42 protein-coding genes, 2 tRNA genes and 1 pseudogene are annotated in these 42,618 nt (G+C 64.8%); 30 read left to right on the top strand and 15 right to left on the bottom strand.

Features of this window, described 5'->3' with window-relative positions:
- The 5 genes from LCF60_RS16490 to hflX all read left to right on the top strand — a co-directional run.
- Nucleotides 1–804 (top strand): sigma 54-interacting transcriptional regulator (locus LCF60_RS16490; RefSeq protein WP_292293232.1); only part of this gene is annotated, 804 nt, incomplete at its 5' end.
- Nucleotides 805–1,068: 264 nt separating this feature from the next.
- A complete protein-coding gene (trkA, locus tag LCF60_RS16485; RefSeq protein ID WP_292293231.1) occupies nt 1,069–2,445 on the top strand; it encodes a Trk system potassium transporter TrkA in 1,377 nt (458 codons plus the stop codon).
- Nucleotides 2,446–2,448: 3 nt separating this feature from the next.
- The gene (locus LCF60_RS16480) at nt 2,449–3,963 is read left to right on the top strand and encodes a potassium transporter TrkG (RefSeq protein ID WP_292293230.1); all 1,515 of its coding nucleotides are present in this window, start codon (nt 2,449–2,451) and stop codon (nt 3,961–3,963) included.
- 122 nt (nt 3,964–4,085) lie between these two features.
- Nucleotides 4,086–4,325 (top strand): RNA chaperone Hfq, encoded by a 240-nt coding sequence (hfq, locus tag LCF60_RS16475; protein ID WP_292293228.1) that lies wholly within the window; start codon nt 4,086–4,088, stop codon nt 4,323–4,325.
- 17 nt (nt 4,326–4,342) lie between these two features.
- Nucleotides 4,343–5,596, top strand: coding sequence for a GTPase HflX (gene hflX, locus LCF60_RS16470; protein ID WP_292293227.1), 1,254 nt, complete (start codon nt 4,343–4,345; stop codon nt 5,594–5,596).
- 129 nt (nt 5,597–5,725) lie between these two features.
- On the opposite strand, the gene LCF60_RS16465 is transcribed toward hflX, so the two are convergent.
- Complete coding sequence (locus tag LCF60_RS16465; RefSeq protein ID WP_292293226.1) at nt 5,726–8,191, bottom strand: penicillin acylase family protein; 2,466 nt, start codon at nt 8,189–8,191, stop codon at nt 5,726–5,728.
- Between the two features lie 147 nt (nt 8,192–8,338).
- Between LCF60_RS16465 and LCF60_RS16460 the strand changes: the two genes are divergently transcribed.
- The gene (locus LCF60_RS16460) at nt 8,339–9,211 is read left to right on the top strand and encodes an NAD(P)-dependent oxidoreductase (protein ID WP_292293225.1); all 873 of its coding nucleotides are present in this window, start codon (nt 8,339–8,341) and stop codon (nt 9,209–9,211) included.
- A gap of 250 nt (nt 9,212–9,461) precedes the next feature.
- Entirely contained in the window at nt 9,462–9,701 is a 240-nt protein-coding gene (locus LCF60_RS16455; RefSeq protein WP_292293224.1) for an EF-hand domain-containing protein, read from the top strand.
- Nucleotides 9,702–9,754: 53 nt separating this feature from the next.
- Here LCF60_RS16455 and LCF60_RS16450 read toward each other — a convergent pair whose 3' ends face one another.
- The 3 genes from LCF60_RS16450 to LCF60_RS16440 form a co-directional block, all read right to left on the bottom strand.
- Nucleotides 9,755–10,456, bottom strand: coding sequence for a hypothetical protein (locus LCF60_RS16450; RefSeq protein WP_292293222.1), 702 nt, complete (start codon nt 10,454–10,456; stop codon nt 9,755–9,757).
- Nucleotides 10,457–10,458: 2 nt separating this feature from the next.
- Nucleotides 10,459–11,751 carry a serine--tRNA ligase gene (gene serS / locus LCF60_RS16445; RefSeq protein ID WP_292293221.1) on the bottom strand — a complete coding sequence of 431 codons (1,293 nt, stop codon included), beginning with the start codon at nt 11,749–11,751 and terminating at the stop codon, nt 10,459–10,461.
- Between the two features lie 94 nt (nt 11,752–11,845).
- Nucleotides 11,846–12,508 (bottom strand): trypsin-like serine protease, encoded by a 663-nt coding sequence (locus tag LCF60_RS16440; RefSeq protein ID WP_292293220.1) that lies wholly within the window; start codon nt 12,506–12,508, stop codon nt 11,846–11,848.
- A gap of 229 nt (nt 12,509–12,737) precedes the next feature.
- Between LCF60_RS16440 and yajC the strand changes: the two genes are divergently transcribed.
- From yajC to LCF60_RS16390, 10 genes are all read left to right on the top strand, one after another.
- Nucleotides 12,738–13,025, top strand: coding sequence for a preprotein translocase subunit YajC (yajC, locus tag LCF60_RS16435; RefSeq protein WP_292293235.1), 288 nt, complete (start codon nt 12,738–12,740; stop codon nt 13,023–13,025).
- A gap of 30 nt (nt 13,026–13,055) precedes the next feature.
- Nucleotides 13,056–14,717, top strand: coding sequence for a protein translocase subunit SecD (secD, locus tag LCF60_RS16430; RefSeq protein WP_292293219.1), 1,662 nt, complete (start codon nt 13,056–13,058; stop codon nt 14,715–14,717).
- Between the two features lie 18 nt (nt 14,718–14,735).
- On the top strand, nt 14,736–15,704 hold the full coding sequence (secF, locus tag LCF60_RS16425; protein WP_292293218.1) for a protein translocase subunit SecF: 969 nt from the start codon (nt 14,736–14,738) through the stop codon (nt 15,702–15,704).
- Complete coding sequence (locus LCF60_RS16420; RefSeq protein WP_292293216.1) at nt 15,697–16,455, top strand: sulfite exporter TauE/SafE family protein; 759 nt, start codon at nt 15,697–15,699, stop codon at nt 16,453–16,455. The genes secF and LCF60_RS16420 overlap by 8 nt, the downstream gene beginning before the upstream one ends.
- A gap of 14 nt (nt 16,456–16,469) precedes the next feature.
- Nucleotides 16,470–16,826: an Mth938-like domain-containing protein gene (locus tag LCF60_RS16415; protein ID WP_292293214.1), complete on the top strand. Its 357-nt coding sequence runs from the start codon at nt 16,470–16,472 to the stop codon at nt 16,824–16,826.
- Nucleotides 16,827–17,299: 473 nt separating this feature from the next.
- Nucleotides 17,300–17,914 carry a heme ABC exporter ATP-binding protein CcmA gene (gene ccmA / locus LCF60_RS16410; protein WP_292293213.1) on the top strand — a complete coding sequence of 205 codons (615 nt, stop codon included), beginning with the start codon at nt 17,300–17,302 and terminating at the stop codon, nt 17,912–17,914.
- Entirely contained in the window at nt 17,911–18,567 is a 657-nt protein-coding gene (gene ccmB, locus LCF60_RS16405) for a heme exporter protein CcmB (RefSeq protein ID WP_292293212.1), read from the top strand. Before ccmA ends, ccmB begins: the two co-directional genes overlap by 4 nt.
- 58 nt (nt 18,568–18,625) lie before the next feature.
- Nucleotides 18,626–19,354, top strand: coding sequence for a heme ABC transporter permease (locus tag LCF60_RS16400; protein ID WP_292293210.1), 729 nt, complete (start codon nt 18,626–18,628; stop codon nt 19,352–19,354).
- Nucleotides 19,351–19,509 (top strand): heme exporter protein CcmD, encoded by a 159-nt coding sequence (gene ccmD, locus LCF60_RS16395; RefSeq protein ID WP_292293208.1) that lies wholly within the window; start codon nt 19,351–19,353, stop codon nt 19,507–19,509. Before LCF60_RS16400 ends, ccmD begins: the two co-directional genes overlap by 4 nt.
- Nucleotides 19,502–20,041, top strand: coding sequence for a DsbE family thiol:disulfide interchange protein (locus tag LCF60_RS16390; RefSeq protein WP_292293207.1), 540 nt, complete (start codon nt 19,502–19,504; stop codon nt 20,039–20,041). The genes ccmD and LCF60_RS16390 overlap by 8 nt, the downstream gene beginning before the upstream one ends.
- 304 nt (nt 20,042–20,345) lie before the next feature.
- Here the strand turns inward: LCF60_RS16390 and LCF60_RS16385 are convergent, their stop codons facing one another.
- Entirely contained in the window at nt 20,346–21,077 is a 732-nt protein-coding gene (locus LCF60_RS16385; RefSeq protein WP_292293206.1) for an SDR family oxidoreductase, read from the bottom strand.
- Nucleotides 21,074–23,863 (bottom strand): aconitate hydratase AcnA, encoded by a 2,790-nt coding sequence (acnA, locus tag LCF60_RS16380; RefSeq protein WP_292293205.1) that lies wholly within the window; start codon nt 23,861–23,863, stop codon nt 21,074–21,076. The genes LCF60_RS16385 and acnA overlap by 4 nt, the downstream gene beginning before the upstream one ends.
- A 248-nt stretch (nt 23,864–24,111) precedes the next feature.
- On the opposite strand from acnA, the gene LCF60_RS16375 reads away from it, so the two are divergent.
- On the top strand, nt 24,112–24,789 hold the full coding sequence (locus tag LCF60_RS16375) for a DUF1223 domain-containing protein (RefSeq protein ID WP_292293204.1): 678 nt from the start codon (nt 24,112–24,114) through the stop codon (nt 24,787–24,789).
- Here the strand turns inward: LCF60_RS16375 and LCF60_RS16370 are convergent.
- Entirely contained in the window at nt 24,753–25,682 is a 930-nt protein-coding gene (locus LCF60_RS16370) for a lysophospholipid acyltransferase family protein (RefSeq protein ID WP_292293234.1), read from the bottom strand. The two genes, LCF60_RS16375 and LCF60_RS16370, sit on opposite strands and share 37 nt — an antisense overlap.
- 192 nt (nt 25,683–25,874) lie before the next feature.
- On the opposite strand from LCF60_RS16370, the gene LCF60_RS16365 reads away from it, so the two are divergent.
- The 3 genes from LCF60_RS16365 (at nt 25,875) to LCF60_RS16355 (ending at nt 28,089) form a co-directional block, all read left to right on the top strand.
- The gene (locus LCF60_RS16365) at nt 25,875–26,642 is read left to right on the top strand and encodes an SDR family NAD(P)-dependent oxidoreductase (RefSeq protein WP_292293203.1); all 768 of its coding nucleotides are present in this window, start codon (nt 25,875–25,877) and stop codon (nt 26,640–26,642) included.
- 30 nt (nt 26,643–26,672) lie between these two features.
- The gene (locus LCF60_RS16360; protein WP_292293202.1) at nt 26,673–27,374 is read left to right on the top strand and encodes a CbiX/SirB N-terminal domain-containing protein; all 702 of its coding nucleotides are present in this window, start codon (nt 26,673–26,675) and stop codon (nt 27,372–27,374) included.
- Between the two features lie 127 nt (nt 27,375–27,501).
- Nucleotides 27,502–28,089 (top strand): peptidoglycan recognition family protein, encoded by a 588-nt coding sequence (locus LCF60_RS16355; RefSeq protein WP_292293200.1) that lies wholly within the window; start codon nt 27,502–27,504, stop codon nt 28,087–28,089.
- A gap of 97 nt (nt 28,090–28,186) precedes the next feature.
- Here LCF60_RS16355 and LCF60_RS16350 read toward each other — a convergent pair.
- Nucleotides 28,187–28,263: transfer RNA gene (locus tag LCF60_RS16350), tRNA-Ile, on the bottom strand.
- Between the two features lie 114 nt (nt 28,264–28,377).
- Here LCF60_RS16350 and purM point away from each other — a divergent pair.
- From purM to rnd, 3 genes are all read left to right on the top strand, one after another.
- Nucleotides 28,378–29,424, top strand: a complete 1,047-nt coding sequence (purM, locus tag LCF60_RS16345; protein ID WP_292293198.1) for a phosphoribosylformylglycinamidine cyclo-ligase — start codon at nt 28,378–28,380, stop codon at nt 29,422–29,424.
- The gene (purN, locus tag LCF60_RS16340) at nt 29,421–30,014 is read left to right on the top strand and encodes a phosphoribosylglycinamide formyltransferase (RefSeq protein ID WP_292293197.1); all 594 of its coding nucleotides are present in this window, start codon (nt 29,421–29,423) and stop codon (nt 30,012–30,014) included. Before purM ends, purN begins: the two co-directional genes overlap by 4 nt.
- 92 nt (nt 30,015–30,106) lie before the next feature.
- Nucleotides 30,107–31,264 (top strand): ribonuclease D, encoded by a 1,158-nt coding sequence (rnd, locus tag LCF60_RS16335; protein ID WP_292293196.1) that lies wholly within the window; start codon nt 30,107–30,109, stop codon nt 31,262–31,264.
- Here rnd and LCF60_RS16330 read toward each other — a convergent pair.
- The gene (locus LCF60_RS16330; protein ID WP_292293194.1) at nt 31,261–31,776 is read right to left on the bottom strand and encodes a hypothetical protein; all 516 of its coding nucleotides are present in this window, start codon (nt 31,774–31,776) and stop codon (nt 31,261–31,263) included. The two genes, rnd and LCF60_RS16330, sit on opposite strands and share 4 nt — an antisense overlap.
- Nucleotides 31,777–31,921: 145 nt before the next feature.
- Here LCF60_RS16330 and LCF60_RS16325 point away from each other — a divergent pair, with 145 nt between their 5' ends.
- Entirely contained in the window at nt 31,922–32,335 is a 414-nt protein-coding gene (locus LCF60_RS16325; RefSeq protein WP_292293193.1) for a SufE family protein, read from the top strand.
- A gap of 197 nt (nt 32,336–32,532) precedes the next feature.
- Here LCF60_RS16325 and trpE read toward each other — a convergent pair whose 3' ends face one another.
- From trpE to fabI, 6 genes are all read right to left on the bottom strand, one after another.
- Nucleotides 32,533–34,047, bottom strand: a complete 1,515-nt coding sequence (gene trpE, locus LCF60_RS16320; RefSeq protein ID WP_292293191.1) for an anthranilate synthase component I — start codon at nt 34,045–34,047, stop codon at nt 32,533–32,535.
- 3 nt (nt 34,048–34,050) lie between these two features.
- Nucleotides 34,051–35,895, bottom strand: coding sequence for a peptidyl-prolyl cis-trans isomerase (locus tag LCF60_RS16315; RefSeq protein WP_292293189.1), 1,845 nt, complete (start codon nt 35,893–35,895; stop codon nt 34,051–34,053).
- 42 nt (nt 35,896–35,937) lie between these two features.
- On the bottom strand, nt 35,938–37,134 hold the full coding sequence (locus LCF60_RS16310) for an aminotransferase (RefSeq protein ID WP_292293188.1): 1,197 nt from the start codon (nt 37,132–37,134) through the stop codon (nt 35,938–35,940).
- A gap of 118 nt (nt 37,135–37,252) precedes the next feature.
- A complete protein-coding gene (gpt, locus tag LCF60_RS16305) occupies nt 37,253–37,756 on the bottom strand; it encodes a xanthine phosphoribosyltransferase (RefSeq protein ID WP_292293187.1) in 504 nt (167 codons plus the stop codon).
- A 24-nt stretch (nt 37,757–37,780) separates the two neighbouring features.
- On the bottom strand, nt 37,781–38,383 hold the full coding sequence (locus tag LCF60_RS16300; protein ID WP_292293186.1) for a LysE family transporter: 603 nt from the start codon (nt 38,381–38,383) through the stop codon (nt 37,781–37,783).
- Between the two features lie 6 nt (nt 38,384–38,389).
- On the bottom strand, nt 38,390–39,196 hold the full coding sequence (gene fabI, locus LCF60_RS16295; RefSeq protein ID WP_292293185.1) for an enoyl-ACP reductase FabI: 807 nt from the start codon (nt 39,194–39,196) through the stop codon (nt 38,390–38,392).
- Nucleotides 39,197–39,364: 168 nt separating this feature from the next.
- On the opposite strand from fabI, the gene pdxH reads away from it, so the two are divergent.
- The 5 genes and pseudogenes from pdxH to LCF60_RS16270 all read left to right on the top strand — a co-directional run.
- Nucleotides 39,365–39,970, top strand: coding sequence for a pyridoxamine 5'-phosphate oxidase (gene pdxH / locus LCF60_RS16290; RefSeq protein WP_292293184.1), 606 nt, complete (start codon nt 39,365–39,367; stop codon nt 39,968–39,970).
- A 118-nt stretch (nt 39,971–40,088) separates the two neighbouring features.
- Nucleotides 40,089–40,613, top strand: coding sequence for a cold shock domain-containing protein (locus LCF60_RS16285; protein ID WP_292293233.1), 525 nt, complete (start codon nt 40,089–40,091; stop codon nt 40,611–40,613).
- Nucleotides 40,592–41,068: a DUF192 domain-containing protein gene (locus LCF60_RS16280; RefSeq protein WP_292293182.1), complete on the top strand. Its 477-nt coding sequence runs from the start codon at nt 40,592–40,594 to the stop codon at nt 41,066–41,068. Before LCF60_RS16285 ends, LCF60_RS16280 begins: the two co-directional genes overlap by 22 nt.
- Nucleotides 41,069–41,128: 60 nt before the next feature.
- Nucleotides 41,129–41,205 (top strand) — tRNA-Pro (locus tag LCF60_RS16275).
- Nucleotides 41,206–41,743: 538 nt separating this feature from the next.
- Nucleotides 41,744–42,618: pseudogene (locus LCF60_RS16270) on the top strand (vitamin B12-dependent ribonucleotide reductase); the annotation flags it as partial.

The raw sequence follows: 42,618 nt of genomic DNA, 5'->3' as shown, positions 1-42,618 counted from the left end.
CGGATGGAAGAGGTGCTGTTCGGCCGCGAAACCCCCGAGCGCGGGGTCGAGCCGGGATTGCTCGAACAGGCGCATGGCGGGGTGATCTATTTCGACGAGGTGGCGGACATGCCGCTGGGCACCCAGTCCAAGATCCTGCGGGTGCTGGTGGATCAGCAGTTCCAGCGCGTCGGTGGCGCCGACAAGGTGCGGGTCGATCTGCGGGTGATCTCCTCGACCAACCGCGATCTGCAGACCGAGATCGCGGCGGGCACGTTCCGCGAGGAACTCTATCACCGGCTCAACGTGGTGCCGATCGCGGTTCCGAGCCTGGAGGACCGGCGCGAGGACATCCCGATGCTGGCCGAGCATTTCGTGGACCTTTTCAACCAGACCCAGGGCCTGCCAAAGCGCGGCGTGAGCGCCGACGCGGTGGCTTTGTTGCAGACGATGGTGTGGCCGGGCAACGTGCGGCAACTCAAGAACCTGATCGAACGGGTGCTGATCCTGGGCGACGGCACCGGCGACATCGGGGCTCGGGAACTGCCGCAGGAATCCGGCCACGCCGAGGACGAAGAGGGCCGGGTGGTGCTGTCGGGGACGCTTGCCACGATGCCGCTGCGCGAGGCCCGCGAGGCGTTCGAGCGCGAATACCTGCTGACCCAGATCAACCGGTTCGGCGGCAATATCAGCCGCACCGCCAGCTTTGTCGGCATGGAGCGGAGCGCCTTGCACCGCAAGCTGAAATCGCTGGGCGTCGTGACAAGCTCGAAGGCGGGAAACCGGGTGGCCTATCTCGAGGACGAGGTGGAAGAGGCGTCGTGACCCGGTAGGTCCGGTCCGGCCCCTTTGTTTCGCGCGCGAAACATCCGGACCGGAGCGGACCTATTAAGCGTTTGTTAACGTGAGATGATTTCGGGGGAAAAGGCGTGGTTTCACGCGCCGTCGCGGCGATCCACGACAAAGGTGCGTGCGAGCACGCACCCTACGGCGGGGGGCATCACGGTGCTCCCCAATTGACCCCACCCCCCACCTCTGCCAAACAGAAGCCTGCGCCACAGCCAAGGGGCCCGTCCGCGGGCGAAGCACATGAAGGTCATCATCTGCGGAGCAGGTCAGGTCGGCTGGCAGATCGCGCGTCATCTCGCAGGCGAGCGCAACGAGGTCACGGTGGTCGACAACAACCCCGAACTGGTGCGGCGGGCGACCGACAGTCTGGATGTGCAGGGGATCGCGGGCTTCGCGTCCTATCCGGATGTGCTGGACCAGGCGGGCGCGCGGGATGCCGACATGATCATCGCCGCGACCCATTCGGACGAGGTCAACATGGTGACCTGCCAGGTGGCCCATTCGGTGTTCGAGGTTCCGCGCAAGATCGCGCGGCTGCGGTCGAAATCCTACCTGACGGCGATCTATTCCGACCTCTACCGCCGCGATCACATGCCCATCGACGTGGTGATCAGCCCCGAGATGGAGGTGGCCGAGGCCGCGTTGCAACGGCTCAATGCGCCGGCGGCGTTCGATACCGAGACCTTTCTGGAGGGCGATGCGTCCCTGATGGGGCTGACCATCGACGAGGATTGCCCGATCATCAACACGCCGCTCAAGCAGCTGACGGATCTGTTCTCGACCTTGCGCGCCATCGTCGTGGGCATCCGCCGCGAGGGTACGCTGTTTGCACCCGAAGCCGGGGACCAGATCTTCGCCGGCGATGCCTGTTACGTGATGTCCCACCGCGAGGACGTGCGCCGGACGCTCGAGATCTTCGGCAAGACGCAGCGCAAGCAGGAGCGGGTGGTCATCATCGGCGGCGGCAATGTCGGGCTGATGGTCGCCCGGGAGCTCGAGTCGCGGGCCGATCGGATCCGGGTCAAGGTGATCGAGCGCAGCCGCAAACATGCCGAACGCGCCGCCGAGGCGCTGGAGCGGACGATTGTGCTCAATGGCGACGGTCTGGACGTGACGCTGCTGGCCGAGGCCAATATCGAGCGCGCCGACGCGGTGCTCTGCGTGACCGATGACGACAAGACCAACATGCTGGCCGCCGTGCGCGCCAAGTCCGAGGGCTGCCGGATGGCGATCGTGCTGATCAACGACCCGACGCTCGAGCCGTTGATGGAGCCTCTGGGGATCGACGCCTATATCAACCCGCGCTCGGTCACGGTCAGCTCGATCCTGCGCCACTTCCGCCATGGCCGGGTCAAGTCTGTCTATTCCATCGGTGATGCCGAGGCCGAGGTGATCGAGGCCGAAGTGCTGTCGACCTCGCCGATGGCGGGCCAGAAGCTGCGCGACATCGATTTCCCGGAAGGCGTGATCGTCGGCGCGGTGCGCAAGGGCGACAAGGTCAAGCGTCCGACCGGGACCATGGTGATCGACGCGGGCGATCAGGTGGTGCTTTTCGCCCTCGCCAAGGACGTGCCGGAGGTCGAGCGCCTGCTTCAGGTGTCGATCGACTTCTTCTGATCCATGGCGCTGCTGTACCGCCTGCCTTTCCTGATCCTGCTGACCGGCATGGCGTCGGCGTCGATGATCCTGCCTGCGGTGGTGGCGCTCTGGACCGAAGCGCATCAGGATGCGCGGTCGTTCTTCTATTCCGGGCTGGTGGGGCTGGTGTTCTGCGCCCTGGTCGGGCTTGCACTGGCCAACCGGCCGCATAACCGCAACGCCATCCGCCAGTTGCTGGCGCTCCTGGGCACTTTCGCGATCCTGCCGGCGGTGCTTGCGGTGCCGTTCTACGAGTCGGTCCAGACCACGAGTTTCCTCAATGCCTATCTCGAGATGGTCTCGAGCCTGTCGACCACCGGTCTGCCGCTGTTCGCGCCCGAGCGGCTGTCGATGGCCGAGCACCTGTGGCGCGCGCAGGTCGGCTGGATGGGCGGGCTGCTGATGTGGGTGGCGGCGGCGGCGATCCTCGCGCCGCTCAATCTGGGCGGGTTCGAGGTGACGTCGCTGGATGAGCCCGGGCAGGACGTGGTGGCCGGTGCCGCGCGGCGGGACACGTCGAACCCGGCAAGTCGCCTGGCCCGCAGCGCCGCCATTCTCGTGCCGACCTACGTGTCGCTGACGCTGGCGCTGTGGGTGCTGCTGCTGGTGGCGGGCGACCGGCCGTTCGTCGCGCTGACCCATGCGATGAGCGTGATGTCCACGTCCGGCATCTCTCCGGTGGGTGGTCCGTCCGGGGCCAGCAGCGGCTTTGCCGGTGAGGCGATCATGGCGGTGTTCCTGCTGTTCGCGCTGTCGCGGCTGACCTTCTCGGCCGATACCGGCGCGTCGCAACGGGCAGGGCTGCTTTATGACCCGGAGTTCCGGCTCGGGGTGGCGATCGTGCTGTCGGTGCCGCTGCTTCTGTTGCTCCGGCATTTCGTGGCGGCCCTCGACCTTGGCGATCAGAACAACGTCTTCGCGGCGGCCCGTGCGTTCTGGGGCGCGGCCTTCACCGTGCTGTCATTCCTGACAACCCAGGGCTTCGCCAGCGTTGACTGGGTCGATGCGCAACAATGGTCGGGCCTTGAAACGCCGGGCGTGATCCTGATGGGGCTGGCGCTGATCGGCGGCGGGGTGGCCACGACGGCGGGCGGGGTCAAGCTCTTGCGGGTCTTCGCGCTGATCATCAACGGCATGCGCGAGGTGGACCGGCTGGTGCATCCGTCCTCGGTGGGTCGCTCTGGCCTGGTGTCGCGGCGCACACGGCGCGAAGGTGCGTTCATCGCCTGGGTGTTCTTCATGATCTTCGCGATCACCCTCGCGGCGACCACGGTGGCCTTTGCCGCTTTCGGCATCCCGTTCGAGCAGTCCCTGGTGATGGCGGTCGCCAGCCTGAGCAATTGCGGCCCGCTGGTCGATGTCGTGCAGGCCGGGCGGCTGGCGTTGATCGACCTGGGGCCCGGACCCAAGGTGATCGCCGCCCTCGCGATGATCATGGGGCGCCTGGAAATGCTGGCGCTTGTGGTTATTCTGACACCAGATCTCTGGCGCGATTGAGCGCTGCCGGCACATCTGCCGAAATTCCTTGTTTTTCCACTGGAATTCATGCGAACCGCACGACATAGTGAGAGCAAATCACGACCTTCGGCGCGGCAAAAGCAAGAACAAAGGCATTATTTATGGCATCGGATAGGCAGAATCTTCAGGACGCGTTTCTCAACCACGTCCGCAAAACCAAGGTGCCCGTGACCGTTTTCCTGATCAACGGCGTGAAATTGCAGGGCGTGATCACCTGGTTCGACAATTTCTGTGTGCTGCTGCGCCGTGATGGACAGTCGCAGCTTGTCTACAAACACGCGATTTCGACCATCATGCCGGCCCAGCCCATCAATCTCTATGACGGCGAAGGCGAAACTTGAAAGAACATGACCCGCATGTGACCCGCGCCTGGGTCCTGCACCCGGACATCACCAGCGACCGGACCCGCCGCGCGGCAGGTCCGGCCCTCGATGAGGCCGTGGCCCTGGCCGCCGCCTTGCCGGGGCTCGAGGTCGTGGGCCGTGACGTGGTGCGCCTGCCAAAGCCGCATCCCGGTGCGCTTTTCGGCTCGGGCAAGATCGAAGAGCTGGCGACCCGCTTCAAGGAAAACGACGTCGAACTGGTGCTGGTGGACGGGCCGGTGACGCCGGTTCAGCAGCGCAACCTGGAAAAGGCCTGGAAGGTCAAGCTGCTCGACCGCACCGGGCTGATTCTCGAGATTTTCAGTGACCGGGCCGCCACCCGCGAGGGCGTGCTTCAGGTGGAAATGGCGGCGCTCAGCTACCAGCGCACGCGGCTGGTGCGCGCCTGGACCCACCTTGAACGGCAGCGCGGCGGACTTGGCTTCGTCGGCGGACCGGGCGAGACCCAGATCGAGGCCGACCGCCGCGCCATCGACGACCAGCTGGTCAATCTGCGCCGGCAACTCGACAAGGTGGTCAAGACCCGCGGCCTGCACCGCGCCGCGCGGGCCAAGGTGCCGTATCCGATCGTGGCGCTTGTGGGCTATACCAATGCCGGGAAATCGACCCTGTTCAACCGCCTGACCGGGGCCGAGGTGATGGCCAAGGACATGCTCTTTGCGACGCTCGATCCGACCATGCGGTCGGTCAGGCTACCGGACGGTCCCGAGGTGATCCTGTCCGACACGGTGGGCTTCATCAGCGATCTGCCGACAGAACTGGTCGCCGCCTTCCGCGCCACGCTGGAAGAGGTGCTGGCCGCCGACCTGATCCTGCATGTGCGCGACATCAGCCATTCCGCCACCGAGGAACAGGCGCAGGACGTGCGCGAGATCCTGAATTCGCTGGGCGTGACCGACACCACGCCGCTGCTCGAAGTGTGGAACAAGACCGACGCGATGGATCCCGAGGCCCGCGCGGCGGCCCATGCCCGTGCCGAGCGGGACGACTCGGTCTTCGCCACTTCGGCGCTGACCGGCGACGGGCTCGATGCGCTGCTGGCAGCGGTAAACCGTGCCCTCGAAGGCGACCGGCGCGAAGCGGTGATCCACCTGGGCTTCGACGAGGGGCGCAAGCGCGCCTGGCTGTTCGACAAGGCGCTGGTCGAGGAGGAAACCCAGGACGAGACCGGCTACACGCTGAAGGTGCGCTGGTCCGCCAAGGACGCACGGCAATTCGAGACCCTCTGAGAGGCGCGCAGCTCCCGGCTTCTCCGGTTCGAAAATATCCCGGGGGAGTCGCCCCTGGCGACGGGGGCAGAGCCCCCCAACGCGCGCGAAGCGCGCGCCCGTCGGACGGCCGAAGGCCGTTCGAACCCCTTACTGGCGCACCAGCCGGGTCACACCCACCGAGGCCGCACGCGCAAGATCGGCGTCCAGGGACATCGGGATGTACTCCCCGCGCCGCCACAGGATCCCCAGATTGTCATAGTGCCGCGACAGGAAATGCCCCGACTGGCCGGTGGACAGGATGAACACCGAACTGTCGGGATCGGCGAAATCATAGACCCCGCGATAGGCTGCGCCATGCACGTTCAGAAACGGGTCGGGGCCGTCGCCTGCGCTGCGCCCCCGCATCAGGGTGTGATCGCCGCCCGAGGTGCTTTGGCGGATGTTGACGAAATACCGCAGGAGCGGCACATCGCCCAGGACCGGGTGATCATGGGTGGCCTGGTGGGCGTCGCCCCAGCGCAGGGATTCAAGCGCCGTGCCGTAGGTTTCCGAGATCCAGACCAGCGCGTCGTCCAGCGCCAGTCGCGCAATGTCGGTGCAGCTTTCCTCGGCCGCCGAGCGGATCACGTTGCACCAGGCGCCGGCACCGTCGACATCGCGGTAGACCCGTTCGATGAACAGCGGCTCGACGCGGGTGAATTCCGACGCCAGCGGACCAAGATCGTCGCGGATCAGCCGCTCCTGCAGCGCGCGCAGCCAGGCCGAGTAGATCAGCGGTTCCGGCAGGTGCTCGTTCATCTCGCCGTTCCAGTTGGCCAGCAGCTCGAGCGCGCGCTGGCGCAGCCGGTCCGGCGTGCCTTCGGGGGCGGCTTCGCCGGTGAACCACAGATCCGCGCCGATCAGCGGCAGCAGCGCGCGGGCGGTGACCGAGACGGTGTCGAGCTGGGCCTCGATGAAGCTGTCGCGGGTGTGCACCTCGCGCCCCTGCATCAGCCCGCGCCAGCGCATCACCCGCTGGCTGTCGCCCCAGTCGAAGCTGACATGCAGCGGGAAGGGACGGTCGACGATCTTGTTGTTGGTGTTGCCGACGATGCCGCCATTGGGGTTCACGAAGACCGGGTTCGAATCGTCGGGAAACACCCCCTGCCAGCGGTTTTCGGGCCGCCAGCCCAGCGACGGCATCCGCCCCTGGCTTTGATGCGCCTCGTCGCGCCGTGGCATCGCGCCGATCATCTTCATGGCGATCGTGTCGCCGTCGATCACGGTGAGGTTCTGGGACGGCGCGACATAGGATTTCGACACTTCCAGCGCGCTGTCCACCGATTGCGCGAACATCAGCCCGATCGCGGCGGACATCGACGTGTCGCGCGCACTGAGCGCCGTCCAGCCAAGCGCCGCCACATGGCCCGGCGGTGTGACGCTGCCCAGGTTCATCCGCGTCGCCGGCAGGACCGGCCCGTTATCGGTCCAGCGCAGGGTGAGCGTGACCGGGCCGGAATCCTTGATCTCGATGATCGACCGGCGGGTCTCGAAGGGCTTGAACCCGTCCGGCGTGCGGTACTGCTCGCGGTTGTCGGGGTTCAGTTCCTCGATGAAGACATCCTGGTCGTCGAGATAGGACGAGGTGATTCCCCATGCGATGGCTTCGGACCGACCCGCCATGATCGCCGGGATACCGGGGATGGTCGCGCCGATGACGCCGCCCGAGGACAGCTCGAGCCGCGCAAGGTACCATGTCGCCGGCGCGGTGAATTGCAGATGTGGGTCATTCGCCATCAGGGTCGATCCGGTGGCAGACCGCGACGCATCCGCCGCCCAGACATTCGACGCGCCGGCCAGACCGCGCTCGGGCACCGGCCAGAAGGCGGCAGGCGGTCCGGACCGGGCGAATTGGGTCCGCGGTGACACACCCGGCACCAGCTGCGCGTATTCAGGCAATGCCGCAACGCCGGGGCCGGGAATGTCGGGCAGCAGGTCGGCCACCCGGTCTTCGTCGGGCAACAGGAGCGACGTGCGCGCGCGCAGCACTTCCTCGCCCAGGTGGCTCGAGAGTTGCAGCGCCATCAGCTTGATCAGCGCCACGGAATCGGCGGGTTGCCACGGCGCGAGCGGTGCGTTGAAGACGAAGAACTCGGGCGCGCCGCGCCCCAGGCTGTCGCGGTTGATCTCGGTGATCCGGGCATTCACCCCGGCGGCATAGGCGTCGAGCGCGTCGCGCGTCCGGTCGTCCTGTGCCGTCACCGATTGCACGGCGCGGGGATAGAGATCGAGCCGCCGCATCAGCTTGTCGGTCTCGACCGTGCGGGTGCCGAACAGTTCGGACAGGCGGCCCTGGACGGTGCGGCGCAGAAGGGTCATCTGCCACAGGCGGTCCTGCGCATGGGCATATCCCAGCGCGTAGAAGGCATCGCGGTCGGAGGCGGAAAAGATGTGCGGCACACCGGAATTGTCGCGCACGATCTCGACATCGGCGGTCAGCCCGGAGACCGGAATGGTCTTGTCGTAATCGGGCAGGGAGCGCGACGCGAGGTAGTAGACCGTGAGCACCGAGACCGTCCCCAGAACGAGGAAGGCCGTGGTCAGCCAGACCATTGCTCTGAAGATCAGCGCCACGTCGCGTTTCCCTTTCGAACCGGATGCCCGACCCGTGCAGGGGGGCCGTGAAAGCCCCTACCGAACACACGCCCCCTTGCCAAGGGGGCGGCGTGGCGTCAGGTAAAGGCAGCAAGAAATTACCACGAAAGATAGGGAGCACACGAGATGGCGAAACTGGCATTCCTGGGGTTGGGGGTCATGGGATACCCGATGGCGGGGCATCTGGCGAAGGCCGGGCATGACGTCACGGTCTACAATCGCACGGCCTCCAAGGCGCAGGCATGGGCCGAGGCGCATGGCGGGTCCCATGCGGCCACACCGCGCGAAGCGGCAGCGGGATGCGATTTCGTGATGTCCTGCGTCGGCAATGACGACGATCTGCGCAGCGTCTGCCTGGGCGAGGACGGGGCCTTTGCAGGGATGGCGAAGGGCAGCATCTTTGTCGATCACACCACCGTGTCGGCCAAGGTCACCCGCGACTTGTACGAGGCAGCGGCCGAACAGGACATCGCCTTTGTCGACGCGCCGATCTCGGGCGGACAGGCCGGGGCGGAAAACGGCGTGCTGTCGGTGATGTGCGGCGCGGATCAGGCGGCCTTTGACGCGGCCGAGCCGATCATCGGCGCCTATGCCCGCATCTGTCGCCGCATCGGCGACAGCGGCGCGGGCCAGATGACCAAGATGTGCAACCAGATCGCCATTGCCGGCCTCGTGCAGGGGCTGAGCGAGGCGCTGCATTTCGCCGAGAAGGCAGGGCTTGACGGGCGCGCGGTGGTCGAGGTGATCAGCCAGGGCGCTGCCGGGTCGTGGCAGATGTCGAACCGTTCGGAGACGATGATCGACGACAAGTTCGATCACGGGTTTGCCGTCAACTGGATGCGCAAGGATCTGGGCATCTGCCTTGATACCGCCGACGAGGTGGGCGCGTCGCTGCCGGTCACGGCTCTGGTGGACCAGTTCTACAAGGACGTCCAGCGGCTGGGTGGCGAACGCTGGGATACTTCGAGCCTGATCAAGCGTTTGCGCGCGATGGGCTGACACCGGGCGCGGTGGATGCGTCGACGCATCCACGGTTTCCGTCGACGGAAACCCTCGCGCGGACAGGGCACCGGATGCGTCGACGCATCCGGGCGTTTCCGTTGACGGAAACGGCGGCGGGCGACGCAGCTCCGGTCCATGATCACGCCTTTATTTCAGTGTCTTGCGGCGCGCTTTGGCAGTGATATGTCAGGCGTCGACGGCAGTGAGCCGTTGTTGCGGTCGAGGCCGCATGGGAGTGTTGAAAGACATGAAGAACGCAATTGTAACCCTTGGAACCGTCGTCGCCCTGACAGCCGGTTTGGCGCATGCGCAGGTTGCGGTGGAAGACACGGATGGCGATGGCAGCTATTCGATGGAAGAGCTGATGGTCGCCTATCCCGACCTGACCGAAGACGTCTTTGCCGAGGTCGATGCCGATGGCGACGGCGCGGTGAGCGCGGATGAACTGACGGCGGCGCAGGACGCGGAGATCCTCGTCGCGGGCTGATCGGCCGCCTGTTTTCCTCATGTGGGGCTTCGGGAAACCGAAGCCCTTTTGCGTTACTCGGTATCGGTGCCGCGCAGGGCGAGGATGGCCATGATGCCGATCACGCAGAGCCCGACGACGGCGATGTTCAGCGGGCCGGTATTGGCCACGATCACACCGATCAGGGCCCAGATCACGGTGATTCCGTACTCGGGCGCGCGGTGCAGGCGGTACTGCGCGATCAGTGCGATCCCGAGACCGATGGACAGGGCGACAATCGCCGACCACGTGCCGCCCAGTATCCCGTAGCCGCCGAGCAGCAGCCCGATCGAGACCGAGGAAGCCGCAGTCAGCCAGCCCGCGTAGATCGCGACCGGCGCCTGCTGCACCCAGCGGTCGGTGTCGCCGACGCGGAACAGGCTGAGCAGCGCGGTCCCCAGCATCGCCCAGATCAGGATCGTGGCGATCACCGGCGAGACATTGGCGACCGGCAGCCACGTGGCCCCGATGGCGAGGCTGAGCACCAGCGGCGGGCGCATCGGGGCCCAGTCCGGATCGTCACTGCGCCGGATCAGGCCGAACCCGGCCCCCACGATGAGCCAGACATAGATCAGGCCCCAGATCGAAAAGGCATAGCCCGCGGGCTGCACCGGCGGGTCGTCCTGCGGCACCGGAAACTGATCCGGCTCGAACCCGTTGAAGCCTTGGGTGAACCACGGAGAGGCGGCAAATGCGAGTGCCGCCACAAGTAATAGTGCTGCCCAGAGCCGTGTCATGCCTACTCCATCACCCCGTTCGCCGTGATCCGCGTCTTGCCACCCAGCCACGGATGCAACGCCTCGGGCAATGTGACGGATCCATCTGCTTCCTGTCCATTCTCGAGGACCGCGATCAGGCAGCGCCCGACAGCGAGGCCCGACCCGTTCAATGTATGCACGAAATCGGGCTTTCCGCCACCTGCGGGCTTGAAGCGGGCATTCATCCGGCGGGCCTGGAAATCGCCGCAGACCGAGACCGAGCTGATCTCGCGATAGGCGTTCTGACCCGGCAGCCACACTTCGATGTCATGGGTGCGGCGGGCGCCGAAGCCCATGTCGCCGGTGCACAGCACTACGGTGCGATAGGGCAGGTTCAACCGTTCAAGGATGCCTTGAGCGCAGCCGGTCATGCGGTCCAGTTCGTCGCGGCTGTGATCGGGATGGGTGATCGACACCATCTCGACCTTCTCGAACTGGTGCTGGCGCAGCATCCCGGCCGTGTCGCGCCCGGCGCTGCCCGCCTCGGAGCGGAAGCATTGCGTATGCGCGACATAGCGGCGGGGCAGGGTGTCTTCGTCCACGGTTTCGCCGTTGACGATATTGGTCAAGGGCACCTCGGCGGTCGGCACCAGCCACCAGCCATTTGTGGTCTGGTAGCTGTCTTCGCCGAATTTCGGCAACTGGCCGGTGCCATACATCATGTCGTCGCGGACAAGGACTGGAGTCCATGTCTCGGTCAGCCCGTTTTCGGTGATATGCGTGTCCAGCATGAACTGGGCCAGCGCGCGATGCACGCGGGCGACCGCGCCGGACATCACGACAAAGCGCGATCCAGACAGCTTGGCGGCGGTCTCGAAGTCCATGCCGGGCTGCACGCTGGCGATCTCGTAATGCTCTTTCGGCTGGAAGTCGAATTCGCGCGGGCTGCCCCAGCGGTGGATCTCGACATTGTCGGCCTCGTCCGCACCTTCGGGCACATCGTCGAAAGGCAGGTTGGGCAGGCCCATCAGCAGGGTCTGCAACGTGTCGTCCAACTGCTTGGCGCGGGCCTGCATGTCGGCGACGGCCTGCTTCTTGGCGGACACCTCGTCGCGCAGCCGTGCGAATGCGGCCTCGTCGCCGGATGCCTTGGCCTTGCCGATTTCCTTGGCTGCCCGGTTCTGGTCGGCCTGGGCGGTTTCGGCTTCGAGAATGGCGGCGCGGCGGGCTTCGTCGATGCGCAGCACCTCGGACGAGACCGGCTCCAACCCACGACGCGACAGCAACGCGTCGAACGCTGCGGGGGTCTCGCGGATGGCTCGGATGTCATGCATGGGTCTTGTCCTTCTGACTCGCAATATGTTCGGCGGCCTTATGCACCGATCTGCGCGCCTTGGGTAGGGGGTTGGAAAGGCGGGTGGATCGGGGTCAGCGGTGCGGCAGACGCGCCACCGGCACGGCCAGCGATCCGGTCTGGCCCATCGCGCTGATGACGGCCGTTACCGCCCAGCCGGAATCGCCCCGAACCAGCACCGGCCCGCCCGAGTTTCCCGGCCGCACCTGGCAGTCGAGCCGCAGCAGCCCGGCACCGCGTGTTCCACCACAGCCGAACGCGGCCCCGAGCATGTGCGGGCGGCGCGACGAATAGCCGATGATGGCGTAGGGCGGAACGGTGAAACGCCGGTCCAGAACCGGCAGGGGCGCGATCGTGCTGGGGCGTTGCAGCGTCAGCAGGGCGATGTCGTAACGCACGTCAAGGCTGCCCTGGGCATAGGCCCTGGGGTGCACCCAGATCGCGCGTCCGGTCACGCTGTCCGCCGCATCGCCGCGCAACCAGCCCGCCACAAAGGTGATCTCCTGAGGCGTGGGGCCGGTTCCGTCGATGCCGGACAGGCAATGCGCGGCGGTCAGGACGGTGTCGGGGGCGATCAGGGTGCCGGTGCACATCTCGCGGGTGCGATAGCCCGCGGCGTTGACGCGCCCGACCGCCTGCCAGGCGGCATGATCCTCGGCGGGCAGCACGGGCAGGTCCTGTGCCGTCGCGGCAGAGGCGATCAGGACTGACAACAGGACAGGCAACAGGGGACTCATGGCGCGATGTAAGGCGCATTTCCGGGCGGGTCACAAGGTGCAGGCCCGGATCGTGGCCGATTTTGCCGAAATGACGGACTGCGCCACGGCGCGCGGGGCCGCATGTCACATGCGTCGGAAGCTGCCTTGCAAAGCACGACATGGCGACATAGGTTCCGCGCAAATTTACGGCCAGATCATGCGGCCAGATCATGCGGGGTGTGCCCCGCCAACTTCAAGGAGCACGCCCATGGACGGCAACGCCATTGCCCAGTTTGTCCCTCTTATCCTGATCTTCGCGATCATGTATTTCCTGCTGATCCGCCCGCAGCAGAAAAAGATGAAAGAGCATCAGAAGATGGTCGAAGGCCTGCGCCGCGGTGATGTTGTCATCACCCAGGGCGGGATGATCGGCAAGGTGGTAAAGGTCAAGGAAAACAACGAACTGGACGTCGAGATTGCAGAAGGCGTCAAGGTTCGCGTGGTGCAGAACACCGTGGCGCAGGTTGTTTCCAAGACCGAACCCGCCAATTCCTGATCTCTCCAGCCCGTATCGGACCGCTCGCTCATGCTTCAGATCGACCTCTGGAAGCGCCTGCTGATCTGGACCACCGTCGCGGTGGGCCTGGCACTTGCGCTGCCCAACCTGTTCTACCCCCGTGTCGAACAGCATAATGACGCGGTCGCCGCGATGGAGTTGCAGGGCGAGAGCCCGGAGCTTCTGGCGCAACGCGCAGGCTGGCCGAATTTCCTGCCGTCGGGGCTGGTCAATCTCGGACTCGATCTGCGGGGCGGGGCGCATCTGCTGGCAGAGGTTCAGGTCGAGGATGTCTACGCCGCGCGGCTCGAGGCTCTGTGGCCCGAGGTGCGCGACGTGCTGCGGCCCGAACGCGACGTCGTGGGCACGATCCGTCTGCAACCTTCGGACCCGGGGGAATTGCGGGTCCGGATTTCCCAGCCCGAAAACATGGACCGGGCGCTGGAACTGGTGCGCGGTCTGGCGCAGCCGGTGGTGTCTCTGACCGGCGCGATGAGCAACGATCTGAACGTGACCGCCGATGGGTCGGACATCGTCGTCACCCTGTCGGAGGCCGAGCAGATCGCCACCGACGAACGGACGATCCAGCAAAGCCTGGAGATCATCCGCCGCCGCATCGACGAGGTCGGCACACGGGAACCGACGATCCAGCGACAGGGCAGCGACCGCATCCTGATCCAGGTGCCCGGCATCGGGTCGGCGGCCGAGCTGAAAGAGATCATCGGCACCACCGCGCAGCTGACGTTCCAGCCCGTGCTGGGCCGCACCGACGATGCCAATGCCAGCCCCGGTGTCGGCAACGAGCTGTTGCCGTCGCTGGATGAAACCGGCGTCTTCTACATCCTCGAACAGGCGCCGGTGGTCACCGGAGACGAGCTTGTCGACGCGCAACCCGCCTTTGACCAGAACGGCCGCCCGGCGGTGAATTTCCGGTTCAATCCCACGGGAGCGCGCAAGTTCGGCGACTATACGGCGGCCAATATCGGCAATCCCTTCGCCATCGTCCTGGATGACGAGGTGATCAGCGCCCCGGTGATCCAGAGCCACATTCCCGGCGGATCGGGCATCATCACCGGCAATTTCACGGTCGAGGAAAGCACGCAGCTTGCGGTTCTGCTGCGGGCTGGGGCCTTGCCGGCGGGGCTGGAATTCCTCGAAGAACGCACCATCGGGCCGGAACTCGGGCAGGACAGCATCGAGGCCGGTCAGATCGCGACGATCGTGGCCTTTGCCGCCGTGCTTGTCTTCATGGCGCTCAGTTACGGGTTGTTCGGGCTTTTCGCCAACGTGGCGCTGATCATCAATATCGGGCTGATCTTCGGGCTTCTGAGCCTGATCGGGGCCACGCTCACGCTGCCCGGAATCGCCGGGATCGTGCTGACGGTCGGCATGGCGGTGGACGCCAACGTGCTGATCTTCGAACGGATCCGCGAAGAGGTGAAAACCGCCCGCGGTCCGGCCCGCGCCATCGAGCTGGGCTATGAAAAGGCGCTCTCGGCCATTCTGGACGCCAACATCACCACCTTCATCACCGCGGTGATCCTGTTCGTGATGGGCTCTGGCCCGGTGCGCGGCTTTGCGATCACGCTCGGTCTTGGTATCATGACCTCGGTCTTTACGGCCATCTTTGTCACCCGGCTTCTGATCGTGATGTGGTTCGAACGCCGTCGCCCCAAGACAATCGAAGTATAACAGAAGGCTCGGCCTGACATGCGCTTGCGACTGGTCAAACAGAACACGAATTTCGACTTCTTCAGCCGCTGGAAGATCTGGCTTGGCATTTCCGGGGTTCTGATGGTGATGGCCCTGGTGTCGTTCCTGTTGCAGGGCCTCAACTACGGCATCGATTTCCGCGGCGGCACCACCATCCGCACCGAAAGCGCGCAGCCCGTCGACGTGGGGCAGTACCGCGACGCCATCGGGGCCCTGGGGCTGGGCGACATCACGATCTCGGAAGTCTTCGACCCGACCTTCGGTCCGGACCGGAACGTGGCCATGGTGCGCATCCAGGCGCAGGAGGGCGAAGAGGCGGTCAGTGTCGCCGTGATCGAACAGGTCGAGGCCGCCTTGAGAGAGGTCGTGCCGGACATCGAGTTCGTGTCGGTCGAATCCGTCGGGCCAAAGGTATCCGGCGAGCTGATCCAGACGGCGGCGATCGCGGTGGTGCTGGCGATTGCAGCGGTGCTGGTCTATATCTGGCTGCGGTTCGAATGGCAGTTCGCCCTGGGGGCGGTTGCGGCGCTTGTGCATGACGTGATCCTGACGATCGGCATCTTCTCGGAGCTTCAGATCAAGTTCGACCTTGCCATCATCGCGGCGCTGCTGACCATCGTGGGCTATTCACTGAACGACACGGTGGTGGTGTTCGACCGGGTGCGCGAGAACCTGATCAAGTACAAGAAGAAGAACCTCAAGGAGGTTCTCAACATCTCGATCAACGAGACCCTGAGCCGGACCTTCATGACCTCGGCCACCACGCTGCTGGCGCTGATCGCGCTCTTCGTGCTGGGCGGCGACGTGATCCGCGGTTTCGTCTTCGCGATGATCTGGGGTGTGATCGTCGGCACCTATTCGTCGATCTTCGTCGCCTCGGCCATCCTGCTGTGGCTGGGGGTCAAGCGCGACTGGACGAAACCCACGGACACGACCGGCAACCAGTTTGCCAATGTCGATGCCTGACATCCTGCTGGCCGCGCTGGAGACAGCGGGGCTGGGCTGGATGATCCTGACGACACTTGTGGCCGGCGTGGTCTACGGCTTTGCGGGGTTCGGCGCCGGTCTGATCTTCATGCCGATCGCGGCGGCGTTCGTGACACCGGCCACGGCGATCGCGGCCTTTGCCGTTTCGGCTCTGGCCTCGGTGGTCACGGTCTTTCCAAGGGCGCTGCCGCTGGTGGACCGCAAGGCGGTCGGCGTTCTGATCGTCAGCGCCACGGTGGCGGCCTCTTTCGGGATCTGGGTGCTGCGGGTGGCCGATACCACCGTGATCCGCTGGTTCGTCGTGTCGACCTGTGCCATCACGCTGGTCGCGCTGATCGCAGGCTGGCGACATGCCGTCGCGCCGCGACTGACGACCCGCATCGGGATCGGCCTGGCCACCGGGTTCGTCGGCGGGATCAGCGGGCTTCTGGGGCCTATCATGGTGCTGTTCCAGCTCGCCGGGCGCGACGCCATCGCGACGACTCGTGCAACGACGCTGGTGTTTCTCACGATCACCAGCCTGCTTTTGCTGCCGCTGATGTATCTTCAAGGGATTTTGACCGCAGAGGCGGTTGCGTTGGGCTTGGTGATGCTTGTGCCCTATGGCATGGGTGCATTGGTCGGTCAGGCCCTGTTCCTGCCCGACCGGGAACGATCCTACCGCGTTGCGGCTTATGTCATCATCGCGGCGGCAACCCTGATGGGGCTGCCGATCTGGGACAGGCTCTGAGCAAGGGAGACAGCATGCGCTTGAACGAAGTGGTCTATACCGATGCCGAACCGATCGACGGCTACGGCCCGGGCTTCTTTCGCATCGGGGGTCAGAAACGCGAGGCGCCGCTGGTGACCGGCTTCATGGGCACGATGTCCTGGGGCGGGTATGACGATGTCGAAACCCTGCTGGCCCTGGAAGGCGAGATCGATGTGCTTTTCGTCGGAACCGGCGACGACGTGGCGCATATCCCACGGGCGCTGCGCGACACGCTCGAGGCCAAGGGCGTCGGTGTCGAGGTCATGAGTTCGCCCGCGGCCTGCCGGACATACAACGTGCTCCTGTCCGAAGGCCGCCGCGTGGCCGTGGCGCTTCTGCCTGTGACCTAGACGCGACACGATGCGTTGACGCATCATGGCTTTCCGTTGACGGAAAGCCTGCGGGTGCGGCGGTGTGCCGGTCTTGCATCACGCTTTGCCTGTTGCGCTCTTGCCAGTGACCTGGACGCGACACGATGGGTTGACGCATCGTGGTTTTCCGTTGACTGAAAGCCTGCGATTGCGCCGGTGTGCCGGTCTTGCATCATGCTTTGTATGTTGCGCTTTTGCCTGGACCTGGACGCGACACGATGCGTTGACGCATCGTGGCTTTCCGTTGACGGAAAGCCTGCGATTGCGCCGGTGTGCCGGTCTTGCATCAGGCTTTGCCTGTTGCGCTTTTGCCTGTGACCTGAACGCGACACGATGCTTGGACGCATCGTCTCTTTCCGTTGACGGAAAGCGCCGGTCCGGTCTGGTCGGTGAATTCCTCCAAGCCCCATTTTCGTGCTTTTGCCGGCCCCGGGCTTGGTCTAAGTCGGGGCATGGTTCTGACTGTACGTGATATGGCTGTCACCCGGGGTGGCCTTGCGATCCTCGAAGGCGTTTCCTTCGACCTCGCGGCGGGAGAGGCGCTTGTCCTGCGCGGACCCAACGGGATCGGCAAGACCACCCTGTTGCGCAGCGTGGCGGGCCTTCAGCCGCCCGAGCGGGGCACGGTGTCCGGGGCCGAGGATCAGATCGCCCATGCGGGGCATTCCGATGGCCTCAAGGCCATGCTCAGCGTGACCGAGAACCTGCGTTTCTGGGCCTCGGTGTTCGGCGTGACCGAGATCGAACCGGCGCTGATGTCTTTCGCCCTGACCGAGCTGCGCCACCGCATGGCGGGCACCTTGTCGGCCGGTCAGAAGCGGCGGCTGGGGCTGGCGCGGCTGATGGTCACCGGCAGGCCGATCTGGGTTCTGGACGAACCGACCGTCTCGCTCGACACCGCGTCTGTCGCTCTCTTCGCCGAGGCGGTGCGCCGCCATCTTCGAAATGGCGGCAGCGCCCTGATGGCGACCCATATCGACCTTGGCCTCGCGGAGGCGCGCGTGCTTGACCTGACGCCGTTCAAGGCGGCGCCCCGGGCGCGCCAGATGGACGAGGCCTTCCTGTGAGAGCGCTTCTGCTGCGGGACTTGATGCTGTCGATCCGCGCCGGGGGCGGCTTTGGCCTGGGCCTTGCGTTTTTCCTGATCGTGACGGTGCTCGTGCCCTTCGGCGTCGGGCCGCAGACCGAACTTCTGTCGCGCATCGCGCCGGGTATCCTGTGGATCGGTGCGTTGCTGGCCTGTCTGCTGTCGCTTGACCGCATCCTTGCGCTGGACTGGGAAGACGGATCGCTTGACCTGCTGGCGACGGCGCCGCTGCCGATGGAGGGCATCGTGACGGTCAAGGCCTTTGCCCACTGGATCACCACCGGGCTGCCGCTGGTGCTGGCTGCGCCGGTGCTGGGCGTGTTGCTCAACCTGCCGGGTGACGCCTATTTGTGGGTCGTGGTCAGCCTGGCCGTCGGCACCCCGGCGCTGAGCGTGATCGGCACCTTCGGCGCGGCGCTGACCGTGGGTCTCAAGCGCGGCGGGCTTCTGATGTCGCTGCTGGTCCTGCCGCTCTATGTGCCGACGCTGATCTTCGGGGCCGAGGTGGCACGGCGCGGGGGCGAAGGGCTGACCGTGCAGGCGCCGCTTCTGCTTCTGGCGGGAATCAGCTTCGGGGCGATCGCGCTTCTGCCCTTTGCCAGCGCGGCCGTGCTGCGGATCAATCTGCGGTAACGTGTCCTATGCGGTTTTTTGAATTGAAGGCGACGAAAAAACCGCCTACCTGACGATCATGTCTTTGTGGGAATACGCAAATCCGGTGAAGTTCATCCGCACCACCGACAAGGTGTTGCCGTGGGTCTGGACGCTTGCCTTTCTGTGCCTGGTCACCGGGTTGACCTGGGGTTTCTTCTTCACGCCGGATGATTTCCGCATGGGGTCGACCGTCAAGATCATCTATATCCATGTGCCCTCGGCTCTGATGGCGATCAATGCCTGGCTGATGATGCTGGTGGCATCGCTGATCTGGATCGTGCGGCGGCACCATGTCTCGGCGCTGGCGGCCCGCGCCGCGGCGCCGGTCGGCGCGGTGATGACCGTGATCGCTCTGGTCACGGGCGCGTTCTGGGGCCAGCCGATGTGGGGCACCTGGTGGGAATGGGATCCGCGTCTGACCTCGTTCCTGATCCTGTTCCTGTTCTATCTGGGCTACATCGCCCTGTGGGAAGCGATCGAGAATGACGACACCGCGGCCGACCTGACCTCGATCCTGTGTCTTGTCGGATCGGTTTTCGCGATCCTCAGCCGGTATGCGGTGAATTTCTGGAACCAGGGCCTGCACCAGGGGGCGACGTTTTCGATGGACAGGGAAGAGAACATTTCCGACGTGTTCTGGTACCCTGCCGTGATCAGCATGGTGGGCTTTGCGCTGCTGTTCGTGGCGCTGGTGTTCCTGCGCACCCAGACCGAGATCCGCGCGCGCCGCACCCGTGCGCTTCTGGCGCGAGAGGGGCAGGCATGATGCCCGACCTTGGCAAATATGCATTCGAGGTGATCAGCTCTTATGGCGTGACCCTCGTGCTGCTGGTGATCATCGTTGCGGCAAGCCTTCGACGCGCCCGCAAGGTTCGCGCCGCGCTCGACGAGGTGGAAAGCCGGAAGGGCAATCATGGCTAGAATTTCGCCCCTGATGGTGCTGCCACCGGTCCTCTTCGGAGCGTTCGCGCTCTTGGCCTATGTGGGTATGTTCCGCGATGATCCCCAGGGTCTGCCATCGACCCGCGTCGGGCAACCTGCGCCGCCGATCACCGAAACCGCCTTGCCCGGCTATGCCGCGTTCGATCCCGCGATGCTGACCTCAGGAGAGGTGACGCTGGTGAATTTCTGGGCGAGCTGGTGTCCGCCGTGCCGGGTCGAGCATCCCAAGCTGCTGGAAATGCAGGCGGACGGCATGCAGATCATCGGCGTGAACATCCGCGACCAGGAGGCGAACGCGAGCCGCTATCTTGAGGAAGACGGCAACCCGTTCGCTGCCGTCCCGTTCGATCCGGCGGGCCGCACGTCGATCGACTGGGGTGTGACGGCGCCGCCGGAGACCTTCATCGTCGACGGCGATGGCACGGTGCTGTTCCGGTTTGCCGGACCGCTGGTCGGGTCGGATTACGAACAGCGCTTCGCGCCGGCGCTTGAAAAGGCGATGGCGAACTGACCAGGGGTCAGGGCAGAAGGGTCTGCGCGCTGTCCGGGATGCCGGCGAACACGCTGGCCCCGGCAATCAACAGCAGGGCAGCAGTCTGAAGGATTGTCAGAACTTTCATCGGGCAACTCGTGTTTTTGTGTGGACGTTGGGTTCAGGCGTTCACGGATAAGTGGGGTCGCTGCGCCGGAAGTGTAGGGGGCAAGCCGTCACCTGCGACAACTTGAACCAAAAATGAATTCGTTTTTCAGATTTCGGGCAGTTTGCCGGGCAGCTTGCCCATATTGAAGGCGGATCGCGGACGGGACGGCCTGAGTCAGGTGATCCAGCCGCCATGAACCCCGATAATTTCCCCGCTGACGAACCCGGCTTTGTCCGACAGCAGAAAGCGCACCATATAAGCCACATCTTCAACAGCTCCGAACCGGGGCAAGGCTGTCTTCGAGGCGATCTTTGCCCGGATGTCATCCGGTCGCGGTGCGTCGTCTCGTTCGATAGGCCCGGGGGCCACAGCGAGAACGCGGATACCACAAGGCCCCAATTCGGCAGCAAGAGCCTTGGTAATGGCATCCATCGCCGCCTTTGACGCTGCGAAGGCCGACACCCGCGCTGGCGGCAGGCGACCGTTCAGACTCGAGATATTGAGGATGGCTCCGCCTTTGGGCATCTCCGGTACCAGTATCTCGGCCAGTTCGAGACCGGAAGCGACATTGCGCTGGAACATTTCCGTAGCCAGCTGTGCAAGCCCTGGACCAAACGGTGTGGCCGCGCCCGGACCAACATTGTTGACGAGATGTGTCACGCAGCCTTGTGCATCGAGTACGGCATGCGCCAAGGCGTGTCCGGCCCCGGGCGAGCTCAGGTCTGCGTGATAGGCCCGCGCCTCGATGTCGTCAGCCGTCAAGGCATTTACCATTTCGGCAGCGGCGTCCGAGTTGGTGTGATAAGAAAAGGCGAGCCGATGGCCCGCCTTTCCAAGCTCTCTTACAATCGCTTCCCCGATCCCGGCGCTGCCGCCGGTTACGAGTGTCAGCGGCGCATCAATCACTCGGCCGCCACCGTGTCGCGGCCGGCGAGGTCGCGCAGCACGTAGTGCAAGACGCCACCGTTCTCGATGTATTCGATCTCGATCCCGGTATCGATCCGGCACTTGAGCGTGATCTCGGTCTCGGTGCCGTCCGCATAGGTGATGGTGCAGGGCACCTCGGCCAGCGGGGTGATCGTGTCGAGACCGTGGATCGACACGGTTTCCTCGCCGGTCAGGTTCAGCGACTTGCGGGTGTCGCCGCCTGTGAACTCGAACGGGATCACACCCATGCCGACAAGGTTCGACCGGTGGATACGTTCAAAGCTTTCCGCGATCACGGCCTTGACGCCCAGAAGCGCGGTGCCCTTGGCCGCCCAGTCCCGCGATGACCCCGCGCCATATTGTTCGCCACCGAAGATCACCAGCGGCGTGCCCGCCTCCTGGTAGGCCATCGCCGCGTCGAAGATCGAGGTCTGATCGCCATCGGGGCCCTTGGTGTACCCGCCTTCGACATTGTCCAGCATCTCGTTCTTGATGCGGATGTTGGCGAAGGTGCCGCGCATCATGACCTCGTGGTTGCCCCGGCGCGATCCGTAGGAGTTGAATTCGCGCTGCGGCACCTGGCGTTCGATCAGGTACTGACCCGCAGGGGTGGTGTCCTTGAACGAACCAGCCGGGCTGATGTGGTCGGTGGTGATCATGTCGCCCAGAAGCGCCAGAACCTTGGCACCCTCGATGTTCTCGATCTTCTTGGTGTCCATCGTGATGCCCTGGAAATAGGGCGGGTTCTGCACGTAGGTCGAGCTGGGGGGCCAGTCATAGGTCTTGGCGTCGGTGGTTTCCACACCCTGCCATTTCTCGTCGCCCTTGAAGACATCGGCATATTTCGACTGGAACGCCTCTCGCGTGACGGTCCGTTCGACCAGTTCCGCGATCTCGGCCTGGGTCGGCCAGATGTCCTTGAGGAAGACATCGTTGCCGTCCTGGTCCTGGCCCAGCGGTGCGGTGGCGATGTCGACATTCATGTCGCCCACCAGCGCGTAGGCCACGACAAGCGGCGGCGAGGCGAGGTAGTTGGCGCGGACATCTGGCGAGATCCGGCCTTCGAAGTTGCGGTTGCCCGACAGGACCGATGTGCCGATCAGGTCATTGTCGTTGATGCACTTGCTGATCTCTTCGGCCAGCGGGCCGGAGTTGCCGATACAGGTGGTGCAGCCATAGCCGACGAGGTTGAAGCCGATGGCGTCAAGGTCGTCCTGAAGCTCTGCCGCCTCGAGATAGGCGGACACGACCTGCGAACCGGGGGCCAGCGATGTCTTGACCCACGGCTTGCGGGTCAGGCCCTTTTCGCGCGCCTTGCGGGCAACGAGGCCGGCGCCGATCATCACGTAGGGGTTCGACGTGTTGGTGCAGGAGGTGATCGACGCGATCACGACCGATCCGTCATGCAGCTGGTAATGACCGTCCTCGGTCTGGACATAGCCGCGCCTGTGGTGGCCTTCGTCGCCGGGAATCTCGGTCGGTTCCGGTGCGCCGCCTTCGCCTTCCCAACGGCCTTCGGCAATCGGGGTGGCATCCTTGCCGGACCGGATGCCCTTGACGTATTCGCCGAACGCCGTCGCGGCCTTGTCGAGCGCGATATAGTCCTGCGGGCGCTTGGGACCGGAAATCGCCGGAACGATGGTGCCCATGTCCAGGTGCAGCGTGTCGGTATAGACCGGCGCGTAATCGGCATCGCGCCAGAAGCCGTTTTCCTTGGCATAGGCTTCGACCAGCGCGATCCGGTCCATGTCGCGGCCGGTTGTCTTGAGATAGCGCAGGGTTTCGTCGTCGATCGGGAAGAAGCCACAGGTCGCGCCATATTCGGGCGCCATGTTGGCGATGGTCGCGCGGTCCGCCAGCGGCAGGGTATCGAGCCCCGCGCCGTAGAATTCCACGAACTTGCCGACAACGCCCTTTTCGCGCAGCATTTCCACGACCTTGAGAACAAGGTCGGTGCCGGTGGTGCCTTCCATCATCGCGCCGGTCAGCTCGAAGCCGACAACCTCGGGGATGAGCATGGAGATCGGCTGACCCAGCATCGCGGCCTCGGCCTCGATCCCGCCGACACCCCAGCCCAGAACGGCGGCGCCGTTGACCATGGTGGTGTGGCTGTCGGTGCCGACCAGCGTGTCGGGATAGGCGACTTCCTCACCATTCTGGTCCGTATCGGTCCAGACGGTCTGGGCAAGATATTCAAGGTTCACCTGGTGGCAGATGCCGGTGCCCGGAGGCACGACGCGGAAGTTGTTGAACGCCGACTGACCCCACTTCAGGAAGGTATAGCGCTCCATGTTGCGCTCGTATTCGCGGTCCACGTTCATCTGGAAGGCGCGCGGGTTGCCGAATTCGTCGATCATCACCGAGTGGTCGATCACCAGATCGACCGGGTTCAGCGGGTTGATCTTTTCCGGATCGCCGCCAAGCGCCACGATCCCGTCGCGCATCGCCGCCAGGTCGACCACGGCAGGTACGCCGGTGAAGTCCTGCATCAGCACGCGCGCCGGACGGTAGGCCAGTTCGACCTCGCCCTTGCCGCCATTGTCGGCCCAGTCCGAGAACGCCTTGATGTCCTCGACGGTGACGGTCTTGCCGTCCTCGAAGCGCAGCATGTTCTCCAGAACAACCTTGAGACAGGCGGGCAGGCCAGAGAATGTTCCCAATCCCGCCGCCTCGGCCGCGGGGATCGAATAATAGGCGATGGACTGGCCATTGACCGTCAATGTCTTGCGGGTCTTGGCTGTGTCCTGACCAACTGTGATGGGCATGACAGGGCTCCTTGAAGCAATAAGGCATGGAATTCTGCCTGCTATCTGCCCCATGCCACGGAGTCGATCAAGGGGGGTGCGACGTTTTTGGTATACTATTGCACACAATTCTTTCGGCGACACCGGGATCGGACCGGTCGCGCGGCTCTCGCAAAACCTTGATTGGTTATTTCAATCGGTCCTGTCTAGACATTCAGGGGACAGATAACGGGCAGGACCGCGACACGATGAACAGGCTCTTGGCACTCATGACGGCACTCCTGACGAGTGTGAACGCAACCGCGCTACGTGCCGAGCAGACGCCTGTCGTCGTTGAACTCTTCACCTCTCAAGGCTGTGCCTCCTGCCCGGAAGCGGACGAAATGCTGGCCCGCCTGGGCAGCCGCGAAAACGTGATCGCGCTGGCGCTGCATGTCGATTACTGGGATTACATCGGCTGGAAGGACAAGTTCGCCCTGTCAGGTTTTACCAAGCGCCAGAAGGGCTATGCGCATGTCTTCGACAAGCGGATGATCTACACGCCGCAGATGGTCGTGAACGGCGTTCGCGAGGTTGCGGGCAACCGTCCGATGGATGTGACCGACCTCGTGCAGGCAGAGGCGGCCAAGGGACTTGCGGTGCCGCTGACCATCGAACGGTCGGGGGACACGCTGTCGATCTCGGCCCCGGCAGAGCAGGACCTGGCAGACACGGATGTGATCCTCGTGCGCTACACGCCATCGGCCTCGGTCGATATTCCACGGGGCGAGAATGCCGGCAAGACGCTGGCATATAGCCATATCGTGACCGAATGGTCCGATATCGGCGACTGGAACGGGCAATCGCCCCTGTCGGCCACGGTGCCGGTCTCGGGCGCGTCGCCGATCGTCGTGCTGGTGCAGGAAAAGGGCTACGGCCCGATCCGGGCCGCCGCGCGCTTGCGCTGACGTCCGGGCTTCCACCGACGGTGAATCCAGAACCATTGGGCGGGATTCTCCCGGATCCGGGCCTCCAGCCGGGCCGTCACATCGCGCATCATGTCGACCGGGTCGCCATGCGGAACAGGGGCCTCGAACACCACGTCGAAATTGACCCCATCGGGCTTGCGGATGCCGAAGAACGGCACCAGCGCCGCGCCGGTCCTGAGCGCGATATCCGCCGCCGAGGTGAGCGTGGGGGCCGGTTGGCCCATGAAGTCGATCGGGGTGCCCGCGCTGTCATAGACATCGAAGAGCAGCACCCCCATGCCGCCCTCGCGGATATGCTTGATCAGCCCCATCGTGCCGCGCCGACCCTGTTCGAAGACCGGATCGGACAGGGCGTGCATGTTGGCGGCGTAATGCGCGTTGAAGAACGGGTTCGACATCGGCCGGTAAAGCCCGCCGATCCGGTACCCGCGCGCGACCAGGGCGGCGCGGGGGGCTTCGAAATTGCCGAAATGGCCGGTGACGAACAGCACCGGGCGTCCCTCGGCGCGGGCCTGCTCGATCGCCTCTACGCCGTCGCCGGTGATGTCCGCGTCCGCCATGCGCCGCATCAGCCCGTCGACATCGTAATTGTCGATCATCGTGCGCCCGGCATTGTCGGCCACCAGGTCGGCCAGGTGGCGGCGCTCGGTCACGCCCATGTCGGGCCAGACATGGGCCAGGTTGTCCTCGGCGCGTTTGCGGTAGCCGGCGAGCGGGGCCACCACATGGCGCACCAGGCGCCCCATCAGCCACAGCCGCGCCCGGATCGGCAGGCGCAGCGCGCACCAGATCGCACCGCGCAGCACGCGGTCGGTGGCCCAATCCTGCCAGCCACCGGAAATGTGTTTGCGCGTCTTCTTCTTCGTGGCCAAGGAAAACCTGCTCGGAATGTCGGCGGTCAAGCGCCTTCGAAGGCGCTTGATACGCGATTTCGAAATCGCGTGTCAAAGCCCGTTGCAACGGGCTTGGCGCGGCAGTCGCCGTGCGGGGCAGGGTTGTCATCGGCGCGCCGTGCCGCGTAATGATCGCAAACGCCAGCAAGAGGCCAGAAAAGGACAGAGCGCATGAACATCACGCAAGACATCGTGGCCGTCATATCGGGCGGCGCCTCCGGCCTGGGCGCGGCGGCGGCGGAAACCCTGTCGCAGGCCGGTACCCGGATCGTCATCCTCGACCGCAATGCAGCCACCGGCACCGAGACCGCCTCGCGGCTGGATGGCCTGTTCATCGAGACCGATGTCAGCGACCCGAGCAGCGTGTCCGACGCCATGGCGCAGATCAGGGACCGTCACGGGGCGCTGCATGTCGCGGTCAATTGCGCGGGCATCGCCCCGGCGGCCAAGACCGTCTCGAAAGGTGCCGCGCATGACGCGCAGACCTTTGCCACCACGATCGGCGTGAACCTGATCGGCACCTTCAACGTGGCCTCGCAGGCGGCGGCGCTGATGGCCGGGAACGACCCGCTCGACGAAGACGGGTCACGCGGCGTGATCGTCAACACCGCTTCGGTTGCGGCCTATGAGGGCCAGGTCGGGCAGGTGGCCTATGCCGCCTCGAAGGGGGGCGTGGTGGGCATGACCCTGCCGATGGCGCGGGATCTGGCGCAGCTGGGCATTCGTGTCTGCGCCATTGCTCCGGGGCTGTTCAAGACACCGATGCTCGAAGGACTGCCGCAGGAAGTGCAGGACAGCCTGGGTGCGCAGGTGCCGTTCCCGTCGCGCCTCGGGGGGCCGTCCGAATATGCCCAACTCGTGCGCCATATCGTCGAGAACCAGATGCTCAACGGTGACGTGATCCGGCTGGATGGTGCCATCCGCATGGCGCCGCGCTAGGATTTCCGGCACACAAACGCGGAGTTTCCCATGTCCTTCGACGCGCTGATCGTCAGCCACGGCCAACCCTCGGCCCCCGGTGCGGGCGAGGCCGAGATCGCGACTTTGGCCGCCGCGGTGGCAGCGCATCTGCCAGACGCGCGGATCGAGGGGGTGACGCTGGCCGCGGAGGGCCGGATCGAGGCGCTGTCGGCAGAGCGCCCCGGCGCGTTGATCTACCCGATGTTCATGGCAGATGGCTGGTTCACGCAGGTGCAATTGCCGAAACGGCTGGCGGACGGGGCTGGCCCGCAACTGGTCAGCTTCGGTCTGGACTGCACCTTGCCGATGCTCGCCGCCACTTGGCTGCGGCAGGTCTGTACGGATCGGACGCTTGAACCGTCCGACACGGACCTGGTGATCGCCGGACACGGGTCCGGCAAGTCGCGCCGCGTATCCGAGGCGACCCGCGCCTTTGCAGACCGCGTGGCAACGGATTTCGGCCCGCGTTCCGTCCGCTGCGGCTTTGTCGAGGAAGACCCGTCGCTGACCGATGCGCTGTCGGGCTTGGGGTCAAACGCCATCTGCCTGCCGTTCTTTGCCGCCAGGCGGGGGCACGTGCTGGACGACCTGCCAGAGGCGGTGGCGGCGTCGGGATTCGAGGGCATCGTGCTCGACCCCATTGGCCTGCACCCGGACGTGCCCAAGATGATCGCCGATGCGCTGCTCTGGCGGGCAGGGTACCGTTCCTGATCCGACCTTTCCGTCTCCGGCAGCGCCAATCCGCTGATGCCATGCCATGTCCCGCAACAAGGAATTGACAATCATCGGCGGGGCTCGCCATTCTTGTTTTTATTTCATGCATTTCAGGAGATCTCCAATGGCGAAACCCTGGTGGAAAAGAGCCTTGGATTCAGGCCATTATGCGCGCCGTGGTCACAGCGCGGAATATATCTGGGCGGAAGGGTTCGTTCCTGCCGCCACGACCAACTTCACGGAATCAAACCGCAGCCCGGCTGACATTGACCGCGTCGTCATCCACATCACGGGTGGCGTGAACATCTCGAGCGCGGTGAGCACCTTTGCGACGTCGGAGAACGCCAACAGAACGTCCAGCCACTATGTCGTCGGTCAGGACGGTGAGGTATACCAGATGGTCAAGGAAAAGGATCGCGCCCATCACGCGGGATCAAGCGCAAATCGCAGAAGCATCGGGATCGAGCATGGCGCCAGCAACCGGAGTGGCGAAAGTCCGACCGACATCCAGTATTGGTCCTCAGCGGTGCTTGTGCGCTATCTCTGCAACAAATATGCGATTCCTCTGGACCGAACTCATATCCTGGGACACCAGGAAATAGCCACCACGAACCACAATTGTCCGGGGCCGAACTGGGACTGGGCTGGGTACATGCAGAAGATTCGGCTTTGCCATCACTTCACAAGCCTGCCGCTGCCGGTCATGTTATGAACGGATTGGCGTTTGAAAAATCGCCTTCGCGATCTGTCGAGCTTTCGGTGCGCGATTTACACCGAAGTCGCGCCGTTCTTGCCAGGAAAGGCGAACATGGTAGGCCCGGCAGGACTTGAACCCGCAACCAAAGCGTTATGAGCGCTCTGCTCTAACCAATTGAGCTACAGGCCCGCCATGTGTGTTTCAGTAGCAGACCGCCGGGGCGCGTCAAGAGGTGCGGCACGCGGATGATGGACTCGTCTGACCGCCTGCGCTAAGGCAGCCGCGACCTTCGGAGGGCGCGCAATGACAGACGGCAGGAACGGCATCACCTACGCGGATGCGGGTGTGGATATCGACGCGGGCAATGCGCTGGTCGAGCGGATCAAACCCGCGGCCAAGCGCACGGCGCGGCCGGGTGTGATGTCGGGGCTTGGCGGGTTTGGCGCGCTGTTCGACCTCAAGGGCGCGGGGTTCACCGATCCGGTGCTGGTGGCGGCGACCGATGGCGTGGGCACCAAGCTGCGCATTGCGATTGATACGGGCCATGTGGATGGCGTGGGCATCGACCTTGTTGCGATGTGCGTCAACGATCTGGTCTGTCAGGGTGCGGAGCCTTTGTTCTTTCTTGATTATTTCGCAACCGGAAAGCTGGACACCGACACGGCAGCGCGGGTGATCGAAGGCATCGCCGAGGGGTGTGCCCGGTCGGGCTGTGCCTTGATCGGGGGGGAGACGGCGGAAATGCCGGGCATGTATCCAGCGGGCGATTTCGATCTTGCAGGGTTCGCCGTGGGCGCGATGGAGCGGGGCAGCGACCTGCCCAGGGATGTGGCCGCGGGCGACGTGCTGCTGGGGCTGGCCTCGGATGGCGTGCATTCCAACGGGTACAGCCTTGTGCGCAAGCTGGTCGAGCTGTCTGGTCTTGGCTGGGACGCGCAATGTCCGTGGGCTGAAGGATCGCTGGGCGCGGCTCTGCTGACGCCGACACGGCTTTACGTGAAACAGGCACTGGCAGCGGTCAGGTCGGGCGGTGTGCATGCGCTGGCCCATATCACCGGCGGTGGTCTGACCGAGAACCTGCCGCGCGTTCTGCCCGACGGCCTTGGCGCGCAGATCGACCTCGCGTCATGGGATCTGCCACCGGTGTTCCAGTGGCTGGCGCAGACCGGCGGCATGGCAGAGACGGAACTTCTCAAGACCTTCAACTGCGGCATCGGCATGATCCTCGTGGTGGCGCCTGACACGGCAGAAGCGCTGAAAGCCACCTTGGAAGAGGCGGGTGAAACCGTGTCCGAGATCGGCACCGTGACCGGCTCGGCAGGTGTGGCCTATACGGGCGCGCTGCTTTGACGAAACGCGTTGCGATCCTGATTTCGGGTAGCGGGTCGAACATGGTGTCGCTCGCCCAGGACATGACCGGCGATCACCCGGCGCGCGCCGTTCTGGTGCTGTCGAACCGCGCCGATGCGGGCGGGCTGGACAAGGCCAGGGCGCGCGGCATTCCGACGGCCGTGGTGGATCACCGGCCCTTCGGGTCGGATCGTCCGGCCTTTGAAGCGGCTCTGAACACGGTGCTGGATCAGGCGCGGCCCGACATCATCTGCCTTGCGGGCTTCATGCGGGTGCTGACCGAAGGCTTCGTGACGCGCTGGCAGGGCAGGATGCTGAACATTCATCCGTCGCTCTTGCCGAAATACAAGGGCCTGCACACGCATCGACGCGCGATTGACGCGGGGGATGCAGAGGCGGGCTGTTCCGTGCACGAGGTCACCGCCGAACTCGATGGCGGGCAGGTTCTGGGACAGGCGCGGGTGCCGATCGAACCGAATGACACGGCAGAGGACCTGGCCGCCCGTGTGCTGGTGCAGGAACACCGGCTCTATCCGCTGGTCCTCAGGCGCTTTGCCGAAGGAAACCGCAACCGCATCGACCTGCCTTGACGGCAGAGGCCCCGACGCTAGGCAAGCCCTGGCTTTTCGTCTATACCCGTGCTGGGGTGCAGCACTCAAAAGAATAACGAACGACCCGAATTATGCACATCATCACCACGACTTCAGACTTGGCCGCGTTTTGCGAGCGCGCGGCGCAAACACCCTACGTGACCGTAGATACCGAGTTCCTGCGGGAACGGACCTATTATTCCAAGCTGTGCCTTGTCCAGCTGGCCTATCGCGGCGATGGCGAGACCGACGCGGCGCTGGTCGACCCGTTGGCCGAAGGGCTGTCGCTCGAACCGCTGCTCGATCTGTTCCGCAACCCGGACGTGGTCAAGGTGTTCCACGCGGCGCGGCAGGACCTCGAGATCTTCTACATCGATCACGGCGTGATCCCGAAACCGCTCTTCGACAGCCAGGTCGCCGCGATGGTTGCGGGATTTGGCGAACAGGTCGGCTACGAGACCCTTGTGCGCAAGATCGCCAGGCAATCGCTCGACAAGTCGTCGCGCTTCACGGACTGGTCGCGCCGGCCGCTGTCGGACAGCCAGATGACCTACGCGCTGGCGGATGTGACCCATCTGCGGGTGATCTACGAATTCCTGCGCAAGAAGCTGGCCGAGACCGGGCGCGACCGCTGGGTCGAAGAGGAAATCGCCACCTTGCTGGCGCCGGAAACCTATGTCACCCGTCCCGAAGATGCGTGGATGCGGGTCAAGACCCGGTCCAATGCGCCGCGGTTCCTGGCCATCGTCAAGGAATTGGCCAGGTTCCGCGAGATCCATGCACAGGAGCGCAACGTGCCGCGCAGCCGGGTGTTCAAGGATGATGCGCTGGTCGAACTGGCCTCGACCAAGCCCAAGGACATGGCCGAGCTGGGGCGGTCCCGGCTCCTGATGCGCGAGGCGCGCAAGGGCGAGATCGCCAACGGGATCCTGCAAGCGGTGCACCACGCCCAGAGCCTGCCCAAGGATCAGTTGCCGTCGCCCGACGCGGCCCGCCCGTCGCCGCAGGTGAACCCGGCGCTGGCAGACCTTCTGCGGGTGTTGCTCAAGGCCAAGACGGAAAGCTCGGGTGTGGCGTCCAAGCTGATCGCCACCTCGGCCGAACTGGATGCGCTGGCCTGCGGGGACCGCAATGTGCCCGCGCTGCACGGCTGGCGGCGCGAGGTGTTCGGCGACGATGCGCTGCGTCTGTGTGACGGGCGCGTGGCGCTTGCCGCGAAGGGCAAGTCCGTCGAAATCATCGAGCTTTAACGGCGCACGGTCCTGGCATTGGTGGCGCCGCGCACGGTGATCGCGCGGATGCCGCGCAGGTCCTGATCGGTGATCCACCGGGCCACCGTGACCTGCCGCGCGCGCGGTCCGACATTGCGCGGACCCAGCGATTGCAGCGCCTTGAGATCAAGCACCAGCGCCGACGGGTCCTCGCCCGTGGTGTCGGCTATCAGGCGCACGTCGAAGGGACCGGCGCGGCTGGCCTGGCCCGTGGCCCGGATGATCGCCCCGCCGGGACGGCGCTCGACCAGCAGTTCGGTGATCTCGGCAACGGGCTGGCCCTGGAAGGCTTCGGGCTGACTGCTGCGGAAGATCGAGATGCGCCGCTGCGGAATCAGCGGATTCACCTCGGCATTGGCGACATCCATCGCCGCCGGGTCGGGCTGGCTCGATCCGAACCAGTTGAGCGGATTGAAGCGCGACTCGTTTATCGCGGCGCAGCCGGTCAATGCGACGGTTGCAAGGATCAGAAGCGTCACGGGTTTGCGCATGGTCGGTCCTTTTGCCTCTAGCCCTTTCGACGTAACCGATTGCGCCGCCGTTGAAAAGCGTCAAGCCCGGGCTGGACGTTTTGCGCCGCTCTGCCTAGGTGTTCGGAAACCACACTGCATGAACAGCGAATGACCGGAGAGCCGCATGGCCAGCGAAGCCTTTGAAGACATCGTCGAGGATTTCGAGTTTCTCGATGACTGGGAAGACCGCTACCGCATGGTGATCGAACTCGGCAAGGCGATGGAGCCGTTGCCCGAGGCGTTGAAAGTGCCCGCCACCAAGGTCGAAGGCTGCGCCAGCCAAGTCTGGCTGCATCCGCAGATCGATGCCGGCCGGGTGCAGTTCGAGGGCGAGTCGGATGCGATGATCGTCAACGGCCTGATCGCCGTCCTGCGCAAGCTCTACAACGGCTTGCCGCCAGCTGAGGTCGCCGCCATCGACGCGCGCGCCGAACTGGGCCGGTTGGGGCTGAACGATCACTTGTCGGCGCAGCGGTCGAACGGCCTGCGCGCGATGATCGAGCGTTTGCAAGGGTTTGCGCGCGCCTCTTCAAGTTGAATCGAACGCCTGCGGCGTGCAGGTTCAGCGGTCCGCCCCTGCGGGTCGTCCCGCCGTTGGGGGCTCTGCCCCCAAACCCCCGGGATATTTCCGAACCGGAGAAAACAGGACCGTCCCCCATCTTCTCCGGTTTGCAAGTATCCCGGGGGAGACGCGCGCAGCGCGGCGGGGGCAGAGCCCCCCGATCACCGGTCGTTTCAGGCGTTGCCGTTGCCGGTAAAGCGCGCGGCGTCGGCGGCGGCGCGCCGGATTGCGTTCGATTTGTGGACGGTTTCCTGGTACTCGGCTTCGGGATCGCTGTCATAGACAACGCCGCCGCCGGCCTGGATGTAGAGTTTCTGGTCTTTCACCAGAGCCGTGCGCAGCGCGATGCACATGTCCATGTCCCCACCGGCGCTGAAATAGCCGACGCCGCCGCCATAGATGCCGCGCTTTTCCGGTTCCAGTTCGTCGATGATCTCCATCGCGCGGACCTTGGGTGCGCCGGACACGGTGCCGGCAGGCAGACCCGCGAGAAGGGCGGACAGGGCGTCGTGCTCTTCGCTCAGTTCGCCCACGACGTTCGACACGATATGCATGACGTGGCTGTAGCGTTCGATGATGAATTTCTCGGTTGGGCGCACAGTGCCGATTTTCGCCACGCGGCCCACGTCGTTGCGGCCCAGGTCAAGCAGCATCAGGTGTTCGGCGCATTCCTTGGCATCGCCCAGCAGATCGGCTTCGAGCGCGTCGTCCTCGGCCGGGGTCGCGCCGCGCGGGCGGGTGCCCGCGATCGGGCGGATGGTGACTTCGTTGCCGAAGACCCGCACGAGGATCTCGGGGCTCGCGCCGATCACCTGGAAACCGCCGAAATTGAAGTAGAACATGAAGGGCGACGGGTTGGTGCGCCGCAGCGAGCGGTAGAGCGCGAAGGGCGGCAGCGGGAAATCCTGGGTCCAGCGCTGCGCCGGCACGACCTGGAAGATGTCGCCGGCGCGGATGTAGTCCCTGGCCCTTTCGACCGCCTGCTTGTAGCCCTTGTGGGTGAAGTTCGACACCGGGGGCGCGATCTCGGCGGCGTCGCCCATTTCGCGGGCCTGTTGCGGCAGGGCGCGTTCGAGGTCGCGCACGGCGTCCATGACGCGCTCGGCGGCCTGGGCATAGGCGGCGCGCGCGGTCACGCCATCGGCGACCCAGGCCGGGGACACGACGGTGACCTCGCCCTTGACGCCGTCCAGCACCGCCACCACGGACGGGCGCAGCATGACCGCGTCGGGCAGGCCCAGCGGATCGGGATTGACGTTGGGCAGGTGTTCGACCAGCCGGATCATGTCGTAGCCGAGATAGCCGAAAAGCCCCGCCGCGGCCTGTGGCAGGTCGTCGGGCAGGTCGATCTTCGATTCGGCGATCAGGGCACGCAGGGTGGTGAGCGGGTCTCCGTCCTGCGGCTCGAATGCGTCGGGGTCGTAGCGGGCGGCGCGGTTGATGCGGCTTCGGGTGCCGTGGCACTGCCAGATCACGTCGGGTTTCATGCCGATGATCGAATAGCGGCCGCGCACTTCGCCGCCCGTGACGCTTTCCAGCACAAAGGCATCCTTGGCTGCCCCGGTGAGTTTCAGCATCAGCGACACCGGCGTGTCGAGATCGGCGGCGAGGCGGGCGTAGACAACCTGGTTGTGTCCGGCCTCGAAGGCGCGGGCAAAGCTGTCGAAATCGGGGGTCAGGCTGGCCATGATCTACTGGATGGCGGCGTGGACGGCGTTGATGGCGCTCTGGTTGACCTCGACCCCGGCGCGGCGCTGAACCTCTCCGGCGAAGGCGCGGAAGAGATCTTCGGCGATGCTGCCCGAGGCCTGGTTGCGCAGCGCCTGCGCGAGGCGTTCGACATCGCCGTCGGACCGGTCCACCGGGTTGATGGCGTCGAGGCGCACCAGCGTCACCTCGCCGGTGCCGGGCACGGCGCGGATGTCGCCCGGATCCATCTCGAACACGGCCGGAATCAGCGCCGGGTTGAGATCGGAAATCTGCGCGTTGCGGCCAAGGTCGGATTCCTGCTGCGGCGCGAGACCGAGATCCTCGAAGCTGCTGCCCTCTGAAAGCTGCGCGGCAAGGTCTTCGGCCTGGGTCATGAGCTGCTCGGTCTGTTGCCGGGTGTCCCAGCCCTGGCGGACGCGGTCGATCACGTCTTCCAGCGGTTGCGGCGCCGGCGGCTGAATGGCGTTCAGGCGCATTGCGAAGACGCCGCCATCGCCAAGCTGCATGACTTCGGGGAAATCGCCTTCGTTCAGATCGGCTGCTGCCTCCCGGAAGGCGTCATAGGCGGCGATGTCGCCATCGGCGCCGGGGTACCAGTTGATCTGGCCAAGCTCTGCTTCGGTGGTGGCGGCGATCTCTTCCAATGTCGCCCCGGCGGCCAGCTCGTCGTCGATGGATTGCGCCAGCGTTTCGATCACGCGCCGCGCCCGGTCGAGCGCCAGTTCGTTGCGCAGGTCCGGGCGGGCCTCTTCGAAGGAGGTGGTCTGCGCGTCGAGCACGGCGTTCACGCGGTACAGCGCCGGGCCGAGATTGGATGGCAGCGGGCCCACCACCTCGCCGGTCTCGGCGGCGAACACGCCCTCTGCTGCTTCGTCCAGCGTCTCGCGGGTGACGTCGCCCATGTCGACATCCGCCATCTCGAGCCCGCGCTCCTCGACCAGCGCCTCGAAGCTCAGGCCGTCCTGCAGGCGGTCCAGGGCCGATTGCGCGGCCTCACGGGTGCTGAAGACCAGCCGTTCGACAAGCCGGCGCTCGGGCAGGTTGAACTGGTCGCTGCGGTCTTCGTAGGCGGCGCGCAGGGCGTCCTCGTCGACCTCGACGGTGTCGATGATCATTTCGGGCGTGATCCACGCATAGGTGATGTCGCGCTGCTCGGGCAGGGTGTAGCGGTCGATATTGTCTTCGTAATAGGCTTGCAGGTCGGACTCGGACGGCTCGGGCAGGCCGGTTTGCAGGTCAGAGCCGGTCAGCCGCGCCCAGGTGAAATCGCGGGTCTCGCCGGTATAGGACAAGAGCGTGTCGATATAGGTGTCGGGCAGCGTGTTGCCCGCGATCAGCGCGCTTTGCAGGATGGTGCGGGCGGTGTCGTCGCGCAGCTGCTCCTCGAATTCGCTTTCCGACAGGTTCTGGTTGCGCAGCGCAAAGCTGTAGGCTTCGCGGTCGAAGCTGCCATCGGGACCCTGGAACGCCGGCACCTCCAGCAGTTGCTGGGCCACGACCGCGTCGCCGACCGACAGGTCGATGCGGGCGGCTTCGTTGTCGAGCCCGCGGGCGGTGATCAGCTGGGCCAGAACCTGGCGGTCAAGCCCGAGCGATTGTGCTTCCGATATCGAAACGGCGCGGCCGACCTGTGCAGAATAGGCGTTGATCTCGGACCTCAGGGCGCGGAGATAGGCCTCGGTCGAGACCTCCTTGTCGCCCACTGTCGCGACGCTGCGGGCGGTGCCGGTCAGGCTTGTCGCGCCGAAGCCTGCGAGACCGATGAAGAGAAGTCCCATCAGGATCCAGATGAAGGTTTTCGACAGCTTGCCTTTGCCCATGGCCATGCAGGTGTGCCCCTTGCGTGAGTGCGGTTTCGTGCGACGTGTCTACGCGGCGGAACCGGGGGTCGCAAGGGGCCAGTCGAGGCTCGCCAGCCGCGTAAACAGCGCCTCGATCCCGGCGCGGTCGACATTGGCGAAGGCGACGCGGAACTGGCGCGCGCCGGCGGGGTCGGTGGCGGGCATGAACATCGTGCCGGGCAGGGCCAGGACGCCGATGTCCTGCACAAGCCGCGGAGCGAGCGTGGCGCTGCTGTCGGCAAAGGGATGTTCGAGATAGGCGAAATAGGCGCCACATCCCATCAGCCGCCAGCCCTTCGCTTCGATCAGGGGCATGTGGTCGTGGATCGCCGCGCGCCGGTCGAGGATTTCTGCCCGTTCGCCCGCCAGCCAGTCGCCCAGGTTCTGCAACCCCCAGAGCGCCGCGCGCTGGCCCAGCTGCGACGGGCAGATGGTGACGGTGTCGAGGAACTTCTCGACCTCGGACAACAGCGCAGGGCCGGCGACGATCGCACCGACGCGGTGGCCGGTCAGGCGGTAGGCCTTGGAAAAGGAATAGAGCTGGATCAGCGTGTCATGCCAGTCCGGATCGGCCAGCAGCCCATGCGGCGGGCTGGGGCGGCTGTCGAAATCACGGTAGGTCTCGTCGACGATCAGCTTGATGCCGGTCTCTCGGGCAAGATCGAAGACCGCCCGCAGCGTGTCCGCAGGATATTCGACCCCGCCGGGGTTGTTCGGTGTCACCAGGGCGATGGCGCGTGTCCGGGGTGTGATGAGCGCACGGGCGTGCTGTGCGTCGGGAACGAGGTCCGGACCGGTGGACAGCGGGACGGCTGTGACGCCCGACATGTCGAGCCACATCTTGTGGTTGAAATACCAGGGGGTTGGCAGGATGACTTCATCGCCCTCGGTGCAGAGCGCCGCGATGGTGGCCGCGAAGGCCTGGTTGCAGCCCGAGGTGATGGCGACCTGGTCCGGCGTCGCGGTGCCGTGGTAATGCGCCGACCATTGCCTGGCCAGTTCGGCGCGCAAGGCGGGCAGGCCCAGCACCGGGCCGTAAAGATGCGTTTCCGGCAGTTCCAGCGCCTCGGCCATGGCGGCGCGCAGGGGCGCGGGGGGCGGCTCGACCGGTGCGGCCTGGCTCACGTTGATGAGCGGTTGGTTGTCCGGGAAGCTGACGCCCTCGAGCCAGCGGCGGGCTTCCATCACCGGGGGGGCAAACGTGGTCTGGGTGCGTGAGGTCATGCCGGTCGGATCCCATTGAGCGCCTGCGGCGCGCTGTTTTGTTCGTTTTCAGGGGCTCTGCCCCTCGGCGCGGAGCGCCTCACCCCGGGATATTTGCAAACCAGAGAAGATCAGGCCGTCAGTCCGTGCCGCGATAGGGCTCGACATATTGCAGGGCCATGTCCCAGGGGAAGAAGATCCAGGTGTCCTGGCTCACCTCGGTGATGAAGGTATCGACCTGCGGGCGGCCCATCGGCTTGGCATAGACGGTGGCGATATGGGCCTTGGGCATGTGTTTGCGCACCACTTCGAGCGTGCGGCCGGTATCGACCAGGTCGTCGACGATCAGCACCCCGGTGCCGTCGCCGACGACCTCCATGTCGGGAGACTTGATCACCTTCGGGTCGGTCTGGGTCTGGTGGTTGTAGCTTTTCACGCTGATCGTATCGACCATGCGGATGTCCAGTTCACGCGCGACGATCATCGCCGGCGCCATGCCACCGCGGGTGATCGCGACCACGGCGCGCCACGCCCCGTCATCCGGCCCTTCGCCCTGCAGGCGCCACGCAAGGGCGCGGGCGTCGCGGTGCAGCTGGTCCCAGCTGACATGGAAACCTTTTTCATGGGGCAGGCGGTCGGTCATTTCGGTTCCTTTTCGGAGATGTGTTCAGCGGTCCAATAGCAGGCGCAGACCCAGCGCGCCAAGGACCACGGAGGCCGCGCGGTCGATCCTCGGTTTCAGCCGCAGGTATCCGGCGCGCGCCGGGGGACTGGCCAGGAAGGCCGCGAAGAGCGTGTAGACGAGGGCTTCGACAGCCAGGTGGTTGAGCACGATCAGGCTTTTCTGCGCCAGCGTCAGGTCGGGCGGGAAGATCACCACCAGCACCGCGCCGGCAAAGAGCACGGATTTGGGATTCGCCAGGTTGACCAGCAGCCCGCCGAGAAAGGCGCGTGCGCCGGGACGGGCGCTGTCGGCGACCGGAAGGGTCGCGTCGCGCCAGAGCGTCACCGCGACCCAGATCAGGTAGAGCGCACCGGCGATCTTGAGCGCCAGATAGGCGACGGGCACCAGCGCAAAGACCGCGTTCAGGCCCAGAAGCGCGGCACCGGTCCAGAGGGCGGCCATCGTGCCGAGGCCCAGCCCGGTCGCCACGCCCGCCGCGAATCCGCCCGCCACCGACTGGCGCAGCGCGTAGAGAAGCGCCGGGCCGGGGGCCGCCATCGCGGCGAGCAGGGTCAGATTGAAGGCGACGAACTGGGCCGTGGTCACGGGCGGTTATTCCTTGGTGATGTCCGGCGCGTCGACCGCCTTCATGCCGACCACGTGGTAGCCCGCATCGACATGGTGGGTTTCGCCGGTCACACCCGAGCCGAGATCGGAGAGCAGGTACAGCGCCGATTTGCCGACATCGTCGATGGTCACGTTGCGGCGCAGCGGCGAATTGTACTCGTTCCACTTCATGATATAGCGAAAATCGCCGATGCCACTGGCCGCCAGCGTCTTGATCGGGCCGGCGGAGATCGCGTTGACGCGGATGCCGTCCTTGCCGAGGTCTTCGGCCAGGTAGCGAACGGACGATTCAAGCGCCGCCTTGGCGACACCCATCACGTTGTAATGCGGCATGATGCGTTCGGCACCGTAATAGGTCATGGTGAGGGCCGCGCCGCCATTGGTCATCATCTTTTCGGCGCGCTGCATCACCGAGGTGAAGGAATAGACCGAGATGTCCATCGTCATCAGGAAGTTGTCGCGGCTGGTGTCGACATAGCGGCCGCGCAGTTCGGACTTGTCGGAAAAGCCGATCGCATGGACCAGGAAGTCAAGGCTGTCCCACCGGGTCTTCAGGTCCGAGAACAGGGAATCGATCGAGGCTTCGTCGCCGACATCACAGGGCAGGACGATGTCGGACCCGAGCTTGGCCGCAAGCGGATCGACGCGTTTCTTCAGCGCGTCGCCCTGGTACGAAAAGGCCAGTTCCGCACCCGCTTCGCCCAAGGCGCGGGCAATGCCCCATGCAATGGATTTGTCATTGGCAAGGCCCATGACAAGCCCGCGCTTTCCCGCCATTATTTCGCTCTGCATGGTCCCGGTGCCTCTTGTTGGTCTGTGTTCCCTTCGTTTAGGCGATGGGCGCTGGCCCGGCAAGGCTGAGAGTGGCCGGACACGGGTTGCGTTCCATTTCCGACACGAGGCATGGTGGACGGGCCGGGCGCGTCGTGGCCCTGGCGCCGCAATCTTCGGGAGACTGACATGAGTGATCGCACAGGGATTTTTGCGGGCGACGATCCGTTCGAGATCGCGCGCGCCTGGCTGAGCGAAGCCGAACAGACCGAGCTCAACGATCCCAACGCCATCGCGTTGTCGACGGTCGATGCGGACGGGATGCCAAATGCGCGCATGGTCCTGCTGAAAGAGATCGAGCCGGACGCGTTCGTCTTCTACACCAATTACGACAGCCGGAAGGGAGAAGAGATCCGGGCGGCCGGCAAGGCGGCATTCGTCGTGCACTGGAAATCGCTGCGCCGTCAGATTCGGGTGCGGGGCACGGTGACCCGCGAAGAGGGCGAAAAGGCGGATGCCTATTACGCGTCCCGGTCCCTGAAGAGCCGCCTTGGCGCCTGGGCCTCGAAACAGTCGCGGCCCCTGGCCTCGCGGACGGAGCTGATGGCCGAAGTGGCAAAGCTGACGCCAAAGTTGGGAACAAATCCGTCGCGTCCACCGTTCTGGGGAGGATTCCGCATTCATCCGACGGAGATAGAATTCTGGGCTGACGGCGCGTTCCGGTTGCATGACCGGTTCCGCTGGGAACGTGTTGCCAACGAAGAGTCTTGGAAAATCAGCCGATTAAATCCTTGACGCTCACGTCACGTGAAATGTGGGATGGCATTCCGGCATATTTTTCCTAGAGTCTGGGCTTGCAAACACCGGCGGGGAGGACGAAGTCCGGGATGGGAATTTGACGTTGGAAGAAATCGTGGAACAATCACAGAAACCTGACACGCGCGTCTCAGGTCATGTGAAGTGGTTTGATCCGGCCAAGGGATTTGGCTTTCTGGTCGCCGACGAGGGCGGGCCGGACATACTGCTTCATGCGAACGTGCTCCGAAACTACGGTCAGGGATCGGTCGCCGATGGCGCGCGGATAGATGTGGTCGTGCAGACCACCAGCCGTGGCTTGCAGGCGGTCGAGGTGCTCGGGATCACGCCGCCGGACATGCCCGACATCGCGCCGCTGGAGGATTTCAGTGGTGTGTCGCCGGACGAGATCGCGGCCGCCCCCCTGGAGCCGGCCCGGGTGAAGTGGTTCGACAAGGCCAAGGGATTCGGATTTGCCAATGTGTTTGGCCGGGGCGAGGATGTCTTTATCCATGTCGAGGTCTTGCGCCGTTCCGGGCTTTCGGATTTGTTTCCGGGTGAGGCCCTGGCGCTGCGGTCGATCAGCAGCAGTCGCGGGCGTATGGCTGTAGAGGTTCTTGCATGGGAAAGTGGATTGGCCTGAGTGCAGCGCTTGCGATCATCGCGTCGCAGGCAGTTGCAGAAGAGGTCTGTCGCGACGACACCGTTTTCCTCAGGGGAGACTGGGGCAGCGCGCGGTTCACCGTCGACGTGGTCGACACGCCGGAGTCGCGCAGCCGGGGTCTGATGTTCGTCGAAGACATGCCGACGATGGCGGGCATGCTGTTCGTCTATGAGCGCGCGCAAAGTGTCTCGTTCTGGATGAAGAACACGCTCATTCCGCTGGACATGATCTTTGCGGATGAGGCCGGCGTGGTGCAGCGGGTGCATGACAATGCGGTGCCCGGCGATCTGACCTCCATTCCAGGCGGATCCGGCATCCGGTTCGTGCTCGAGATCAACGGCGGCATGGCGGAGCGGCTGGGCATCGACCCGGGCACCGAGATGCGGCATCCGGCGATTCCCGCCGAGACCGCAAGCTGGGCCTGCGCCTCTTGAGGCCGGTCGGAAAAAACCGCTTTTCAAACCTGACAGTGACCGCTAAACGACGCCATCAGTCGGGGCGTAGCGCAGCCTGGTAGCGCGACGGTTTTGGGTACCGTAGGTCGCAAGTTCGAATCTTGCCGTCCCGACCACTTTCCTTTCAACTCGATTGGCTGTTTTCCGGGCACACCGCGCTTTCGGGCGCGTGCGATGTGCGTTGCCGGTTGTGCGTGTGCATCGCGCCACAGGGGCACCCATCCGGGGATTCGTCGCGGCGCCCGTGCTGGGCACGCCAAATCGCGCGATCCGGCTTCGGGCTGCCTCTGAAAGCCTGTGGATAACTTTCTGGGAACGCTGAAAATTCCGGTCCGATGCTTATCCACAGATCTATACAGACCTGATCCACAGTTGAATCACCAGCGGTTGTGTCTTCTCCGCCGGTCAACCCAAAATCTATGGCAAACTTGGTAAAAAACGTGTTGACGGGAGCCCTCGCTTTCCGTCAATTTGTGCAGGTCGGATAGATAAACCACTATATGTAGTGTTTACACCGACGCAGGGACGGGAAAACCGGATACAAGCCTTGAGGCGCTTCGTCTGCACGCATTGCCGCGCGCGGACCCGGTAAACTCGTGTCTTTCGCGGTCCCGAGAGGGCCATGGGGTAACATAAGAAAAGAGACCGGGTGCGATGAAAATCGAAAGAAAATTCACAAAAGCGGGGCAGGATGCATATGCGGGGATCGAGTTTGTCTCGACCACCTCCGAAATCCGCAATCCGGACGGCACCGTTGTCTTCAAGCTGGATAATGTCGAAGTGCCGTCCACCTGGAGCCAGGTGGCCAGCGATGTCATCGCGCAGAAGTATTTCCGCAAGGCGGGCGTTCCGGTCTCGTTGAAGAAGATCAAGGAGAAGGGCGTTCCCAGCTTCCTGTGGCGCGCGGCCCCGGCGGGTGACGATACCGAACGCACCGGCGAGACCTCCTCCAAGCAGGTGTTCGACCGTCTGGCCGGCGCCTGGACCTATTGGGGCTGGAAAGGCGGCTATTTCACCACTGAAGAAGACGCGCAGGCCTATTTCGATGAAATGCGTTTCATGCTGGCAACCCAGAAAGCGGCACCGAACAGCCCGCAATGGTTCAACACCGGTCTGCACTGGGCCTACGGCATCGACGGCCCGAGCCAGGGCCATTTCTACGTCGACTACAAGACAGGCGAACTGACCAAATCCTCCTCGGCCTATGAGCACCCGCAGCCCCATGCGTGCTTCATCCAGTCGGTCTCGGACGATCTGGTCGGCGATGGCGGCATCATGGACCTCTGGGTCCGCGAGGCGCGCCTGTTCAAGTACGGCTCCGGCACCGGCACGAACTTCAGCTCGCTGCGCGCGGCGAACGAGCCGCTGTCGGGTGGCGGCAAGTCGTCGGGCCTGATGGGCTTTCTCAAGATCGGTGACCGCGCGGCGGGCGCCATCAAGTCGGGCGGCACCACGCGCCGCGCGGCCAAGATGGTGATCTGCGATGCCGATCACCCCGATATCGAGGAATTCATCAACTGGAAGGTCAA

Source organism: Marivita sp. (genome assembly GCF_020055635.1).
Lineage (GTDB): Bacteria > Pseudomonadota > Alphaproteobacteria > Rhodobacterales > Rhodobacteraceae > Marivita.
Note: the sequence above shows the minus strand (reverse complement) of the source record. Positions and strands in the feature narration are given on the sequence as shown.

Bases quoted from the DNA above. Each gene is read 5' to 3' on its own strand.
- trkA (WP_292293231.1), top strand. From the start codon at position 1,069: ATGAAGGTCATCATCTGCGGAGCAGGTCAGGTCGGCTGGCAGATCGCG.
- LCF60_RS16480 (WP_292293230.1), top strand. From the start codon at position 2,449: ATGGCGCTGCTGTACCGCCTGCCTTTCCTGATCCTGCTGACCGGCATG.
- hfq (WP_292293228.1), top strand. From the start codon at position 4,086: ATGGCATCGGATAGGCAGAATCTTCAGGACGCGTTTCTCAACCACGTC.
- LCF60_RS16460 (WP_292293225.1), top strand. From the start codon at position 8,339: ATGGCGAAACTGGCATTCCTGGGGTTGGGGGTCATGGGATACCCGATG.
- LCF60_RS16455 (WP_292293224.1), top strand. From the start codon at position 9,462: ATGAAGAACGCAATTGTAACCCTTGGAACCGTCGTCGCCCTGACAGCC.
- LCF60_RS16450 (WP_292293222.1), bottom strand. From the start codon at position 10,456: ATGACACGGCTCTGGGCAGCACTATTACTTGTGGCGGCACTCGCATTT.
- serS (WP_292293221.1), bottom strand. From the start codon at position 11,751: ATGCATGACATCCGAGCCATCCGCGAGACCCCCGCAGCGTTCGACGCG.
- LCF60_RS16440 (WP_292293220.1), bottom strand. From the start codon at position 12,508: ATGAGTCCCCTGTTGCCTGTCCTGTTGTCAGTCCTGATCGCCTCTGCC.
- yajC (WP_292293235.1), top strand. From the start codon at position 12,738: ATGGACGGCAACGCCATTGCCCAGTTTGTCCCTCTTATCCTGATCTTC.
- secD (WP_292293219.1), top strand. From the start codon at position 13,056: ATGCTTCAGATCGACCTCTGGAAGCGCCTGCTGATCTGGACCACCGTC.
- secF (WP_292293218.1), top strand. From the start codon at position 14,736: ATGCGCTTGCGACTGGTCAAACAGAACACGAATTTCGACTTCTTCAGC.
- LCF60_RS16420 (WP_292293216.1), top strand. From the start codon at position 15,697: ATGCCTGACATCCTGCTGGCCGCGCTGGAGACAGCGGGGCTGGGCTGG.
- LCF60_RS16415 (WP_292293214.1), top strand. From the start codon at position 16,470: ATGCGCTTGAACGAAGTGGTCTATACCGATGCCGAACCGATCGACGGC.
- ccmA (WP_292293213.1), top strand. From the start codon at position 17,300: ATGGTTCTGACTGTACGTGATATGGCTGTCACCCGGGGTGGCCTTGCG.
- LCF60_RS16400 (WP_292293210.1), top strand. From the start codon at position 18,626: ATGTCTTTGTGGGAATACGCAAATCCGGTGAAGTTCATCCGCACCACC.
- ccmD (WP_292293208.1), top strand. From the start codon at position 19,351: ATGATGCCCGACCTTGGCAAATATGCATTCGAGGTGATCAGCTCTTAT.
- LCF60_RS16390 (WP_292293207.1), top strand. From the start codon at position 19,502: ATGGCTAGAATTTCGCCCCTGATGGTGCTGCCACCGGTCCTCTTCGGA.
- acnA (WP_292293205.1), bottom strand. From the start codon at position 23,863: ATGCCCATCACAGTTGGTCAGGACACAGCCAAGACCCGCAAGACATTG.
- LCF60_RS16375 (WP_292293204.1), top strand. From the start codon at position 24,112: ATGACGGCACTCCTGACGAGTGTGAACGCAACCGCGCTACGTGCCGAG.
- LCF60_RS16365 (WP_292293203.1), top strand. From the start codon at position 25,875: ATGAACATCACGCAAGACATCGTGGCCGTCATATCGGGCGGCGCCTCC.
- LCF60_RS16360 (WP_292293202.1), top strand. From the start codon at position 26,673: ATGTCCTTCGACGCGCTGATCGTCAGCCACGGCCAACCCTCGGCCCCC.
- LCF60_RS16355 (WP_292293200.1), top strand. From the start codon at position 27,502: ATGGCGAAACCCTGGTGGAAAAGAGCCTTGGATTCAGGCCATTATGCG.
- purM (WP_292293198.1), top strand. From the start codon at position 28,378: ATGACAGACGGCAGGAACGGCATCACCTACGCGGATGCGGGTGTGGAT.
- rnd (WP_292293196.1), top strand. From the start codon at position 30,107: ATGCACATCATCACCACGACTTCAGACTTGGCCGCGTTTTGCGAGCGC.
- LCF60_RS16330 (WP_292293194.1), bottom strand. From the start codon at position 31,776: ATGCGCAAACCCGTGACGCTTCTGATCCTTGCAACCGTCGCATTGACC.
- LCF60_RS16325 (WP_292293193.1), top strand. From the start codon at position 31,922: ATGGCCAGCGAAGCCTTTGAAGACATCGTCGAGGATTTCGAGTTTCTC.
- trpE (WP_292293191.1), bottom strand. From the start codon at position 34,047: ATGGCCAGCCTGACCCCCGATTTCGACAGCTTTGCCCGCGCCTTCGAG.
- LCF60_RS16315 (WP_292293189.1), bottom strand. From the start codon at position 35,895: ATGGCCATGGGCAAAGGCAAGCTGTCGAAAACCTTCATCTGGATCCTG.
- LCF60_RS16310 (WP_292293188.1), bottom strand. From the start codon at position 37,134: ATGACCTCACGCACCCAGACCACGTTTGCCCCCCCGGTGATGGAAGCC.
- gpt (WP_292293187.1), bottom strand. From the start codon at position 37,756: ATGACCGACCGCCTGCCCCATGAAAAAGGTTTCCATGTCAGCTGGGAC.
- fabI (WP_292293185.1), bottom strand. From the start codon at position 39,196: ATGCAGAGCGAAATAATGGCGGGAAAGCGCGGGCTTGTCATGGGCCTT.
- pdxH (WP_292293184.1), top strand. From the start codon at position 39,365: ATGAGTGATCGCACAGGGATTTTTGCGGGCGACGATCCGTTCGAGATC.
- LCF60_RS16280 (WP_292293182.1), top strand. From the start codon at position 40,592: ATGGGAAAGTGGATTGGCCTGAGTGCAGCGCTTGCGATCATCGCGTCG.